Origin of the sequence: Streptomyces sp. H39-C1 (genome assembly GCF_027158125.1) — a bacterium.
Classification (GTDB): Bacteria; Actinomycetota; Actinomycetes; order Streptomycetales; family Streptomycetaceae; genus Actinacidiphila; species Actinacidiphila fildesensis.
The window spans coordinates 1-55,867 of record NZ_JAPVLS010000065.1; the positions used below are offsets into that span (position 1 = coordinate 1).

General features: G+C 68.2%; 58 protein-coding genes and 3 pseudogenes. 25 read left to right on the top strand and 36 right to left on the bottom strand.

Annotation, left to right across the window (positions count from 1 at the left end):
* Window positions 1-129: 129 nt before the first annotated feature.
* Genes O3W51_RS33140 through O3W51_RS33150 form a run of 3 tightly spaced genes read left to right on the top strand, consistent with a single transcriptional unit; the run spans window position 130 to window position 2,170 of the window.
* On the top strand, window positions 130-1,029 hold the full coding sequence (locus tag O3W51_RS33140) for an MFS transporter (RefSeq protein ID WP_269288099.1): 900 nt from the start codon (window positions 130-132) through the stop codon (window positions 1,027-1,029).
* Window positions 1,026-1,481: a VOC family protein gene (locus tag O3W51_RS33145; protein WP_269288101.1), complete on the top strand. Its 456-nt coding sequence runs from the start codon at window positions 1,026-1,028 to the stop codon at window positions 1,479-1,481. The genes O3W51_RS33140 and O3W51_RS33145 overlap by 4 nt, the downstream gene beginning before the upstream one ends.
* Complete coding sequence (locus tag O3W51_RS33150; protein ID WP_269288103.1) at window positions 1,478-2,170, top strand: SDR family oxidoreductase; 693 nt, start codon at window positions 1,478-1,480, stop codon at window positions 2,168-2,170. The genes O3W51_RS33145 and O3W51_RS33150 overlap by 4 nt, the downstream gene beginning before the upstream one ends.
* Window positions 2,171-2,277: 107 nt before the next feature.
* Here O3W51_RS33150 and O3W51_RS33155 read toward each other — a convergent pair whose 3' ends face one another.
* On the bottom strand, window positions 2,278-2,724 hold the full coding sequence (locus tag O3W51_RS33155; RefSeq protein ID WP_269288105.1) for a hypothetical protein: 447 nt from the start codon (window positions 2,722-2,724) through the stop codon (window positions 2,278-2,280).
* Window positions 2,725-4,064: 1,340 nt separating this feature from the next.
* On the bottom strand, window positions 4,065-4,622 hold the full coding sequence (locus tag O3W51_RS33160; RefSeq protein WP_269288107.1) for a MarR family winged helix-turn-helix transcriptional regulator: 558 nt from the start codon (window positions 4,620-4,622) through the stop codon (window positions 4,065-4,067).
* A gap of 113 nt (window positions 4,623-4,735) precedes the next feature.
* Here O3W51_RS33160 and O3W51_RS33165 point away from each other — a divergent pair, with 113 nt between their 5' ends.
* From O3W51_RS33165 to O3W51_RS33175, 3 genes are all read left to right on the top strand, one after another.
* Window positions 4,736-5,977: an MFS transporter gene (locus O3W51_RS33165; RefSeq protein ID WP_269288109.1), complete on the top strand. Its 1,242-nt coding sequence runs from the start codon at window positions 4,736-4,738 to the stop codon at window positions 5,975-5,977.
* Window positions 5,978-6,027: 50 nt separating this feature from the next.
* On the top strand, window positions 6,028-6,906 hold the full coding sequence (locus O3W51_RS33170; RefSeq protein ID WP_269288111.1) for an oxidoreductase: 879 nt from the start codon (window positions 6,028-6,030) through the stop codon (window positions 6,904-6,906).
* A gap of 187 nt (window positions 6,907-7,093) precedes the next feature.
* The gene (locus O3W51_RS33175; protein ID WP_269288113.1) at window positions 7,094-7,369 is read left to right on the top strand and encodes a hypothetical protein; all 276 of its coding nucleotides are present in this window, start codon (window positions 7,094-7,096) and stop codon (window positions 7,367-7,369) included.
* Between the two features lie 328 nt (window positions 7,370-7,697).
* On the opposite strand, the gene O3W51_RS33180 is transcribed toward O3W51_RS33175, so the two are convergent.
* From O3W51_RS33180 to O3W51_RS33205, 6 genes and pseudogenes are all read right to left on the bottom strand, one after another.
* Entirely contained in the window at window positions 7,698-8,102 is a 405-nt protein-coding gene (locus tag O3W51_RS33180) for a DUF6009 family protein (RefSeq protein ID WP_269288115.1), read from the bottom strand.
* A complete protein-coding gene (locus tag O3W51_RS33185; protein ID WP_269288118.1) occupies window positions 8,099-9,607 on the bottom strand; it encodes a DNA primase family protein in 1,509 nt (502 codons plus the stop codon). Before O3W51_RS33185 ends, O3W51_RS33180 begins: the two co-directional genes overlap by 4 nt.
* Window positions 9,604-10,641 carry a bifunctional DNA primase/polymerase gene (locus O3W51_RS33190; protein ID WP_269288186.1) on the bottom strand — a complete coding sequence of 346 codons (1,038 nt, stop codon included), beginning with the start codon at window positions 10,639-10,641 and terminating at the stop codon, window positions 9,604-9,606. Before O3W51_RS33190 ends, O3W51_RS33185 begins: the two co-directional genes overlap by 4 nt.
* A gap of 1,034 nt (window positions 10,642-11,675) precedes the next feature.
* Window positions 11,676-12,125 (bottom strand): hypothetical protein, encoded by a 450-nt coding sequence (locus O3W51_RS33195; protein ID WP_269288120.1) that lies wholly within the window; start codon window positions 12,123-12,125, stop codon window positions 11,676-11,678.
* A pseudogene (locus O3W51_RS33200) lies at window positions 12,122-12,919 on the bottom strand (IS256 family transposase); the annotation flags it as partial. The gene O3W51_RS33195 and the pseudogene O3W51_RS33200, both read right to left, overlap by 4 nt.
* An 11-nt stretch (window positions 12,920-12,930) precedes the next feature.
* Window positions 12,931-13,398: a hypothetical protein gene (locus O3W51_RS33205; protein WP_269288122.1), complete on the bottom strand. Its 468-nt coding sequence runs from the start codon at window positions 13,396-13,398 to the stop codon at window positions 12,931-12,933.
* A 222-nt stretch (window positions 13,399-13,620) separates the two neighbouring features.
* Between O3W51_RS33205 and O3W51_RS33210 the strand changes: the two genes are divergently transcribed.
* Window positions 13,621-13,917 (top strand): hypothetical protein, encoded by a 297-nt coding sequence (locus O3W51_RS33210; protein ID WP_269288124.1) that lies wholly within the window; start codon window positions 13,621-13,623, stop codon window positions 13,915-13,917.
* Between the two features lie 79 nt (window positions 13,918-13,996).
* Here the strand turns inward: O3W51_RS33210 and O3W51_RS33215 are convergent, their stop codons facing one another.
* From O3W51_RS33215 to O3W51_RS33225, 3 genes are read right to left on the bottom strand one after another with little or no spacing between them, the layout of a single operon-like run.
* Window positions 13,997-14,212: a hypothetical protein gene (locus tag O3W51_RS33215; protein ID WP_269288126.1), complete on the bottom strand. Its 216-nt coding sequence runs from the start codon at window positions 14,210-14,212 to the stop codon at window positions 13,997-13,999.
* A gap of 47 nt (window positions 14,213-14,259) precedes the next feature.
* Complete coding sequence (locus tag O3W51_RS33220) at window positions 14,260-14,952, bottom strand: hypothetical protein (RefSeq protein ID WP_269288128.1); 693 nt, start codon at window positions 14,950-14,952, stop codon at window positions 14,260-14,262.
* A complete protein-coding gene (locus tag O3W51_RS33225; protein WP_269288130.1) occupies window positions 14,949-15,275 on the bottom strand; it encodes a PadR family transcriptional regulator in 327 nt (108 codons plus the stop codon). Before O3W51_RS33225 ends, O3W51_RS33220 begins: the two co-directional genes overlap by 4 nt.
* A gap of 229 nt (window positions 15,276-15,504) precedes the next feature.
* Between O3W51_RS33225 and O3W51_RS33230 the strand changes: the two genes are divergently transcribed.
* Complete coding sequence (locus O3W51_RS33230; RefSeq protein WP_269288132.1) at window positions 15,505-16,290, top strand: hypothetical protein; 786 nt, start codon at window positions 15,505-15,507, stop codon at window positions 16,288-16,290.
* A gap of 623 nt (window positions 16,291-16,913) precedes the next feature.
* Window positions 16,914-17,207 carry a hypothetical protein gene (locus O3W51_RS33235; protein ID WP_269288134.1) on the top strand — a complete coding sequence of 98 codons (294 nt, stop codon included), beginning with the start codon at window positions 16,914-16,916 and terminating at the stop codon, window positions 17,205-17,207.
* Window positions 17,208-17,228: 21 nt separating this feature from the next.
* On the opposite strand, the gene O3W51_RS33240 is transcribed toward O3W51_RS33235, so the two are convergent.
* From O3W51_RS33240 to tap, 4 genes are all read right to left on the bottom strand, one after another.
* On the bottom strand, window positions 17,229-17,762 hold the full coding sequence (locus O3W51_RS33240; protein ID WP_269288136.1) for an NUDIX hydrolase: 534 nt from the start codon (window positions 17,760-17,762) through the stop codon (window positions 17,229-17,231).
* Window positions 17,763-18,065: 303 nt separating this feature from the next.
* On the bottom strand, window positions 18,066-18,365 hold the full coding sequence (locus O3W51_RS33245) for a hypothetical protein (protein WP_269288138.1): 300 nt from the start codon (window positions 18,363-18,365) through the stop codon (window positions 18,066-18,068).
* A gap of 133 nt (window positions 18,366-18,498) precedes the next feature.
* Complete coding sequence (gene tpg, locus O3W51_RS33250; RefSeq protein WP_269288140.1) at window positions 18,499-19,056, bottom strand: telomere-protecting terminal protein Tpg; 558 nt, start codon at window positions 19,054-19,056, stop codon at window positions 18,499-18,501.
* A gap of 4 nt (window positions 19,057-19,060) precedes the next feature.
* Window positions 19,061-21,169 carry a telomere-associated protein Tap gene (gene tap / locus O3W51_RS33255; protein ID WP_269288141.1) on the bottom strand — a complete coding sequence of 703 codons (2,109 nt, stop codon included), beginning with the start codon at window positions 21,167-21,169 and terminating at the stop codon, window positions 19,061-19,063.
* A 146-nt stretch (window positions 21,170-21,315) separates the two neighbouring features.
* Between tap and O3W51_RS33260 the strand changes: the two genes are divergently transcribed.
* Together O3W51_RS33260 and O3W51_RS33265 are read left to right on the top strand one after the other, a co-directional pair.
* The gene (locus O3W51_RS33260; RefSeq protein WP_269288142.1) at window positions 21,316-21,741 is read left to right on the top strand and encodes a DUF4357 domain-containing protein; all 426 of its coding nucleotides are present in this window, start codon (window positions 21,316-21,318) and stop codon (window positions 21,739-21,741) included.
* Window positions 21,742-21,970: 229 nt separating this feature from the next.
* Window positions 21,971-23,764: a zeta toxin family protein gene (locus tag O3W51_RS33265; protein ID WP_269288143.1), complete on the top strand. Its 1,794-nt coding sequence runs from the start codon at window positions 21,971-21,973 to the stop codon at window positions 23,762-23,764.
* Here the strand turns inward: O3W51_RS33265 and O3W51_RS33270 are convergent.
* A complete protein-coding gene (locus O3W51_RS33270) occupies window positions 23,758-24,054 on the bottom strand; it encodes a hypothetical protein (protein ID WP_269288145.1) in 297 nt (98 codons plus the stop codon). The genes O3W51_RS33265 and O3W51_RS33270 overlap by 7 nt on opposite strands.
* A 192-nt stretch (window positions 24,055-24,246) precedes the next feature.
* On the opposite strand from O3W51_RS33270, the gene O3W51_RS33275 reads away from it, so the two are divergent.
* A complete protein-coding gene (locus O3W51_RS33275; RefSeq protein ID WP_269288148.1) occupies window positions 24,247-26,937 on the top strand; it encodes an ATP/GTP-binding protein in 2,691 nt (896 codons plus the stop codon).
* Here the strand turns inward: O3W51_RS33275 and O3W51_RS33280 are convergent.
* The 7 genes from O3W51_RS33280 to O3W51_RS33310 form a co-directional block, all read right to left on the bottom strand.
* Window positions 26,934-27,212, bottom strand: a complete 279-nt coding sequence (locus O3W51_RS33280; RefSeq protein WP_269288151.1) for a hypothetical protein — start codon at window positions 27,210-27,212, stop codon at window positions 26,934-26,936. The genes O3W51_RS33275 and O3W51_RS33280 overlap by 4 nt on opposite strands.
* Window positions 27,213-27,359: 147 nt before the next feature.
* On the bottom strand, window positions 27,360-28,727 hold the full coding sequence (locus tag O3W51_RS33285) for a hypothetical protein (RefSeq protein ID WP_269288152.1): 1,368 nt from the start codon (window positions 28,725-28,727) through the stop codon (window positions 27,360-27,362).
* A gap of 152 nt (window positions 28,728-28,879) precedes the next feature.
* Complete coding sequence (locus tag O3W51_RS33290; protein ID WP_269288153.1) at window positions 28,880-29,824, bottom strand: hypothetical protein; 945 nt, start codon at window positions 29,822-29,824, stop codon at window positions 28,880-28,882.
* Window positions 29,821-30,627, bottom strand: coding sequence for an XRE family transcriptional regulator (locus O3W51_RS33295; RefSeq protein ID WP_269288154.1), 807 nt, complete (start codon window positions 30,625-30,627; stop codon window positions 29,821-29,823). Before O3W51_RS33295 ends, O3W51_RS33290 begins: the two co-directional genes overlap by 4 nt.
* An 89-nt stretch (window positions 30,628-30,716) precedes the next feature.
* Window positions 30,717-30,938 carry a hypothetical protein gene (locus tag O3W51_RS33300; protein ID WP_269288155.1) on the bottom strand — a complete coding sequence of 74 codons (222 nt, stop codon included), beginning with the start codon at window positions 30,936-30,938 and terminating at the stop codon, window positions 30,717-30,719.
* Window positions 30,939-31,891: 953 nt separating this feature from the next.
* Window positions 31,892-32,953, bottom strand: a complete 1,062-nt coding sequence (locus tag O3W51_RS33305) for a hypothetical protein (protein ID WP_269288156.1) — start codon at window positions 32,951-32,953, stop codon at window positions 31,892-31,894.
* Window positions 32,954-33,224: 271 nt separating this feature from the next.
* Window positions 33,225-35,033, bottom strand: coding sequence for an ATP-dependent nuclease (locus O3W51_RS33310; RefSeq protein WP_269288157.1), 1,809 nt, complete (start codon window positions 35,031-35,033; stop codon window positions 33,225-33,227).
* Between the two features lie 312 nt (window positions 35,034-35,345).
* Between O3W51_RS33310 and O3W51_RS33315 the strand changes: the two genes are divergently transcribed.
* Window positions 35,346-35,594 (top strand): hypothetical protein, encoded by a 249-nt coding sequence (locus O3W51_RS33315; protein WP_269288158.1) that lies wholly within the window; start codon window positions 35,346-35,348, stop codon window positions 35,592-35,594.
* A 26-nt stretch (window positions 35,595-35,620) separates the two neighbouring features.
* Here O3W51_RS33315 and O3W51_RS33320 read toward each other — a convergent pair whose 3' ends face one another.
* Together O3W51_RS33320 and O3W51_RS33325 are read right to left on the bottom strand one after the other, a co-directional pair.
* Complete coding sequence (locus O3W51_RS33320; RefSeq protein WP_269288159.1) at window positions 35,621-36,202, bottom strand: GNAT family N-acetyltransferase; 582 nt, start codon at window positions 36,200-36,202, stop codon at window positions 35,621-35,623.
* Window positions 36,199-37,503, bottom strand: coding sequence for a hypothetical protein (locus O3W51_RS33325; RefSeq protein ID WP_269288161.1), 1,305 nt, complete (start codon window positions 37,501-37,503; stop codon window positions 36,199-36,201). The genes O3W51_RS33320 and O3W51_RS33325 overlap by 4 nt, the downstream gene beginning before the upstream one ends.
* 198 nt (window positions 37,504-37,701) lie before the next feature.
* Here O3W51_RS33325 and O3W51_RS33330 point away from each other — a divergent pair, with 198 nt between their 5' ends.
* The 5 genes and pseudogenes from O3W51_RS33330 (at window position 37,702) to O3W51_RS33350 (ending at window position 40,070) form a co-directional block, all read left to right on the top strand.
* Window positions 37,702-38,163, top strand: a complete 462-nt coding sequence (locus O3W51_RS33330) for a hypothetical protein (RefSeq protein ID WP_269288162.1) — start codon at window positions 37,702-37,704, stop codon at window positions 38,161-38,163.
* Window positions 38,160-38,417: a hypothetical protein gene (locus O3W51_RS33335; RefSeq protein WP_269288163.1), complete on the top strand. Its 258-nt coding sequence runs from the start codon at window positions 38,160-38,162 to the stop codon at window positions 38,415-38,417. Before O3W51_RS33330 ends, O3W51_RS33335 begins: the two co-directional genes overlap by 4 nt.
* A gap of 38 nt (window positions 38,418-38,455) precedes the next feature.
* Entirely contained in the window at window positions 38,456-38,623 is a 168-nt protein-coding gene (locus tag O3W51_RS33340; RefSeq protein WP_269288164.1) for a hypothetical protein, read from the top strand.
* Between the two features lie 155 nt (window positions 38,624-38,778).
* Window positions 38,779-39,606: pseudogene (locus O3W51_RS33345) on the top strand (IS110 family transposase); the annotation flags it as partial.
* A gap of 14 nt (window positions 39,607-39,620) precedes the next feature.
* Entirely contained in the window at window positions 39,621-40,070 is a 450-nt protein-coding gene (locus tag O3W51_RS33350) for a hypothetical protein (RefSeq protein WP_269288165.1), read from the top strand.
* Between the two features lie 219 nt (window positions 40,071-40,289).
* Here the strand turns inward: O3W51_RS33350 and O3W51_RS33355 are convergent, their stop codons facing one another.
* Window positions 40,290-40,688 carry a hypothetical protein gene (locus O3W51_RS33355; protein WP_269288166.1) on the bottom strand — a complete coding sequence of 133 codons (399 nt, stop codon included), beginning with the start codon at window positions 40,686-40,688 and terminating at the stop codon, window positions 40,290-40,292.
* Window positions 40,689-40,915: 227 nt separating this feature from the next.
* Here O3W51_RS33355 and O3W51_RS33360 point away from each other — a divergent pair, with 227 nt between their 5' ends.
* On the top strand, window positions 40,916-44,356 hold the full coding sequence (locus O3W51_RS33360; protein ID WP_269288167.1) for a DNA polymerase III subunit alpha: 3,441 nt from the start codon (window positions 40,916-40,918) through the stop codon (window positions 44,354-44,356).
* Between the two features lie 5 nt (window positions 44,357-44,361).
* The gene (locus O3W51_RS33365) at window positions 44,362-45,366 is read left to right on the top strand and encodes a DNA polymerase Y family protein (protein ID WP_269288168.1); all 1,005 of its coding nucleotides are present in this window, start codon (window positions 44,362-44,364) and stop codon (window positions 45,364-45,366) included.
* 84 nt (window positions 45,367-45,450) lie between these two features.
* Here O3W51_RS33365 and O3W51_RS33370 read toward each other — a convergent pair whose 3' ends face one another.
* Window positions 45,451-45,771 (bottom strand): hypothetical protein, encoded by a 321-nt coding sequence (locus tag O3W51_RS33370; RefSeq protein ID WP_269288169.1) that lies wholly within the window; start codon window positions 45,769-45,771, stop codon window positions 45,451-45,453.
* Window positions 45,772-46,333: 562 nt separating this feature from the next.
* Window positions 46,334-46,870, bottom strand: coding sequence for a hypothetical protein (locus O3W51_RS33375; RefSeq protein ID WP_269288170.1), 537 nt, complete (start codon window positions 46,868-46,870; stop codon window positions 46,334-46,336).
* A gap of 96 nt (window positions 46,871-46,966) precedes the next feature.
* Between O3W51_RS33375 and O3W51_RS48995 the strand changes: the two genes are divergently transcribed.
* Both O3W51_RS48995 and ku read left to right on the top strand, forming a co-directional pair.
* Window positions 46,967-47,623 (top strand): endonuclease domain-containing protein, encoded by a 657-nt coding sequence (locus tag O3W51_RS48995; protein ID WP_443048368.1) that lies wholly within the window; start codon window positions 46,967-46,969, stop codon window positions 47,621-47,623.
* Window positions 47,624-47,820: 197 nt separating this feature from the next.
* Window positions 47,821-48,756, top strand: coding sequence for a non-homologous end joining protein Ku (gene ku / locus O3W51_RS33380; RefSeq protein WP_269288171.1), 936 nt, complete (start codon window positions 47,821-47,823; stop codon window positions 48,754-48,756).
* Between the two features lie 297 nt (window positions 48,757-49,053).
* On the opposite strand, the gene O3W51_RS33385 is transcribed toward ku, so the two are convergent.
* The 4 genes from O3W51_RS33385 to O3W51_RS33400 form a co-directional block, all read right to left on the bottom strand.
* Window positions 49,054-49,308, bottom strand: a complete 255-nt coding sequence (locus tag O3W51_RS33385; RefSeq protein WP_269288173.1) for a hypothetical protein — start codon at window positions 49,306-49,308, stop codon at window positions 49,054-49,056.
* 64 nt (window positions 49,309-49,372) lie between these two features.
* A complete protein-coding gene (locus O3W51_RS33390; protein ID WP_269288174.1) occupies window positions 49,373-50,368 on the bottom strand; it encodes an ATP-dependent DNA ligase in 996 nt (331 codons plus the stop codon).
* 208 nt (window positions 50,369-50,576) lie between these two features.
* Window positions 50,577-51,071: a DUF1772 domain-containing protein gene (locus O3W51_RS33395; RefSeq protein ID WP_269288175.1), complete on the bottom strand. Its 495-nt coding sequence runs from the start codon at window positions 51,069-51,071 to the stop codon at window positions 50,577-50,579.
* Window positions 51,068-51,463 carry a nuclear transport factor 2 family protein gene (locus O3W51_RS33400; protein WP_269288176.1) on the bottom strand — a complete coding sequence of 132 codons (396 nt, stop codon included), beginning with the start codon at window positions 51,461-51,463 and terminating at the stop codon, window positions 51,068-51,070. Before O3W51_RS33400 ends, O3W51_RS33395 begins: the two co-directional genes overlap by 4 nt.
* 98 nt (window positions 51,464-51,561) lie before the next feature.
* On the opposite strand from O3W51_RS33400, the gene O3W51_RS33405 reads away from it, so the two are divergent.
* Complete coding sequence (locus O3W51_RS33405) at window positions 51,562-52,092, top strand: TetR/AcrR family transcriptional regulator (RefSeq protein ID WP_269288177.1); 531 nt, start codon at window positions 51,562-51,564, stop codon at window positions 52,090-52,092.
* A gap of 43 nt (window positions 52,093-52,135) precedes the next feature.
* On the opposite strand, the pseudogene O3W51_RS33410 reads toward O3W51_RS33405, so the two are convergent.
* Window positions 52,136-52,980 (bottom strand): annotated as a pseudogene (locus O3W51_RS33410) (IS5 family transposase).
* A 37-nt stretch (window positions 52,981-53,017) separates the two neighbouring features.
* Entirely contained in the window at window positions 53,018-53,203 is a 186-nt protein-coding gene (locus O3W51_RS33415) for a hypothetical protein (RefSeq protein WP_269288178.1), read from the bottom strand.
* Between the two features lie 261 nt (window positions 53,204-53,464).
* Here O3W51_RS33415 and O3W51_RS33420 point away from each other — a divergent pair, with 261 nt between their 5' ends.
* Both O3W51_RS33420 and O3W51_RS33425 read left to right on the top strand, forming a co-directional pair.
* Entirely contained in the window at window positions 53,465-54,568 is a 1,104-nt protein-coding gene (locus O3W51_RS33420) for a hypothetical protein (RefSeq protein WP_269288179.1), read from the top strand.
* 160 nt (window positions 54,569-54,728) lie between these two features.
* Window positions 54,729-54,920, top strand: coding sequence for a hypothetical protein (locus O3W51_RS33425; protein WP_269288180.1), 192 nt, complete (start codon window positions 54,729-54,731; stop codon window positions 54,918-54,920).
* A gap of 234 nt (window positions 54,921-55,154) precedes the next feature.
* Here O3W51_RS33425 and O3W51_RS33430 read toward each other — a convergent pair whose 3' ends face one another.
* Entirely contained in the window at window positions 55,155-55,406 is a 252-nt protein-coding gene (locus tag O3W51_RS33430; RefSeq protein WP_269288182.1) for a hypothetical protein, read from the bottom strand.
* Window positions 55,403-55,765 (bottom strand): hypothetical protein, encoded by a 363-nt coding sequence (locus O3W51_RS33435; RefSeq protein WP_269288183.1) that lies wholly within the window; start codon window positions 55,763-55,765, stop codon window positions 55,403-55,405. Before O3W51_RS33435 ends, O3W51_RS33430 begins: the two co-directional genes overlap by 4 nt.
* Between the last annotated feature and the right edge of the window lie 102 nt (window positions 55,766-55,867).

Consider the following 55,867-nt stretch of genomic DNA (forward strand, 5'->3'; position numbering starts at 1 on the left):
CATGCCCTCATCGGCAAGGTGCCGCCGCCAACGAACACCGGGGCCACACCGACATGCGCTCGAATCTGTCGGCACACAGAATGCCCCAACTCACCGCCCACATCGGCATCTTGAGTGACTCTCAACAGCATGGCGGCCGGCGTCCAGTGGGCGATGATCGCGGGTTATGCGATGCGGCTCGTGGACGAGCCGCGCAAGGGCCGGGCGCTGGCCGTGTCGATGGCTGGCGTTCCCACCGCTCTGGCCCTGGGGGTGCCCGTGGGCACCTATGCGGGTGATCTGCTGGGCTGGCGCTACACCTTCGCGGTCATCGGCGCGCTGGCGGTCGTGGTAGCCGTGTGGATCAGCGGGGTGGTCACGCCGTTCCCCGGTGAGGATGCCGCCGGGCGGACTCCGCTGCGGCAGGTTTTCCTGCTGCCGGGCATCGGGGCGATCCTGGTGACGGCCCTGCTGTTCGAGATGGGCCACATGAACCTCTACACCTACATAGCGCCCTTCCTGCGACGAGCGGGATGGGGTGGTTCGGTGGGTCCGGTGCTGCTGGCTTTCGGTGCCGCCGCCATGGCGGGGCTCTTCGCTGCGGGCGTGTTCGTCGACAAGAACCCGCGCCGTGTGGCGCTGGGCACGTTGGGCCTGTTCACGGTGTCGATGGCGCTGTTGGCGGTGGGCGGCACACAACGGTGGCTCGTCGTGCTGGTGATGTTCGGCTGGGGTTTCGCTCTGGGGGTTGCGCCCACGATGCTGCAGGCGGCCGCGGCGAAGGCGGGCGGATCTGCTGCCGAGGTGGCGCAGGCCATGCTGGTCACCGTGCTGAACGCCGGCATGTCGCTGGGCTCGGTGGTCGGTGGGGTGGCGCTGGGGTGGAAAGGCGTGGCGGTGCTGCCGTGGGCCAGCCTGATCGTCTTCGTGATCGCGGTGGGCGTTGCGCTTGTGGCCCGCAAGCACGCGTTTCCTCCCTCGGATCCTCCCAGCAGTGCGTTCGCGGCAGCGTCGTCCGGCCCCGTGCGACAGGGCGAGTTGACGCGGTGAACGGCTTTTACCACGTGTGTTTCGTCGTTCCCGACCTCGAGGCGTCGATGGACGAGCTCACCCGCGCGGGCCATGTGCAGTGGCAGCCGCCGGCCGGCGGCCATCTGGCGGGCGTGGACTACCGCATCGCGTTCACCCGGGGCGGGCCGCCGTTCATCGAGCTGATCCAGGCCCCGCCCGGCGGGCCCTGGGGCGATACCCGGATGCCGCACTTTCATCACCTGGGCTTTTGGACGTCCAGCATCAGCGCCGGCAGCCAGCGGCTCCTCGATCAGGGATGTGCCGAGACCTTCTCGGGATGCCCCTACGGCCGCGCCTTCGCCTATCACCGGGTGGAGTCCGTCGGCGGCCACATCGAACTCGTGGACGCCGCCCAGCAGCCGGGATTCCAGGCTGCCTGGAATCCCGGCGGACCGCTCATGCCCGCCATCGACGAATCGAGTACCCCATGACTCCCGTCACCCTGATCACCGGTGGTGCCTCCGGTATCGGCGCGGCCACCGCCCGCCTCCTCATCCAGCAGGGACACAAGGTCGCCATCACCGGTCGGGACAGCGAACGGCTCGCAGCCTTCCGGGCACCGCACGACGGCGACAATCTGATGACGCTGCCCGGCGATACCTCCGAGCCGGCCGACGTCGACAGTGCCGTCCGGCTCACCCGGCAGACGTGGGGGCGGCTGGACAACGTCGTGGTCAATGCTGGCTTCTCCCTGCCGGGCACGTTGGGCGACCACACCCCCGAAGCCATGCGGATGATGGTGCTGACCAATGTCCTCGGCCCGGCGCTCATGGTGCGGGCCTGCGTCCCCTACCTGAAGGAGACCCGGGGCCGCATCCTGATCGTCGGCAGTGTCGCAGGCGTCAAGAACACCCCGGACAACCTCTACTCGGTCACCAAGTGGGCGGCTCACGCCTTGGCGGAGAACACCCGCCTGGGCGTCACGGAAGACGGCATCGGGGTGACCCTGCTGGCCCCGGGCAAGGTCGACACCCCCTTCTGGGACAACCGCGGCGGCACTCCGGAGGGGCCCGTGATGCGGGCCGAGGATGTCGCGGCCAGCATCCTGTTCGCCCTCTCCCAGCCTGAGGGCGTCGACATCAATCATCTGCAGATACGCCCCATCGGGCAGACCAACTGACATCGGATCCGACAGCTGGAGCAGGCTGTTCGTCGGGCAGCGGGTGCGGGACAGGCCCGAGCTCCGGCGGGCCCGTCGCTGCTGGAGAAGAAGCTCCCCAGCACACGTCATGCCCGGCCCGCGGTCGCCTGCGGTCCCCGTTCGGGCAGCGGGCGCCTGTCGCTGCCCGCCGTGTCTGGGCGCATCGCGCCGTACATCAGCTGTCGGGCATGGTCGGCGGCCTGCCGGGCAGCCCGATGTTCTGTATGACGCTCCTCGCAGAGGCGGCAGGGCGCGCCGACGGGCAACAAGGTGCCGTCCTCGCAGTCGGGTCGCGGGCAGTCCTGCTGCAGGAGTGCCGCGGCCAGCCAGGACGAGGGATTACGGATGGGCTGGTCCGCGGGAGCGTCCGTCCAGGGCCTGTAGCCGGGCGCGCTGCGCTCGGGTCCATTGCCCTGGTACCAGGTGCGGTTCATGCGGGAGATGACCTGCTGCATGCTGCGCGGGGGAATGCCGGCGGAGGGGTTACCGAGCAGTAGGTCGGCGACGGCGCGCCGTAGACCGACCCAAGGCACGGTGCCGGGTGTGCAGATCTCGGGTGGGATCGCGGCGATGACGGCGTCTGCGCCGGGCGGTAGACGCCGCTCCTGGGTGGGGATCAGCGGAGGTCGTCTCGTCGCCTTGTGCTGTCGTGGGCGCGGTGGGGCATCATCCCCGGCTCGGGGGGTTGGGTGCTCTGAACCACCTGTCACATGGCCTGCGGCGTCCGGGAGGGACGTTGAGCGGGAGGACTGGACGAGAGGACTGAGCGGGTGGATGCGTTGCTGCAGGTCATCCCGGGAGTCTGGGTTCGATATTTGACCAGGCGGGTCAGATATCTGCCCAGGCGGGTCAGATATTTGACCCGCCTGGGCCGGTGGTGACACGGTGACAGGGAGGTGGGGTGCAGGGAGCGGTTCCGGCGCGGAGGGCCGCCTGGGCGCTGTGGACGCCGCAGTGGCGCGAACGTCCGCCAGGAGCGCGAAGGCGTTGGGTGGTCCTTCATATCCCTCCAGGGGCCGGTCGTTGATCCGGATACGGAGGGCGCCAGTCGAGGCGGTGGCCCGTGAGGAGGTGGTGAGCGCGCCTCCGTCGGGAGTTGAGATGAGGCCCACCCCGGTCAGTTCCCGCAGCAGACTGCGGATCCGCGACAAGCTGGAGGGTTTGGGGCTTTCGCCGGGCATCACCGGCTTGGCGGGCAGCAGATGGCACAACTCGGCGAGGCTCAGCTTGCGGACGGATCCCCACTTCTCGATGACCAGCGCCCTCATGATCCAGTACAGGCGCACGGAGGAGTCGCGCAGATGCGGGCACAACGGGACCCAGTCCGAGGTGTTGGAGGTATAGAAACTGCCACCGAACGGTGCCGTCAGCTCCACCGGTGCGGTCATGGGCGCCGTCCCCATCAGGCCCCCCACCCCTGGCCGGCCGAAGCGGGCCTGGGCATTCGAGCAAGGTGCAGGCAGCGGCGGTCGCGCAGATTCGTCATAAACTTCCCCCGTTGAAGGCCACCGTGGAGCGGCCGGGAGGCACGGGCCGTTGCGCGCCGGACACCTCATCGTGTCGGGCGCCGGTCCGGCCCCGCGTGCGGCCGTCAACCCCGTTGGGCGGCTCGGTGCGTGTCGGTTCTCAAACAGTCCTTCGCTGACATATCGGCCAGTGACCCTGCCTCATCGTCGAGAGGATCACTCAAGTCCCACGCCGGGTAACGGCAGAGCCCGTTGCCCCCTGGCCCCGGTCAGGGCGTCGCCCTCTACCGGCGCATACGCGCCCCCATCCGCAGATGCGGCGCCGGCCCTGCTGGGTGCCGGCGGGCCGCTCGGTACATCGGTCACTGACCGGGTCCCCTGGTGACTGCTCACTAGGCGATCTCCCCTCAGGTCTCTTCGGGCATGTCATGGCGCGATACCTGGCCGAGATTGCTCTCCAGACGGCCCAGCAGGCGGCCCAGCAGGACATTGAGTCGGTCGAGTTCGGCGTCCGAGAACTCGTCAGTGAGCAGCTGGTGTTCTGCCGCGGTGCGCTGCTGGGTGGCTGCCCGCCAGCGCTCCTGTCCTTGGGCGGTGAGGCGCACGGGCCGACTGCGGCCGTCGGGGGCCGGACTGGGCTCGATGAGGCCGGCGCGGGTCAGACGGATCAGGCGCACGCTCATCGTGCCGGAGGTGATGTCCAGGCGGCGGGCGAGTTCGGTGGGTGAGGCCTGGTGGGGCGGGCCGGATCGCTGAAGTGCGGACAGCGCCGCCCAGTCGCCCGCGCTGAGGTCGTTGTCCTCGGCGATGCGCACCAGGAGGCGGTCGAAGATCCGGGCCAGGCGGCCGATGCGCTGGCGAGCGGCCTCGGTCCGCGGGTCAGTGCGGGGCATCTCCGCGATCCAGGACGCCAGTTCACCGGCGACGGAATCGTTCAGGGATGCAGCAGTGGGCTTCGGAGCCACCTTTGACACTCCTTGAGTCTCAAGATAATTTGCCTTGTGCCTCAAGATAATCATCCTTGAGACTCAAAGTGAAGTTACTTTGGGGCTCAAGGGAACGAGAGGAGGGATCCCCCGTGACGCAGCCCCGCACCTCAGCGCCCAAATCTCCTAAACTTCCCTGGTCAGCACTGGTGGCACTGGCCGTGGCCGCCTTCATCACGATGCTCACCGAAACCGTCCCCGCCGGTCTCCTGCCGCAGATCGGCGACGGCCTCGATGTCTCGCAGGCCACGGCCGGGCAACTGGTGACCGTGTACGCCGCCGGCTCCATGCTCGCCGCGATCCCGCTCACCGCACTGACCCGCAGCCGGCCCCGGCGCCCCGTCCTGATCGCCACGATCCTCGTCGTCGCCCTCGTCAATGCCCTCACCGCGCTCTCCCCGTTCTTCGCCCTGACGTTCGCTGGTCGGCTCATCGCCGGCCTGGGAGCCGGTCTGCAGTGGGCCATGCTCGCCGGATACGCGATGCGCCTGGTCCCGGAGGCCAGCAAAGGGCGGGCCCTGGCCGTCTCCATGAGCGGCGTCCCCATCGCGCTCGCCCTCGGCGTGCCGCTCGGTACCGCTCTGGGCACCGGTGTCGGCTGGCGCACCACCTTCGCCGCGATGGCCGGCGCCGGCCTGCTCATCGCCCTGTGGATCCGCGTTGGTGTCCCCGCCGTCAGCGGGGAGGCCGCGCACGAACGCATCGCGCTGCGCCGCGTCCTGACCCGCCCCGGCCTGCCCGTCGTCCTTCTCATGGCCTTCGCCTTCGAAGTCGGCCATATGAACCTCTACACCTACATCGCCTCCTTCCTGGACTCCTCGGGCCTGCAGCAGCGCGTGGATGCGGTGCTGTTCCTCTTCGGGATCGCCGCCATCGCCGGGTTGTGGCTGACGGGACTGTTCATCGACCGGCACCTGCGCGCCGTGGTTCTGGCCGCCTTCGCCACCTTCGCCGCCTCGATGGCCTTGCTGGCCACGGCCGGCTCCCACCCCGGTGTCGCGCTCCCCGCGGTCGCCGCGTGGGGCCTGGCCCTGGGCGCGGCCCCCACCATGCTCCAGACCGCCTCCGCGAGGCTGGCCGGACCTGCTGTGGAAGTCGCCCAGTCCATGCTGGTGACCATGCTCAATGCGGGGATGACCGCTGGCCCCCTGCTGGGCGGCGCCCTGTACGCGGCCACCGGCACCCGTGCCCTGGCCTGGACGAGCCTGGGGATCTTCCTGGCCGTCCTGCTCACCGCCACCACCACCGCCCGGCGGGCGCTGCCCAGGACCCACGTCGGCGCCGGCGAACCAGCACCCGCGCAGGACCCCGTGACGGCCTCGGCCGCCCGCTGATCCCCCGACGCGAACACCCCACCGCCCGCACCTGAAAGAGGGTTCCGCTCATGCCCACTTCCGCTCCTTACCTCCCCTCCGGCGGGTCACCATCCGGCAACCGGGTCTGGCTCATCACCGGCGCCAGCACCGGACTGGGTCGCGCGCTGGCCGAGGAAGTGATCGCGGCCGGCGACCGTCTGATCGCCACCGCGCGCGACGTCACCGCGGTGAAGGACCTGGCAGAATCCGCACCCGACCAGGTCCAGGCGCTGCCCCTGGACGTCACCGACCCCGCCGGCATTCGCGCGGCGGTCGCTGCTGCGACCAGCACGTTCGGGCAGATCGATGTGCTGGTCAACAACGCCGGCTTCGCCTACCGCGGCGCGCTGGAAGAGATCAGCGACACCGAAGTGCGCGCCCAGTTCGACACCAACGTCTTCGGGCTCCTCGACGTCACTCGCGCCGTCCTGCCCGGCATGCGGGCCCGGCGCTCGGGAACCATCGTGCAGATCTCCTCCGTGGGAGGGGTCACCGCCACCGTCGGCGGAACCGCCTACGCCGGCACGAAGTTCGCCCTCGAAGGGCTCTCCGAGGGACTGGCTGCCGAGGTCGCCCACCTCGGTATCCGCGTCGTCATCGCTGAACCCGGTCCCTTCCGCACCGACTTCACCGGCAGGTCCGTCCGCTGGGCGAGCCAGCCCATCGACGACTACCGCTCCGTCCTCGAGCCAGCCCGCAAGCAGTTCACGGCGATGCACGGCAACCAGCCCGGTGACCCGCACCGTGCGGCCCGGGCCATCATCGCGGCCACCCGGATGGACTCCCCTCCCCTGCGGCTGCCCCTGGGCGCCAACGCCGTCGACCGTATCCGCACCACCCTGCAACAGCGCCTGAAGGACATCGACGACGTCGAACCGCTCGGGCGCCCCGCCGACTACCTGGACTGACACGCACCCGCCGGAGAAACAGCCCGGCCCACAGCCACATCTGGCGCTCATCGCCCGCACCCCCGCTCGGGGCGATGAGCGCCAGGTGTGCCCCACCCGTCAACACCTCCGCCTCGCCTCTGCACGGCAGGGCCGAACGCGAGCACGAGCAGCGGACTGCGACCAGCAGCGGGCCCGGGAGACGAACGTGAACACCCTCGAATACGACCCGTTCACCGGACACCCAGGAGCCGTCTGGCACGAAGCCCAGAGCATCTCCCGACGCAGGCTCACCACCCTGCGCGAGATCGGCGAGTTCCGCGGACAGGTCTACGCACTTTTGTTCGACAGCGCTCCGTGCCGCCTGGCGCGGCCCCACGCTGGCGACGTCCTCTTCACCGCTCGCCATTCCGATACCGCGACCACGTTGAGCGCCGCCATCCGATGCACCAACCCGCGGTGCATCTCTTCCCTCGCCCCGTAGGGCGGTTGCAGAAGGCAACGGCGCCCTGTCATGGCACGGCCCCGGACAAGCCCTGAACGATATGACGCTAGTGGCTCCCTGGATCAACGGTGCGGACGATCCAAACCCCAGGCAGTTGGTGTTGGCTTGTCCCAGCCCCCGTACGCAATCGACGCGCAAGCGCACGGCACCACGGTGGTCAGCCACACACTCCCCACGCTCAGGCGCCAGCCGTCCAAGCCATCGAGACCTCCGTAGGTCGACTCACGGAACTCCCAGAGCGTGCTTGTTCTGGTGGGTAGAACGATCCGTAGTGGGCCTTAGCTTCAAAGACGACTCACGTCGTCTGTCAGCATTTCGGGAGAGTTATTCCCATCTCCCGCATCGCGTCAGAGGGCGGTCCGCCTTCGGATCGCTCGGTTTTGTATCCCTTGGTGCGAGCCGCCAGGGTCCGGGGATCGACCGCTTCGGAGGGGGCGCCGGAGGCGTATAGCCCGTCGGGTTGCTGGTCGCGGTCGTGGGGCAGGAGCCAGAACACGCGGCGCAGGAAGGTGCCGGATTGGCGTGAGGCCCTCGCGCTGGGTCCCAGGACGGCGTAGCCGACCATGCGTCCGTCGCGGTGGTAGGGGGGTTTTCCGCCGCGGGTGGTGAGGCGGTCGAGGGTTTGGCGGACGTATTCGAGGTGGGTGGTGTCTTCGAGCCAGACGAGGGTGGTTTCGTGAGCGATCTGTTCTGGGTCGATGAGGGCGCTCACGGGGTCTCCTCGGTGGGGTGTTCGACGATGAGGCCGATGCCGGGGTAGTACTTGCGCTGGTTGGAGGTGACCATTTCCTTGGGGGACATCAGGCCGGTGACCTCGCGGATCCGGGCGGCGAATTTGCGCGCGGAGACGGGGTTGGTTCCTTCGAAGTGGCACCAGTGTTGGTAGGCGGCGTAGAGGCTGGCTTGTTCGGCGCGCATGCCGCGGTCGAGTTTGCAGGCTTCGCTGATGAAGCGGCCGGTGTGGTCTTCGGTTTCGGCGTAGGCGGTGGTGGCGACGCGTACGCGTTCGGGGCCGGCCAGATCTTTGTGGCCGGTGAGGTAGGCGCGGGCGCCGGTGATGAGCCAGGCCAGGATGCCGGGGCCTTCTTCGGAGACTAGGACGTCGGCGAGGTTGTCGACCTTGCGGTCGTCGGAGACGACGCGTTCGAAGGGGATTAGGCGCATGCGGCGCCAGAAGGCGAAGCCGCCGGTGCCGACTTCGGGGCGGTGGTTGCCCAGTAGCCACAGTTTGTGGGTGGGTGCGAAGGAGAAGAAGTCCTGGCGCATGCGTCGGGCTTTGATGCGGTCGCCGCCGGTGAGGAGTTTGACGCGGGCTTCGTCGAAGCGGTCGCCGGCTTTGAGTTCGGAGCAGACGATGACGCGGCGTCCGTGGAGTTCGGCAAGGTCGGTGGGGTGGCCGTCGAAGGTCTTGGCCATGAGGAAGCCGGGCGGGGCGGCGTCGGCGTAGTCCCCGAGCAGTTTGATCATGACGTCCAGCAGAACGCTCTTGCCGTTCTTGCCGAGCCCGTAGAGGAACGGCATGATCTGCGCGCCGACGTCCCCGGTGACGGAGTAGCCCAGCAGCAAGTGTAGGAATTCGATCATCGCGTGGCCGTCGGCGTCGTTGCCGAAGGTGTCGGTGAGGAAGAGGTCCCAGCGCGGGGTGGGCATGGTGGCGGGGGCCAGGGAGGTCGAGCGGGAGTGGTAGTGCTTGGCCGGGTCGGGCGCGCTGAGTTGGCCGGTGTGCAGGTCGACGACGCCGCCGGGGGTACACAGGGCGTAGGGGTCGGCGTCGAGCATCGCGGCGTTCAGGACCATGCCGGGTGCGGATTTGGCCTGTAGGAGCATGGCGTTCATGCCGGAGGTGGACAGGGCGCGGCGGCGGTGGCGGCGCAGGTCCGTGGGGGTGTGGAGGTTGCGGGAGTCGGTGGTGGCGATGGCTTCGGCCATCTCGCCGGCTGCCCACAGCACGGTGTCGTCCTCGTCGATCTGCCAGCGATAACCGTCCCATTTGTACCAGCCCAGGCCGGGCACGTGCCGGTAGTCGCGCCCGTAGAGCGCGACGAACAGCTTGGCGTTCCCGCGGTCGGTGAGGGTGTCGGGCAGCAGGCCTTCCTGGGTCGCGGTCGGCGCGGGTGAGGCGGCGCTCTGCGCGGGGACAGTGCTCTGTGGCTGCGCCAGGATCTGCTGCGCGACGGCGCTGGGGTCGAACAGGCCCTCGGGAGGGGAGGGGTTCACGTACGGCCTCCGGGGTGGAGGGGGCGGCGGGCTCCGGCGTTCATGCCGCTGCGGATGATCGGGATGCAGCGCCCGTCCTGGCCTGGGCGTGCTGTTCGTGCGGTCTGCAGGAGGGTGCGTTCGGCGTCTTCTGCGGTGAGGCGGCCGCTGGCGACCAGGCCGCCGGCTGTGAAGGCTGCGCGGTTGAGTTTCTCGGAGAAGGCGGCCCCTTCGGGCGTGGTGGCGCAGGCGGCGACGTCGGCCAGCACGGTGGCCAGGGTGCGGGTGGCTGCGTCGCGGCCGCCGCCGGCAGCTGCGACGGCTTGCCGCCCGCGTTGCGGCACGACACGGGTAGCTGGGGGGCGGGTCAGGGGGGTCTCCAGATGGCCGGTGCGCGTGAGCTCGTGCGCGAGCCAGTCGGGCAGCGGAGCGGGCGTACGGCAGGAACCGAGGGGCGTGTAGGTGCCGGCGTCAGTGCGGGTCCCTGGGGCGACGATGTATCCGCCGTGCGCCCGGATATCGACCTGCCAGGCCAGCGCACGGTTGGTGCCCGATCCGGAGGAGCACAGCCACCGGCGGCCGGGCCCGGCCTGGTACCACAGGTGGAGGCCTCCCGAGGGGGTCTGTACCCGCAGGGTGTTGGCATCTTCGGCGGGATCCGGTGCGCCGCGCATGGCTGCGAGCAGTGCCAGGGTGTGGAAGCCGGTGGCGAGCCCGGTCAGGTCGATAGAGGGGTGGATCGGGATACCCGGCAGGACCCGGTCGCGGTGGGGCGCGTCCTTGGTATGGGCGTCGATGTCGATGACCACCACGCCCGCAGGGCCACACGCGACTCCGACGCCGAAACGATGCTGCGGCGCCCACCACATGTCGATGCGCTCAGGGTCCAGCGTTGCGGCGTGAAAGCCGTGGCACCAGCGGCCGGCTGCTAGGCACGGACAGCCCTCTTGCGTGTGCCCGCGGGTCTTGCACGCCTCGCAGTTGCCTGCGGGGGTCTTACGGCCGGGGGCCAGCGGGTGGACCGGCCAGTGCGTCTGGGCGCACCAGCGGGCGATCGCCAGAGCGTTGGGGGCAGCCTGTTGACCGTCGCGACCGGAGTGTGTCACCGCCACGAGGTCCTTTCTGATCCGGCGTCTGCTTCTTCCGCGCGGCCCGCAGGGCTAGCGTCCGCGCTCGGTCGCTGAGGTATATCTGCAGGCCAAGGGGCTCTTTACCGTCTCGTTAGCGACCGAAGCGACCCAAGTTCCCAATGTGGCAAACACACTAGCCGAATGGGCGGTAGGTAGTCGGCAGGACGGTCATCTGTGCGGCGCCGATGAGGCAAGAGCGACCCAACGGCGCGGTTTTCTCACCTGGCTGAAGTGATCAAAAGGCCAGGTCAGTGCCCTATCGGGAGACTGCCAGCGACTGAAGCGACCCAAGTTCGACAAGACACGCCGACAACAACACCAGCATCGCAACAGCGATGCCACAGCGACTCAACCCGTTCAGTCGCTGCTCCTGTGATCTGAATGAAGTCCCAGGTCATAGACCTATGACTAACCACGTAGCGACCGAAGCGACTCAAGTTCCGTATCTATGACACGCACACGCACACGCGGGAATGTCGGCATAGTTCCAAGGTTGGGTCGCTTCGGTCGCTGCCTCTTCCAGTTGGCAGGCCCTGACCTGGTGTTTTTCGCAGCCTAGGAAACAGCGACTGAAGGTATTGGGTCGCTGGACCGTGGGTCGCTACCTAAGGGCGTTCGTCGAAGCGGGCCAACCGTAGGTGGCACGGTGCTGACCGCGGTGGGGTCAGCACCAGGGTGCGGCGCCGTTCCCATGTCCACAGGGCCGCACGCGCTCCCGGGGAGGGGCGCGCGGTGCCAGGGTCGGTATCACCTGGGGAACCGTCTTGTTCTGGTCCTCTAGAACAGGCGGTGACTGTTCCCGCGAGTGCGTACATCGTTCCCCTGGAGGGGAAAGCCGCAGGTAGCAGGCGTAGCGAGCAGCGTGGTCACGGGCGCTGTACGCAGCAGGTGTGCATAGATCTCGCTCGGAACATCGCAGATCTGCGATGTTATGCAGCCGACACGACGGGGAGTAATAGTCAAGAGTTGTGGGTGCGGTCTTCCCGCTGGGTTGCGGTGATCTCGGCTGCGGCGAGGCGGGCTTCCTCGCGCACGTCCGTGTCGGGATGGTTCAGGAAGGGCTCGATCAGGGGCTGGGCTTGGGAGGCGTGCGTGGCGCCGAGGATGTAGATGACATGGGCGAGGAGCGCGTTGCCCATGGTCGGCATGGCGGGGGCCAGCGGTTCGACGAGGTCCACGGGCAGCCTGTGGTTGTTGAACGCTTCGCTGATCGAGTTCAGGGCGGACTCGCGGACCTTGGTCACGGCTTCGTTGACCGTCAGGCTGACGAGGCGTCCGACGAGCAGGCGCGCGGTGCACTCGTCGAGGGCGCCGCTGCGTAGGAGGTCCCCGAGGGCAGCGGCGGCGACGTCGCGCCGGTCCGGGTCGCGGTCGGTGAGTCCTTCCAGCGCGGTGAGCATGTCCTTCATGCGGCACCCGCCTCGGACCGCTCGACCAGGAGGCCGTTCCCGAACGTGGCGCCGGCGCGGACGAGGGCGACCAGGTGGGCGTCAGTGATCGCGCACCATCGGTCCTGGGCGGACTCGACGAGCTTGAAGACCATGGCCAGGGCGGCGGCGGGGCTGCCGGCGCCTCGGGCGACCTTGGTGCGGAGCTTGACGGTGGAGAACGTGGACTCGATGGGGTTGGTGGTGCGCAGGTGGATCCAGTGCTCGGCCGGGAAGTCGTAGAACGCCAGGAGCGCGTCCCGGTCGTCGGTGATCTTCGCGGCAGCCTTGGGCCACTAGGTGCGGTAGGTCCTGGCGAACGCTTAGATGGCCTTCTCGGCGTGGATGCGGTCCTCGGCGTTGTATATCTCCTGCAGGGCCTTCGTCGCGCCCGACTGTGCGGACTTCGGCAGGGCGTTCGCGATATTTCTGGCTTTGTGGACCCAGCAGCGCTGATGGCGGGCGGCGGGGAACACTTCGGCCAGGGCCTTCCACAGGCCCATCGCACCGTCACCAACCACCAACTCCGGGTCGCGCATGCCACGCCGGCGGCAGTCGCGCAGCAGGTCGGCCCACGACTCGGTCGACTCCCGCAGGCCTTCCGCGATGGCGATCAACTCCTTGGTCCCGTCGACGCGCACCCCGAGCAGGACCAGCACGCACGAGTGCGCCTGCCCAAGCCTGACCTTGGGGTGGACCCCGTCGGCCCACACGTAGACGAAGTCGCGGTCCGACAGGTCCCGGTCCTGGAAGTCTGTGTGGTCATCGCCCCACTGCTTCTGTCGGCTCATCGAGGGCCTTCAGGCCGCTGTGGGCGAGTGTGGCGAGCCGGCGGGTGATCAGCTCCGTGATCTCGCCTGTACGGCTGGAGACGGCGATCAGGGCGCGCTGGGACAGGCCGTAGTCGAGCGGCTGCGATCAGGCTGGTGTCTCGCGTGCGGGACGTCCCGGAGCCGGCGGTGACCGCGTCGTGGATCGCGGCCAGGGCGCGGGCGACGTCCAGCAGCCGGTACGCCTGCGCGCGGCTGATGCCGAACTCCGCGTCGCAGTACGTCTCCCAGCTGTCGTGCCCGAGGGGGAGCCAGACCCGGGCGGCGTGCGCGTCGCGAACCCGGGCAGCGAGGACCGCCACGGAGCGCCGGACATCGTCCATCGCCCCGCGCAGCCCGGCCGTCATCTCCCGGGCACAGGCCGCGGTGAGCGGTGGCCGCGCCGGTTCGGCGCCGTGCTCCTGGTCCTCGGTGTGCTCGCCCACGACTCCATCGTCCTTCGGAACAAAGGACGCCGCCAGGGCGTACGGAAGCGCGGTGCGCGAGCTCCGCCTCACACCTCACAGCTTCATAGATCACCCCGCCCACCTGGAGAAACGGCCTGTGAGCCTTCTAGACCTACAGCGTGACACCGCGGGGCGCACGGGTCTGTCACGCTGATCCGCGACGGCGGGCGCGGGTCCCACCACACGATGCGAGGGGGTCTGGTGGTGGGGATCGAGCGGGAGCCGGCGGAGGTCCGGATACCCAAGACGGCGCTGGACGCCTTCGCCGCGGCGCTGAGCGTGCGCACGGTGGCGATGCGGACCTGGCCCGACGGCATTGAGTGGATGTACCCGGTGGGCACGTGGGATGAGGCGCATCTGGAGGTGGCGCTCATGCCCGGCGGCGAGGAGGTGTGGCTGCGGATGTCCACCGACCGCTCCAGCGTCGCGGTGTGGACCATCGAGCAGTGGTGGGCCTTCGCCGGCGAGCTGCCCGGCGCGGTGCCGCCGCAGGTCTGAGTGCTCAGACCAGTGGCTCTGTCTAACTGGGGGTTCCGCCTCCGGCAGGGTCCGCTATGCCACGTCACGGCAACGGCGGTCATGTGCCTTCGCCTGCTTCGCCGCCGTCGCTGGTAGACGGCGGCACCCATTGCTCACGACCCCGCTGACCTGCCGGGCCCTTGGCGCCGTTGATGAACGCAGCAACCTCGGGCACCCGCTCCGCGCTTACCTTGTCCAGTGCCTTGGACAGCAGCAGATACCGCCCCACCGTTCTACATATGTAGAACACTAGCCATGCGAACGTCACCAGCAACGATGCCCACCATGGCCATCCAGATGTCACACCTTCCACCACCCCCATCACCACGCCCGCGCCCGGTTTTGAGTGATATCGCGGACGGTGATGGTTCCAGCGACAACGATGACGACGGCTGAGCCGACGAGAACTGGGGCGACGCCGCCGACGGTCACGGCGACGATGAAGGCGGCTCCGGCGACAAGAAACCCGGCAAGAGACGCGGCCAGTAGGGCTTCATCGCTGACCTCACCGTCGTCGATCTCGGGGTTGCTCCTGTCGGGGAGGAGAGCGCCATAGGCAAGAAGGATCGCGGCGGCGGCGACAAAGGTGCCGCCGACGGCAGCTCCGAATCCGAGGCCGACAGCGGCGCCCACGCCGACAACAGCTCCGGCGGCAGCTCCAAGGCCGGAGCTCAAACTGACAGCTGTGGCGAAGATGGTGGCGACGACGGCGGCGCGGAGGAAGAAGTTGAGGAACGGCTGATCTTTCTTGGAGCGAACTGTGGACCGCGCCGGGTTGGCGGGCGCACGTCGCGTGGCGCGAGCGTGAAGGAACAGGCTCCCAGCGAACTGCAGTGTTTTGATTGCGCGCAACAGCTGGAGACGTGTGCCGGGGTCGTGGGCCACGGCCTCGGCCTCGGCGGACCACTCTTGTTCTCTGTCGGCCTGTTCGTCGCCGGGCAGCGCGCGGCAGGCCGTGCGGATTACGCGCTCGGCCAGACGCAAGGCCAGCCTTGAGCCGGCAGGGATGGTCATCCGATGCAGCCGGTCGCGGGCCGTGCGGTGCCGGGCTGAGCGATCCCGCGCTCCATGGACTGTTGGGCGAGCTCCACGCGGGCCACGCGGATGCCCTCGCCAGTGAGTTGGTAGTACTTCCGGGGCCGCTGGCTCTCCTTGGTCGGGGTTTCCCACTGCGAGGTCACCACCCCCTCGGTCTCCAGGCGGGTCAGGATCGGGTACAGCGTGCCGCTGGCCAGTTTGGCGGCCTTCATCAGCGAGTACCCATACTGCGGGGCAGCGGTGTCCTCCAGGAAGACCCGCAGCACCCTCTCCAGTTGTGGTGTCAGCTTCAGGTTCATACTCCTACTCTACATATGTTGGGCGACATATGTAGAGTACGTGCGCAGCGCCCTGTCCCCGCCAACTCGAATGGCGGGGGCGGGGCGCAGTACGCGTTCCGGGGTGGCTCAGCCGAGCCAGACGAGGTCCAAGACGGTCAGGCGCCGTATCGGCCGTACCGCGCTTGCGCCACGGCCCTTGTGGCCTGCGGATTCGCTTCGGCTCACCCCTAGCGCCCACAATTCGGCCATGTCAGACACTTTCTGGGTCGCTCTCGGCTCAATCGGCGCCACCGCGGGCTTCTTTGCCATCGCGTGGCAGGCGTATCTCGCACGGGCCGACGGGAAGGTCAACCGGCTCATAGCCGCCGACACGATCCGGGCTCGCCTGGACTCGCAGGCGCCGACCGTGAGGGTCACCCTCTCCCCGCCGACCTGGCCTCCGCTCTCCGCTCCCTCGATGGGGGGAATGCCCGTTAGCGCGTGGCCCCACGACCAGCTGTGGCACTTCCCGGCGCAGCAGGACGGGTCCAACCGGATCTACCTTCAGCAGCAACTCACGGTCACCAACGCGAGTGACCGGCGGGTCCAGATTCAATTCGATGGAGACCTGATCAAGGCCGGTACTGACGGCCGCACCTACCCGGCGGGCAAGTTCATCCTGGAACCCGAATCAGAAGGTGTGGAAGTCCACCTGCAGAAGCACTTCACGATCAAGGAGCTCTCGGAGAACTACTTCGCGCGCCAGGACGACCAGGAACTCCCCCACCGGGTCACCGGCACGGTCACTGTCGACGATGACAGGGACAACGGCAGCACCGACCAGTGGGACCTGGTTCTCACCGGCTGCCCGGTCGAACCCGTTGAGGACCGCGACGGACTGTGGCGCGTCGCGCTGCCCCACCTCACGGAAGGCAGCGGGCTGCGGACCCTGGACTTCCAGGTGCTGGCGCCCCGCCGGCGCACCCACTGGATCTCCCGCACCAAGAACATCCCGCTGCCGAGCCCCGAGATCGGCAACCTCCTGCGTGGCTGACCACAGGTGCCTGCTTGGAGCTCCGTCTCATATCCTCGGGCAGAGCGGCGCTGCCGGCCCGGGCAACGCCGCTTTGCCCGACTACGCGAGCACAGCGTGCCGGGTGGTCATGACCAGGCACGCCGTTGCGATGCCGGCGATGGGACCGGCGACGGCAAGGGCAGTTAGTGACGCCCTCGGGATAAATCACCGGCCGTGCCCTTGAGCCGCCGGTATGGTCCCGGCATGGACTCGCCGGTCACGTTCGATCGCCTCTACGAAGGAGCCAGGCGCTTTGCCCGCCTGGCCATGGAAGCCCATGCCGAGGAGGACCAGGAGGTCTTCTTGTTGCATGCCGGCGTCAGTGTGGAGCGCTTGGCGAAGGCGGCGTTGGCCCGCGTTCATCTTACCCTGCTTACCGAGGTGAACGGCAAGGACGACATGTTGCTTCATTTCGCTGGAGCGCTGTCCACACCGCCAGCCCGTCTGAGGACCATCGGCGCGTCGACGGCGATCGGTCGGCTGCGGAAGATGGACGTCCTCCCGCAGAAGCAGAAATCCAGCAGCGAAGCTGACGACCTGGACGGTCTGATTGAGCTACGCCCGGGTGCAGCTCGCCTCGGAACAGGCAAAACTGGCGGCACATGCTCACCCAACTCCCCGACCTCACGCACCATCGAGAACCCCTCAGCGGCGACCGCCGACGGCTGGCCGTCGGTGCCTACATCTGGACCCGGGTCACCGAAGGCGAACCCGATTACGCGCCCTGCCCGCCGCACATCGCCCCGGACCCCCAACTCCGCGCCGTCTGGACCCGGGAACGACACAACGTGTTCCACTGGCTCCGCAAAGCGGACCACCAGCCCTACTACGGCGCCCTCAAGCCACTGCTCGAAGACCACGCCGAGCACCTGGCCAAGGAGATCGACAGACGCTGAGCCTGAGCGTGGTGGGCAAGGTCAGGACCGCGCGGTCCGGAACGCCAGATACCGGCTGAAGGCTTCATGGCTGTCGGGGGTGAAGCGCCACTCCAGCAGGGCCGACCGCAGCTCCGGCTCGGTCAGCCAGCCATGCCAGGCGACCTCATCGGGATCGGGGACCACGGCGTCCGGCACCACGGCTTCGTGCACGCCGAGCCAGTGAGGGCTCAAGCCACTGCGGTTGATGAACGTGAACAGCAGGCGCGGCAGCGCACGGATGCCCAGCTCTTCGGCCAGCTCCCTCGCGGCGGCCTGTTCATAGGACTCGCCGACATTTGCGGCGCCACCGACCTCGACCTCATAGAGCCCGGGGAAGCGCGATACCTGCTCCGACCGTCGGTGGACGAGGATCCGTCCACGCTCATCACGACACACCGTCACGGCGACTCGGTGCAGCCAACCCTCCTGGATGGCCTGCCGGCGGCTGACCACCATCCCCAGCACACGATCTTGATCGTCGACACGCTCCACCAGTTCATCCACGACGCACACCCTGGCAGAGCCCACTGACATTGACGCTTCCCTGAGCCCACAGAGGCCGACCCAGGAGAACTAGAACTGGGAGGCCAGACACGGATGACCACAGTTGCGACCTGTCGCGCTCAGGCTCAACCGCCCACAACACCGTCGGTGAAAACCAGCCTGCCTATGTGACAACTATCGTGCTTCGGCTCATCACCACCTGAGCCGCAGCACGCTGGTTGTCACCAGAGGGCTGGTTCAGGCTGCGCGTTTCAAACTGCGCAGCAAGCCACCTGTCACCAGAGAGGCACGCTACTTGTCATCACAGCGGCTCCGCAGCTGTGATGACACCCGTCATGTCCCGGCGGGCCTACGACCGCTGAGGGTGATCCTCACTTGATGGTTGTGCTCGGCATGCCAGAGGACCTCGCCACTGACGTGGGCACCGACCTGGGGCAGTTCAGCGTCATGCGGCATCGTCGTAATCTCGGCCAGGCCGACCGCGTCTTGGACACCGTCGATGCGCAGGAAGACGCCGAAGGGCTGGCGACCGATGACTTCGCCGGTCACCTGCGTTCCCACAGGAAGCGCCTCGCACGTCACTGGCCAGGCGGCCTGAGCCCTCGCGCCGACCTCGATGCCGTCGTCGGGCAAGGAGTACTCATTCATCCCCGAGATCTTCCCTTCAGCGCCTCTGAACGGCGAACGTGACAACAAGCGTGCCTTTGTGACAACTATCGTGCCTCGGCTCAGGCCGGAAATTCGACGGTCATGCTTTCGCTCCTATTCAGTAATCCAGATCCAGGTAATCAATGTCATTGATTTCCACGTCCGACAGTCCCATAGCGCGGCCGCCTCCGTCCTGGAAATACACTTCTTTGAACCCTTCGGCGATGATCCCACGCATCTCCTGGTCGCTGGCCCCCGTATCGCGGGCGTCGAACAGGCGTTGCGCGTATGTCGCGGGGAGACGGACGGTGAGGCGGCGGAAGCGTCCGTCGTCGGTCGAGCCGACCGAGGCGGTGTACCCGAAGCGGGCCCGGGTCTCCACCGTGATCCCGCCCGTAGCGGCGGCTTGCTTGCGCCGGCGCTTGCGGACCTGGGGCTGCCAGCGGGAGCGGACGGCACCGTCGATCTTCGCGGTGATGTCCTTCGGCGGGTGCTTGCGCTCGCCCTTGCGGTAGCGCTCCACCGATCGCTGGCTGACTCCGAGCTCCGCTGCGACGGCCTTGGTCGTCTTGAGCTGCTTCATCAGGTAGTTGATGCGGCCCTGCAGCGTCTTGGGCGGCTCCCGGGTGAAGGCTTCCCGGTCGGCGCGCTCGATGGCGTCCTCGATCTCCCCCATAGCCCTACTCTCCTTCGTCCAGGACGGCGTCGCCGCCCTTGATGTGGCTGGCCGGGTTGAAGCCCTTCTCCATCACCTCGACCGCCCACAACATCGTCTGGACGCCCTCCAGCTTCGCCAGGCCCGGGGTGGGCCCGAGGCGGAAACCGCCGGGCTGCGGCTTGCCGGACGCGGCGTAGGGCAGGAAGTCCAGCGGTGAGGCGCTGGGGGTCGGGTAGACGACGCAGTCGGACAGCACCGCGAGCGGGAACAGGCCGGTCATCTTCGCCATGTTGGCCAGCTTGCGGTGCATGTTGACCCGGGCCTTGCTAATGACGGCGGCGCGGATGTCGGGGCGCCAGGTGGGGCGCTGCATGGCCGGCCACGGCTCGCCGTCCTTGTGGCCCTTGCCCTGCGGGTTCTCGAACAGCTTGCCGATGCCTCCCTTGATGGTGCCCTTGATCGCGGCGAGCACGGCGGTCAGCGCCGGGTCGACCTGCTTGTGTCGCTCCATCGCCGTCAGGAACTCCGCATCGGTCAGGTCCTTGGTGACGCCCATGTCGGCGAGGGTGTCGATGTACGCGGTCTTGAGCCGGTCGTGCCACGGGTCCAGGTATGCGCCGGTCTCCCGTCGCAGGTATGCCTCCAGGGGGGCGACGTTGTAGCCGAGCTCCTGGGCGTAGGCGACGGTGTGCGTCTGGTACCAGGCAGGTCCCGTCGGGCGCTCGCCGGTCGGTGTGAACGGCGAGGGCAGGCGCGGGTCGATCTCCACATGGGACAGGTCGATCAGCCAGGACCCGGGGATCTTCGGGTTGAACGTCGGGTGCACGAAGTGCACCGGCTCCGACAAGCCGACCGTGAGCCGGGCCGCGGCCGCGAGGAAGGCGGTGTTCAGGTCCAGGCCCACCGCGTAGGGGCGCATGCACTCCTCATCGGTGAGCGACTCCACCGACCGCACCCACCGGTACGCCTCCTCCTGGAGGAAGCCGCCCTTCCACCCGATGCTAAAGACCGCGGGGTGTTCGATCTGACCTTCCGGCGGCGCCGGGTCCATCGGCTGCGTGCCCAAGCTGCCCGGGTTGTGGCCGGACACCCAATTGCCGGTCTCCTCATCACGCACCGGCCGAGTGGGCGGGCGCAGCGCCGTCATCAGCTCCAGGCCGGAAACTGCGGTGCTGCCGCGCGGGGTACTGACCCGCTGGGCGTAGATGCCCAACACCTGAGCGATGTCGGCCGGCTCCATGTCCGCCACCCCCGGCCAGGACCGCTCATCAAGGGCGTCCCAGGGCAGGATCGCGAGCTGCACACACTGGCGCTGAGAACCGGTCGCCTTGCGGTAGATGCGCGCCCACGGCCCGAACCCGCGCTGCGTGAGCTGCCACTTCGCCTTGATGACCTGCTTGACGACCGGGTGGTCCTCCTCCAGACGCAGGCCCCGACGGTCCTGAAGACGCTCGGGAAGCCCGAGCTGCACAGCGGCCGCGGCGGTCAGCACGATCAGCGGGTCAGAGTCCTTGCCATTGCGGTGCAGCTTCGGCGCACCAAGGCCCGCCTCGCGCAACGTCCACTCCACCAGCTCCACCACGGTGGTCGCCGGGCAGTCCAGCACGATCCCGTCGACGCCGTACGCGGAACCGTCACCATCGAGGACAGCGAGCGGCCCGTGCGGGAACCGCGGGTCGCTCGCGGGCTTCGCGGCCCTCTTCGCAGCCGGGCGGCGGGACGACGTCGCCGGGCGCGCGGCCGGACGCTCCGGCGAGACCGGGACGGCGGGTACCTCCACCGGTACGACGGGCTCCACCTCGGGCGCGGCCGGGCCGGTGAACGTCTCCTTCGCCGGCTGCGGCGCGGCGGCCGGTGCTGAAGCAGCGGCGGGAGCTCCGTGCGCGGGGTACTTCGCCGCCCAACCCTTCAGCAGCCGCTGGTACGCCGTCAGCCGCGGCTCCTTCGGCTCGGACCGGCCGTTCTCCCAGTTCTTGATGGACTGCGTCGACGTCTTGAGCGCGACCGCGAGACGGGCCTGAGTGATGCCGGCCGCCTCCCGCAGCCGGGCCCGCTCCGCCGGAGGCGGGAGCTGCGGCTCCTCCTCCAGCAGGGCGTCGATGTTCGCGAACAGCTCTTCCTCAGATGCCATAACTGTCTACCTCCGCCCAGAACCCTAGCAGCACTTTCCCTCAAATTTAACCTGATTCTTTAACCCATTCGAGAGTTCGTCTGCTGACGACTACACATCCATAGCTGTTAGCAGGTATTCTGCCAGGGTCGCCGAGAGGAGCCCAAGTGCCCACCGTGAGCCTTCACTTCGACTCGTCCTTCCTGGCCAAGCTGACTGCGGCCGCCCCGGACGAGACCATCCACATCACCCTGTCCATCGACACAGCCTCACCGCTCAGCACGTCACCCCCTGAGGATTCGCTCGCCGGTCAAGCGGTGGCGCCGCAGGGGCCGCTGGCCGAGTTGCTGCTCCAGGGTCTGCTGCAGCCCGGGGAGGTGCTGTCTTTCCAGCAACGACGGGCAGGCCGACAGGCCACGGCTACGGTGACGGCTGAGGGCCGGCTGATTGTCGAAGGCCATCCCACGCCCTACACCTCGCCGTCGAAGGCTGCGATTGCGGTCACCAAAAGCCCTATCAACGGCTGGACGCTGTGGCGCACCGCGGACGGCCGCACCCTCGATGCGCTGCGCAACCAGTTGCAGCAGGAGTGATCAGTCCGCTCACGGGCACAGCCGTCAACGGCTTGTCCCGGTCCCCACCTCGTTAGGCCGCAACCGTCATTTTCCCGTGGAGGAGTACGTGAGCTCGCCGTTCCACCCCCTTCTCCCGGCCCCGGGTCCGGGAGCAACCGTGGACCTGGCCGGCGACCAGGTCCAAAGGGACCTCGCAGCAGCGCTCCTTCCGGGCGCTGCTCGGGGCGCGGTATCCCAGGTGCGGCCCGTGGCGGTCGTTCTGCCTGACGAGGAGCATCGGCACATCCTCACCACGGTGATCCTGCCGACGTGGGCGAAGGACGCGGCCCCTCAGAAGCGGCCCGTTGCGGTCTTCGTGGCCGGCCCGCCCGGAAGCGGCAAGACGGAGGTTGCCGACCTGGTGCACGAGGCCTTGAGCCGACGCGGCGGTGCGGTCCGCATCAGCAGCGACCTGTACAAGACCTGCCACCCCGGGTACGCCGCGCTGCTGGTGACGGACGACCGCAAGGCCGGGATCGCGGTCCGGCCCGATACGCGCCGCTGGCAGGCCGAGGTCGAACTGCACGCCCGGCAGAACCGGTTCGACGTCGTCGTGGAAACAGCGCTGGCCGATCCCCCGGAAGCCTTCCGGGCCACCGCGCTCACCTACCGGCAGGCCGGGTACCGCATCGAGGTGGCGGTGGTGGCCACCGCGGAGGCGTGGAGCCTGCTGGGAGCCGTCGACCGCTACCTCCACGAAGGGCGCTACGTCTCGTGGGAGAACCTCCGCGGCTGCTCCCACCGCATGCTGGACACGCTGGCCACGATTGACGCCGAGCACCTGGCCGACCGCATGACGGTGCTGCGGCGAGGAGCCGAACTGCTCTACGCCAACGAACTCATCGACGGCGCCTGGACCGGCCAGGCCCGCTCAGCCCAGACCGTTGCAGCAGAACAGGGACGGCCCTGGCAGGCATCGGAGACCGCACGGTTCCGCCACAGCCTGTCGAGCACTGAACAGCGCCTTCACGATGAGCAGGTCCCCCAGGGGCGGCGCCTGGTGGTGCGCGCGGACACCGAGCGGGCTTTCGCCCTGGCCGAGCCAGTGCGCCGGATCGCCCAGCCCACCGCGCAGCCGCCCGGCATCGACTACCACCGGCTGTCCGCCGACGAGCACCAGTGGATCTTCGACGAACTGATCGTGCCGACCCTGCTACCTGACATCACCGCCCAGGAACAGCCCATTGCGACCTACGTGATGGGCCAACCGGGCGCGAGCAAGACCCAGGCGGCCAACCTGGTCCAGCGGGCCATGCGGGGTCGCCCCACCCGCATCACGGGCGACAGCTTCAAGGCGATGCACCCGGACTACTACCAGTTGCTGATCGACCAACCCCGGAACGCGGGAGCCGCGATCCGCGCCGACTACCGGGCATGGGTGGCTGAAGCTGAGGCCTACGTCCGCTCCCGGCGCGGGGATGTGATCATCGAGCTCGCCCCGGGCCACGCCGATGATCTCCTGCAGGGTGCCGCCGCTTTCCATGCGGCCGGTTACCGCGTGGACCTGGTGGTGCTGGCGGTGCGGGCGGCCGACAGCCGGCAGGCCACCGCCCACCGCTACGCCGCCGCGCAGCAGATCGGGGTTTCCACCCGGTTCACCTCCGCAGCCGGTCACGACACGTGCTTCGCCGCGGTCACCGCGGCGGTGCGCGGCGCCGAGAACCATCCGGCCATCTCCTCGATGCTGGTCCTCAGCAGGGACGGCCAGACCCTGACTCACCTCGACCAAACCATCACCGACCCCGGCGCTGCCGTTGCGACCGGTACGGCAGCGCGGGCGCTGGCAGCGGAACAGAGACGTTTGTACACCGGACCGGAGGCGGCCCGGTTCCTGACCCGGCAGCGCGCCCTGCACGCCGCGCTGCCCCAGCACCGCACGGAACTGCCCGCCATCGCCGCGCTGGCCCGCCCGCTGTTCCCCGACCACCTGCTGCCCCGGCGGATCTCCCTCTCACGGTCCGTACCGGCGTTGCCGGCCTGCCGGATGGCCCGCGCCTACTGACCTTTCAGGTCGTCGTGCAGTTGCGCGTAGTAACCCGCGAGCCGGGCCACCTCACGGGGTTCAGCATCCGGCAGCCGCTGCTGATCGGCCAACGCGGCCCGCCGGGCCGCCATCAGCTCTTCCACCCGCTCCGCGTCCGGCACCGGCGTGCGGCGCTCCGTCATCAACTGCGCGGTGTACCAGCTCACCACCTGCTGGATCGCGTCCCACGCGCGCTGCTCTTGTCCGGCTCCCGGGCCGGCGAGCGCGGAGAAATCCGGGGGTCCTTGCGGGTCTACCGGGTCGGACATGGCAACCACCTTCGGATCGGGGCAATGGGGGCCATTGTCTGATGGCCTACAGTCCCTTCCCCCACCGGCACTGCCGCAAGGGTGCCGGTCAGAGCCCGGGAATCAGCCGCAGCGGCGCCCGCCTTCAGGGATGCTTCCCCAAGAGGCTCTGGGCGGGCATAGGTTGGGAGCCGGTGATCATCGGGGGTTGTGGTGGCAGGTCGGGACCTGAGGGCGCTGTTCAGCTCGAACGACCGGCAGCTGGCCGCGGACGAGGCGTTCACGAACCGGCAGGGCCAGTGGCAGACCGTCGCGGCCGCGCTCACCGCCCACCTGCAGCACCTCGCCGACCCGGCCTTCAACGTCGAAGACCTCGAAGCACCCCGCCGCAACCTCCTGGTCTTCCACGGCGTCGGCGGCATCGGGAAGTCCACCCTGTCCCGCAAGCTCGAGGCCGCGCTCGCCGACACCGGGCAGCGCCCCGCCCAATGGGGCGAGCCGTCCTGGCCCACCGGTGTGCGGATCCTGCCGGTACGGATCGACCTCGCCCGCTCGGCCGGCACCGACTTCGAACGCGTCATCCTCACCCTGCGCCTCGCGCTGGCTGGCCTCGGCCGTCCTCTGCCCGCGTTCGACATCGCCCTGCGCGGCTACTGGGAGCACCAGCACCCCGGCGAGCCGCTGGAGGAGTATCTGCGCCGCAGCACCTTGGCGTCCCGGTTCGGCAAGGCGCTGCCCGAGCAGATGCAGTCCGCGCTCGGCGATGTCGCGCAGGCGCTTTTGTTGCCCGGCACGGTGGGATCCGTCGTCGGTCAGGTCACCGGGTCGCTGGTGCGCGCTTTGCGCGAGCGCCGCCAGTCCGTGCGCGCGCTGTCCGGCTGCTCCCGGCTGGCGGACCTGCTGGAGGCCGACCCGGACCTGGACGCCCTGTCCTACTATCCGCACCTGCTGGCCTGGGAGCTCGCCCAGCTCCCGGCCGGCCGCCGGGTGGTGCCGGTGGTCTTGTTGGATACCTTCGAGGACACCGGTGATCGCACCCACCGCGATCTGGAACGTCTCCTGCAGCGCGTGGTGTGGCTCATGCCGAACGTGCTCTTCGTCATCACCGGCCGCAACCGGCTGCAATGGGCCGAGGAATCCCTCCAGGGCCAGCTCGACTGGACCGGGCCCGCAGCCTGGCCGGGACTGGCCGCCCGCGATGTCCCCGCACCCCGCCCCGCGGCCGCCGGCCCGGCCACCGCGCACCCCCAGCAGGTCCTGATCGGGGACTTCAGCCCGGAAGACTGCGAGGACTACCTCGCCCGCCGTCTCATCCACGGCGGGCAGCCGCTGATCGGCGACGATCTGCGCGCCGTCATCGCCGGCCGCTCCCACGGCCTGCCGCTGTACCTGGACCTGGCGGTGATGCGGTTCCTGGAGATCCGCCGCACCGGCCGCAGCCCGCAGCCAGCCGACTTCGACGTCGACTTCCCCGCGCTGATCGCCCGCACCCTGCAGGACCTCACCCCCGACGAACGGCACGTTCTGCGCTCGGTGTCGCTCCTGGACGCCTTCGATCTGGTCCTGGCCACCCGCGCCGCCGGCCTGGCCCACGAGGCGCCGGCCCTGCGGCTGCTGGATCGGCCCTTCGTGCGGGAGAACCCGGCCGGTCTGTGGCCCTTCCACCTGCACGCCTTGATCCGCTCCACCATCCGCACCGCCGACGACCAGACCGACGATCGCTGGTCCCCGCACGACTGGCAGCAGGCCGCAGAGCGCGCCTTCGCCGCCCTCGGCGAGCAGTGGGCCATCACGCCGACGCCCGGCCGCACCCTGCTGGTCGGGTGCCTGCGCCAGGGGCTGGCCGTCGCCCGGGACTTCCGCCTGGACCTGGGCTGGCTCGCCGAGGCCACCTGGCAGTACGTCGGCGACTCGGTGTGGGAGCCGCTGGCCCCGCCCGCGCCCCAGCACCGGGTTGCAGTACCGCTGGAGACGGCGGCCGACGCCCTGGTCGAGACCCTCAGCGCGCTGGCCCGCCGCCAGCACGAACACCGCGAACGCACCGCCGCTCGGCTCAGCGCCGTCGTCGCCACGGGACTCCTGCCCGACGACCTCACTGAGTTGGCCGTGTACTACCTGGCCAAAGCCCAGCGCGACCTCGGCCGCAGCAGCGAGTCCCGTCGTGGCATGCAGCTGGTCGCCGACGGCGGCGGCCGGCTCGCTCCTGCAGCCCGGCGCGGCCTGGCCCACCTCGCGCGGCTGGCCGGCGACTTCCCCACCGCCTACGCGGCCGCGCAGACCCTGGGCTGGAAGGGCCGCCAACAGCGGGTCCTGGGCGACGTGTGGTGGGTCCAGGGCGACATGGAACAAGCCGCCGCCTCATACGGCGCTGCGCGTACCGAAGCCGAAGTGCACGGTGTCGCCGGCGAACGCGCCACCGCCCAAGCTCAGCGCGCCTTCGTTATCGCTTTCACCGACCCCGAGCGCGCCGATGACGAGCTCGACCTCGCGCAGCAGTTACTGACCGGCCTCGACCTGCGCGCCACCACCCTCACCACCCGCATCGCCGCCCTCATCCGCGACGCCGGCACCAGCGACACCCTGGTGGAAGAACGTGCCCGCCAGCTACGCACCGACATCACCGTCGCCGGTCTCGCCTCAGTGGAAGCCACCTTGGACCTTGCCCTGTGCTTCCACCACGCGATCCTGGGCGCCGACGACGGCCTGGCTGCTGGCATCAGCCGGCTTCGCGGCCTGACCCGCGGCGGCGACTACGCCTACTACCTCGACATCGCCCACTTCATGGGCGACCTTCCGCTACCGATCACACCGATCTCCGGCACGCGATGGATCGACGGAGAGCCGCACGCTCGCGACCGATGGCACACCCTGGTTCTTGCCCGGCGCACCCGCCTCGCGCTCTAGGCGTTGGGGTTCTTGCCTACCAGGCCGGAGAGCAGCTCGATGATCTGTGCCTGGTTGCGCTTCATCGTCTCGGCGAGCCCACGGACCTCACCGGCGAGCAGATCCACCTTCTGGTCCAGATTGTCGACCTTCTGATCCAGGTTGCCGACCTGGAGTCGAACGGCGGTCAGGTCGCTCTTGATGATCCCAAATTCACGGTCGCTCTTGTCCTGCGCCTGCTCGAAGCGGCGGGTGAGAGCAGCGAGCTCGCCGTGGGCGACGGGGTCCTCGGGCACGGTGAGCTCCTCGAAGCAAGATCATCAGAGGCGAATGGTTGGCCCCCTACGGTAGCGCGGCCGCCGAGGGCGCAGGCATCGCCCCCGGCGGATCGCTACCGCAATCAGCCCGATCACGTGGACCGTTTCCTGTCCTGGGCGTGTGCCCTAGCTGAAGAGTTCGTAGAAGGGTCTCGGTGCAGCCCGCGGAAGCGTCACCGAGCCGGCCATGTTCCCGTCACGGTTTGTGCAGGTGGCCGACCATTCAGCAGTGATCGGCCCGGTTTCGTCGTGGGCACCCACCACGACGAACGGTTCGAGGTCGACGTACCGGCCAGGGCGCAGGTGCACCGGCGGAAGCTGGAGGCGTGCCGAACCGCTGTTGTCGATGTGGATGGAGGCGCGCCGGCCGCCCGCTGCCCAAGGGGTGGGATATCGGCTCGTCAAGAGCGCGGCAGCGGGAAACCGGTCGACCGAGCCGTAGTAAGGCCGTGAAGGCAGCGATCTTGGGAAGCGCTCATTGTCGGCAACCGTGTCCGATCCAACTTCTATGGCCAGAACATTGCCGGGGATGTAAAGCTCTACCTGCATGTTTTCCAAGTTGGTGGATTCGAGGTTGATCAATCGCAGGGCCAACGGCGTCAGGCGGGCTCCTGTGGCCTCTTCGATCGCCTTGGGCAGTTTGTCGCGGCACTTGTCCAGGTAGCTGCGCACGGCCTGGAGGTACTGCTCAGGCGTGCGCGTCTCCCGCATCTCCATGAGACCCGGCATGGGCTGGTACGCGAACTTGTTGAAAGGCGGACGCTGAGGTTTCTTCGCCTGGTGCGCCAGCAGCGACGCGAGGGCCGCCTTCTCTTCCCCCTTCAGCCAGGTCTTGATCTCGTCCTCAGTGCACGACAGAGAGCCGACGGCTCCAGCCTTGACCTGCAGCTCAAGGTCCATGGAAAGGGGTTGATGCAGAAGGCGCCGGCTCAGCGCATCGAGGTCACGGGCCATGGCGCGGCGTGTCGTCCCCTCACTTCCACGAATGAAGACAGCGGCCTCTGGAATGCTCTTGTCCCGCTTCGGATGGGGGGCTTCCTTGCGCATGCAGTGGACGGCATCCCCCCACCGGGGCGGGTCAACGGTGACAACCAGGACGGCGACCGTCCCGGTTTCTCCTTCTGCCTCCACGTAGGTGGGCCGCCAACCGATCTCTTCGCCGACGTACGGTTCGATCCATCGAACGAGTTCGGTGATGTCGTGCTGTTCGACACCCGGCATGTGCTCGTGATCGACGCCGACCAGCAGGTATCCGTGTCCTTCAGCGAAACGACCGGCCTCATCGGGGAGACGGTTCGCGAAGCCGATGATCGCCCGAGCCACGTGAGCCCGGCCGCTCTTGTCGCCCCTGTCGGCCGGGTTGAGGTCAAGCGACCCCTTCCACTCAAGCCAGAGACTCTCGTCCGCCTTGCTGGCCTTGCGGACGGCCTGAACGAGCCGCTTGAGATCCGCATGATTCCGCGGAGCCTTACGACTGTCGAAGTCCAACGCCATAAGCGAATCCTCCCCTGCCCGTACACACCCATCACGAACAGTAGGGTGCGCCACCGACACCGGCCGCCCTGCTCGCGCTCCTATGCCGGCAATCCCGTACGCGCCGGGGGCCATCTAGGGGTTGCGAGAGCTGGCCGGTCATCACCGACTCCCTAGGCGAAATGGCAGACCAGCTTGACGGGGCCGGTCTCCGACGCCGGTCGGACTTTGGGCTGGGATCTGGCGGAAGTTGCCGACTTGCGTATAGGCAAGTCGTCGCGGGATCCCGCCCTTACCCGCCACCGGCTGCCACCGTGCACTGCGTCCTTGGATAGGGCGGGCTCAGCGCGGGGGGATTCCGAATGGCGGGCCGGAAGGAAATCGGTTGTTGTCCGGTGCGGGCCGTCGCTGATGGCAGATGCCGCAGTGAGGATGATGCCGATGTGTTCGGCGAAGTGCGGTCCCGGCAAGGGGATCTCGATGTCCGGGTTATCCACGTAACCGACCGCTACGGCACTGGGAACGTAGTCCATGACGGCGGTGAAGACTTCGGTCCTGGAGCACGCAGCTCGGTTGACGAGCCGGCCTAGGACGCGCAGGACGGTCGGGGTACTGGAGTCCAGGCTGAGATGATCGGGCAGTTGGGGCCCCTGGGAGATGGTGACGGTGGGGATGGGCTGCGTGTCAATGCGCGTCTGCTTGCACCACCAGGTGGCCGCCTCCACCTCTCCGAGTGCGAGATGGTGCAAGTACAGGCAGTAGGACGCGGTGTCGTCGCCCGCGCCGGCAGCGTACTGCCACCAGAACCGGGCACCGTCTTCATCATCGGCCAGTTGCAAGATGCAGCCGAGCACCACAGCTCCACTCGGTGCTGGCAGCCGGTCGGTGATGAAGTCCCGAAGCGAGATCGCTGCGGTCATGGTTACGAGGATGTCGCACAGCAACTGCAGGTTGTCCGCAGCTGCACCGTTAGCCGGGTCCTCATTGCTGTCCCACGACAGCCTGACAGGGTCTGGCGGGGCTGAGGGGTAAGCGTCGTCGTGCGGAACGATATCTCCGGGCACATCGGGTTCCTTGAGGAGGAGCACACGGGCAAGAAGTTCATCGATCGTGGTCACTGAGATGTCCGTCCCGGGGGGAGGTTGAGGAGGCGGGTCAACGTGCGCTTGGCATACCGATCGGCCGAGCACACAGCGGCGAGCGGGACGCCCAGGACATTGGCGGTAGCGGTGTCGTCCAGGCCGCCGTAGTACTTCAGGACCATCACGTCGAGCTGGGTGTCGGGCAGGTCTCGGCATGCCTCGAACAGTGCAAGCAGCTCGCCGACCCGAGCGAACTGAGCCGCAAGGTCCGAAGTGTGGTCATGCGCGCCAGTAAAGGCGAGGGGGCGCAGGTCGGGACGCCCCTCCGTGTGGCCGGCGCGTTCCATGACCCGTCCGCGGAAGAGCTTCCAGGCACTTTTTCGCACGTCCGGACTCGCCAGAACTGCATCCCAGCGCAGCCACAACATGTCGAAGGCTTCCTTCACCACCCAGGAGGCACGCTCGTTGGTGAACAGGAAGGCCTCGGCGTACGCCGTGTAGGGGGCGCGGTTGCCTTCGGTGAAGCCCCGATGATCTACGGGCGCCACGCCGAGCATCTCGGCAATGCCGACCCCATTGATGCAGTTACTGATCCATGTCTCCTTCTTCTGGGCTTCCCGAGCCGCTGCCGCCCACAAGCGTCGCATCGGCCAGGGCTGCATGCCCAACGCATGGATCACCTGGTACGTGGTCTTCCACCGCGGGTAGACGCCCTTGCCCCTCAATAGCTCGGACATACGGGTTTTGGAGAACCCCGCGAGTTCTCCAAGCTCATGAAGGGTCAGCCTGCTGGCGAAAAGCTCCGCACGCACCAACTCCAGCCAGGCGCGGTGGGACACACCCACGCTCGCGCAGATCGGTTCTGGCTTGCGGCCGCGCCGGCCAGGAGGCGCTCCCGCCGGCCGCTCAGGCGGCGGGGAGGATGCAATCACTGGGTGCGCTCCTCGTCATGTCGCGCCCTCGGGGAGGCAACGTCAGCGGAGCGACTCGAGTCCCCACCGCCGAACACCTGGACGAGCTGTTGCACGAGCAGGCCCAACGAGGGCACCAACGTGGCCACTGCGGCCAGCTGCCCGAGCGCAGCCATCACCACGCTCCATGAGAAGACCGTCATCAGCACGATCACGGTCAGCTTTTGCTTACTGGACATCGAAACCTTCCTCGTTGAGTCCGGAAGGCGTCCCCAAGGCGGTGCTGACGCGCCATCAAGGAGCCGAGACGTCAGCATGCCGGGAGGGCAGGCAAGTACGCCACGTGATCTTGCGATTACAGAACAATGCCCGTGGGCGCCTGGAGGCACCGAGCACGTCGCGTGCCGCGAGGATGCGGAATGATGCCGTGTTGACTGCTTTTGGGGGTGAAGTTCCCCATACTCCTTGTAATTGCGGCCCAAACACCCGCCAATGGGAGAGCAGGCGCCTCTGGCGTCGGACCTTCCTGTCCGGAAGGCCGTGTCGGCCCCGTGCTGAGAACCAAAGGGGACCACACACTGCTCCCGCCCGAACCCCCGTCCGGGCGGGAGCAAACCAGACCTTCCAGCACCCTGCCCCCACCGTCGGACGGTCCGAGAATTTCTTCGCCTCCTGGGGGTCGGCGTTCCTCCGCGCCGATTCCATCGCAACCACCGGGCGGCCCGCGCCAAATCGAAGCCCTACCCCCTCCCCGGGCCGGACTGCACGCGCACGTCGGTCCACACGAGGACACGGACGTCCACTCCTGGAGTTATCACCTGGAGCGCGGGCTCACCGCGCCTCGGTGTAGTGCCACACCTGTTCCGGTCTCCTTCGGGGTGCCGAGGTTTACCTGCGCAGCGTCGCGACTCGCAAGGGCACCGACCCCGAGTTCGCCGCCATGCTCCGCACGGTCATCCAGGAGTGCCAGGAGACCACCGGTGATCCCGCGCCATCCGGGTCCAGCTCCCCGGCGGCAGGATCCGCTGCGGTGGCAGAGGCTCCATCGCGCGCTGAGCATCACGAATCCGGCTGCGGTGCAGCTGAGAGCGTCCCGCCCGGTCGGGCGCGCACTTTCGTCCCGGCACCGCACGGCAATCGGAGCAGGTGCGATTGCGGGCTGCCTCACGGACGCCCGGAGCCACGGCCCTCGTCACCGAACGCCCTGGTCCGACCATCCACCGGGCACCGCTGGGGCAGCGGCGGAGGTGACTGTCTGGGCAGCCTTTCCCGGGCGCAGGGTCCAAGGCACCGGCCCGGTGTTGGTCAGCCATTCGTTGGCGATCAACCGCTGGACGATGAAGTTCCGCAAGTCCCGGTTCTGCTGTCCCCATCCCAGCCCGTCGCACAACTGCTTGACGGAGGGGCCATGCCCGTGTGCCGCCCGGAAATCCGCAGCCCACTGTGCCGCGCGCGGGCCGCGGTCGGGTTGGCTGCATTTCCACAGGCCGTAGGCGCTGAGCGTCTTGGACCAGATCTGGGTAGGGACGACGTTGCTCATGAAGGCCTCCGCCACCCGATCCGGGCGCACCTTGCACAGCCGGCAGCTCTCCACCGCCTCCACATGCCTCCGCAAGGCCACGCTCGCCTGATCCTTCCAGACATCCCAGCGCAGTGGGTCGCTTGCCGCCTGGGCAAGCACCTTTGCAGGCACCCCTTCGTCCGGCATGTCGTTGTGGGAGGAGCCGTACTGGCCGGCCAGGTGCCGCACCGTTTCGGCGAGTCGATATACGGTGTCATCCACCTCGAGCAGGAACCCGGTGGCGAGCAGTTCGGGCAGAGCGGCGCGGCAGTGTTCGGGAAGATCGGTGGACAGCACGCCGCAGCGGTCGCGGGAGCTGTGGGCGGCGAGGAACAGCGCGGCCAACCGTGCGGCCGGTGACGCCTTCTTGAGCGGCTTCGCGGCGAGTGTTCGAGTGGTCCATCCCGAGATCCGGGTCCGCATCTGCTTCCCGAGGGGAAGCTTGGGGTCCGACTCGTCTGCCAGTTCCGGCACTGAGACGGTCACGGGTGTCTTCGGGTCGCCTGTTAGCAGGTCACCCTGGGGATGCCATCCCAGAGCGACCACCGCGGCGACGGCAGCTGCGGCATCGGTCAGCCGCAAGGCCTGCAGGTCTTGACCGGTGAAGTTTCCGACTCCACCCCGGGCGGCACGGATGGCGATAACCGCCGCGAGGAGCTGCGGATCGGCCCCAGCAAGCGGCAACCCGCCCACGTATCTCAGCAAACGACGGGCACCCTCACCTTGGCGAGGCGTCAGCAAGAAAGGCAGCGAGACACTCGTCGCCGGCACGGCAGCGGGGGACGAGGTGGGAGAGGGCTGAGGCACGCCGGTACAACGCACCCCGAAACCCGAGGTCACCGTTCGTACCGCCGTGCGGGTCACGGCCAGCGTCTCCCCCTCAGGCCCGACGACACCGACTGCGGTCCCTCTCACCATGAACCGCAGCCCTCTGACCTGCGCGGTCCGTATTCGCAAACAGGCGCTAACTGCCGGTCGCCAGATAATCGGCGATGCGAGCGCTGAAGGAACGGAGAGCGGGACTGGGGTTTTTGTAGTGGCCGTCGTCAAATACCTGGGAGAGCCAAGCGCTCTTATTCGTCATAGGGACCTGTCGAACCCAACACTCCAGTTCGCCTACGGGTACGAGAAAGACACCAAGGTTGGCAAAGTAGTCGATCAGTCTGTTCGCGGCGTTGTGGGGTTCACCGCTGAGCCCGTCGACGCCGCTGGCCTTCAAAAGCTTCCAGCCGTTGGCCGTCTTCATTGTGTTGATGATGCTGTCGATCTGCTGCTGGCTTAGAGCGGCTGACCCACCGGGGCTACCGATGACAGTGTTGATGGCTTTCTTGATCTCGCGCGCGGCGGTGGCCACAACGGTGGAGGACGCGTGCCGTTGGAGCAAGAGGAGGTCGTCGCGGATATCCTCCCACTGGCCGTGCAGCAGGTTGAGGGCCTGCTTGACCTTCGTTGTGTCGTTGAGGAGGTCCAGATCAGCGATGACGGCGGTGGGGATCCCGCAGGTACGTAGCTTATGCGCTGCATTGGCAATGCGAGCTTTACCGTTGACGTGCAGGAAGGTGAGATTGCTGTGTGGCTCCGCCCCATGGACGGTGTCGAGGGTCGCGGAATAGAACTGGCAGTCGCCTTCCGCTTCGCACAGCACGACACCATCGTGGAAGAGCCCGGAGACGATGTTAGAGAAGCGGAGCACCGGTGTATCGAGGATGTCCGTGACAGCTTCAGCCGCGAGAGCCCGTGCTGTCACGGTGTGGTCACCGCGGGAAATGCGTACCAGGGCGAGCGACCGGGCAGTGGCTGAGCTGCGGCCGGCGGCGTTGCCTTCGAGGACACCATTGAGAAAGTCGGCGCTATGGGTCGCTACCAAGACCTGACACGCAGACGGAGCATGCATGGCGAGAAATCTGCCCAGTAGCCGCGCCTGGGGTGGGTGAAGGAAGGCCTCCGGCTCGTCAATGACGATCACTGGCGGTGGCCTTACCAGGGTGTGCAGGAGGATGTTGGCGAAGGCGCGCATCCCATCGCCCTGCTCGGACAGGTAGGGCAGGGCATCGTATGCATCACGCAATGCGGCCGATGCAGGTGGTCGCGTGTCCTCCATGCCGGTAGACCCGATCTGCAAACGGATCTGTGGGACATAGCGGTTGATGGCGATCGGCTTCCCGAACGCGCGGTACATCAAATCGGAAAACCGGCCACACTCGGTCTCCGAGTCCCATAGAACCTGCGAAGGATGCTGTGGCGGCATCGATTGATCCCAGAAATTCGACGTAGTCCGATCTGTCAGACGGTCATCAGTCCACTGACTGGATATCAGGAACTGGGCAATGGGTCTGATCTGGGAGGCGTTCCACTGGATCGCAGCAGACTCCGGCGTCAACCCTCCACCCTCCTGGTCTGAAGGGCCCGCCAGCAGGATTTGCTGACTATCGCGTTGACGGCGAGCCTCATAGCCACGCTCGCGCAACCAGGAAACGAACTCGGATCCACTGCCCTCCCGGTGCAGTGTGACGCTCGAGACCCAACGCTGTGGGTGCAGGGTTCCTGGATATGAAGTCACCAGGATGGAGAGCTCACGCAGCAGAACTGACTTGCCAGCGTTGTTCGGTCCGATAAAAACCGTCATACCATCCAAAGCCGGGACGACGACGGTCCCGTCAACCAACTCGATCCTGGATACCCCGAAGGAAACCGTCATCGCCTCGCCATCCTGCAGTGCAGATACTTGGCACTCATCCAAGCGGGTACGTTCGTTGGCTGCTGCCTTTCGCACGTCTTGATGCCTACGGCGCCGCGATTCACTGCTGCCGAGTCACGCAGGCGAGCTCGGGCAGTCGGTCCGTCCACAGCGCGGCCGCGGCTGTCTCGCTGCAGGTCCTCGCCTGCTGGCACAGCTGCTCCAGCCGCGCTTGCACCCCGCAGGGCGACCCGCTCCATGTCGACGTCCGACACCGCGCCGCCTCTCACGCCTGCCCCCAGGTGGTGTGCCCGAGGATCAGGTGGTGGGTGCCCACCAGGCGCTGCGCCTGGTCGACCAGATGGTGGCTGAACAGGCGTCTCGCCGACGTCTCCCGTACTGGTCGATGTGGTCGAACACGACCTGGTGGTCCTTCATCGCCCGCACCCGCCAGTGCTCATCCGCTCGGACCAGCCCACCCCGGCCGACCAACCGCTGCTCTCCGCGCTGCTCGCTGGCGACGATCCCGAACTAGTACCGCGCTACCGGAGCGTGGCCGCAGCTCTGGGGCGCAACACACCCAGCAACGACACCGAACTGCGCGACGTGATCACCAGCGAAGTACACCGGGTGCACGAAGTATGGCGTCATCAGTAAGCGATCGTGGCTACCGCGCGGCACCGTCAATGCCTCGGGCCGATGCCCTGAATGACCTGGAGGAGCAGCAAGTCAAAAACCGGGCCGTCGGGCTCGTTGCGGTAGGGGCCGGCATAGGTGTAGCCGAGCCGGTCGTACAAGCCCCGGCCGCCGGTGTTGTCGGGACGCACCAGCAGGGAGGACCATTGCGGGGCGATCGCGGTGAGAAGTTCGGCGTGGAGCCTTGAGCCGATGCCCTGGGATTGGCGGGCCGGGGTGACCGCGAGCTCGCACAGCCCCATCAGCCGGCCGGTGCGGGCGGGTTCGGGGATCGCGGGCAGCAGGCTGCCGTACCAGTACTGGGCGCTGCAGGGGAAGGCGTACCCGAAGCCGACCATGGCGCCGTGCGTGTACGCGGCGACCAGGGTGAAGCCCTCGTGCCGGAGGTGGCTGGTGATCTGGCGGCGTAGCGCGTCGGCGGATAGGCCGTCGGTGGTCGCGCCGGGGTTGTCGACGAGTTCGGGGTGGGCGTCGGACCAGATGTCGGCGAGGGTGTCGAGCAAGGGTGGGACCTGTCCGGGTCCGTAGGTGCGGATCACGACGTCTGCGCGGGTGCTCGGGGTGGTCACGCCCGTCCTCCTCCGGTGGCGGTGGTGCGGTACTCCTCGATCCAGTCGGCGACCGCAGGGACACGGTGATGTCGCTGTAGCGCGCCGGCGACTCCGTGCAGGGACTGCAGTAGCCGGTCGGAGCGCACCTCGGGGAGGAACGCCAGGACGCGGCCCGCGGCTTCGGCTGCTGCCTCCGGCTCGGGCCGGTCTCTCACCGCATGCTGGATGGCAACGTCGGCTGTGTACAGGGCGCGGTTGCGGGCGTACGCGGTGCCGTGTAGCAGAACGGCCTGCTCGGCGCCGGTAGCGGCGCGTTCGTGCTGGCCGAGATCGGCGCGGGCGAGCGACTCCAAGCCGGCGAGCTCGCCCGGCGTGAAGAACTCCAGCCAGTTCGGGTCGGCTTCGGAGGGCCCTTGAGCGTAAAGGCGGTGGGTGCGCACGATCGCGGCGTCGGTGGCGCCCAAGTCGCCCATCAGCGCCCACCCGCCGGCCTCGCGTAGGTGGAACAGGGCGAGCATGCGTGGGGAGCCGAGAGCCCGGGCGACACTCTGCGCGCCCTGGGCTGCGGAGATCGCCTCACGTGGTCGTCCCTTCGCCTTGGCGAGCAGCGACAGGCAGCCGAACGCGTGGGCCTCCAGGGCTGGGTCGTCGGCGATCCGAGCGGCGGCCAGAGCCTCGCCGTACAGGCTGTGAGCGTCCCCAGCCCGGCCGGAGTCGTAGCTCAGCCACCCCGCCGCGATCGACAGCGCCCCGGTAGCGGAACGAAGTTTCCGGCCGGTGCGCTCCGTGTACGTGGCGCCCTGCAGCCACTGGTAGGCGGTGTGCAGGGCCTGGCTGGCGGCCTGGCGCAACGGGCTCGATCCGTGGTCGCGGTCGTGGTTGAAGATCGTGGCGACGGCGTGGGTGACGGCACGGACCTCGCCCGCTCCGATCCGTCCCGGCGGCGCGGTGCTGGAGCAGAGTGGGAGCGCCAGGGCGGCCCCGGCGTTGTCGAGCAGGAACGCACGCCGTTCCACCGCACTCTCCCGTTCATGGGGGCCGTCCGCTCCGGCTGTCCGTGCCGGATTGGGGTGCCGGAAGCCGAGCTCAGCGCTGCTGCGGCCGGCCATGGTGGTCAGGATCCGCCGGTACACCGCGCGCGGGCAGCTGACGTCGCCGTCCTCCCAGGCCGCGACCAGCCGGGAGGTGCAGCCGACGTTCTCGCCCATGCCTGTTCCGGTGGCGATGACGGCCTTGGCGAACTCGGCGCGGGACATCTGGAACTCGTCCTCGCGCACAGCGCGCAGCCGGGCGTTGGGGGGATTGCGGCGGTCGGCCATGCCAGGCTCCGGAGCATCCGTGGGTCGGACGGGTGCGGCGACCGTACCGCTCCCACCGGCCTCATGCCCGGGCCTTGGCGCCGGATCACCCGTTCCGGGCGCTCTTGCATCGTTCTTACATCGGCCTGGCGTCGCACCCGGATGTCCTCGGCTGCTTGCGTGGAAGGGACCCAAACACCCACCCCGAGGATGGCCATCATGGCGAAGGCCCCCGCCCCCGCTGCCTCATGGCACCAGCTGGCAGTCCCTGATGCCCGGTGCCGTGCTCGGTGGGCGCGGGGCACCGATGCCACCGGTTGGGCGGAGTGTGGCCGGCAATGGGACGCGGTAGCCATTGACTCATGCACGCTCGGCCTGGACGCGCTGGTGGCGATGCGGGTCGGCACCCGCAGCGGCTACCCCGTCCTGGCCGACCTCCTGCGGGATCTGCTGTACGTGATGGTCGCGCCCGGCACCGGCGCGTGCGCCGCCGAGGTCCCGGGCGTCCGGGTGCTGTCCGCCGGCCGGTACCTGCTGATGCCCACCACCGGCCACGGCAGCATCTCGGCGCACTGGATCAGCGCCCCTCGAACCACCCCGCTGCGCCTGGTCGATGTCGGCCAGCTCACGCATCACCTGATCGCCCTCACCGACGCCGCACACGAAAGAGCTGTCCAATGACCACCCGCACCGCCCAAGACAAGGCCGCCCGCGCGAAGCGGGACCAGCACGCGAGCGCGACCGGCGATGCGGCCGCAGCTGCCCTCAAGGCGGCCCTCGCCCGGCTCGACCTTGCCTTGCCGTCGCTGCACAGCGGGATGCCGGTCGACGGGACCGGCTATGTCACCCTCGGCGGTTGCAGCGCATCGCTGGCGTCGCGGCTCGCCGAGGTCATCAATCTCGCGGCCGACGCCCTGCAGGCGCCGGGGAGGTGAGCGGCGCCGTGGCCGCCGTCCCGCACACTGCGTGCACCGTGAAGAAGAACGATGTCGTGACCCTCGACGGCAAACAGCGCGTGGTCGACAATGTGCGCGACGACTTCTCCTGCCTCGCAGCACCCCGTGTCGTCCTGGTCTTCACCGACGGCGGCTCTTACCGTGTGCACGCGGGCGCTGCGCTCGCCGTCGAACGCCCCGCGTAGGGGCCCGATTCCCCGTCCGCGCCCTCCCCCCCCGTTACCGTTGTCGTGGCTCCGCAATGGGGCCTCCGGCCTTCGGGTCCGGCATGACTTCCCCCCTTGTTGCGGTTGATGATCCGGGGGGTGGTGTCACCGGGCCCGGAGGCATCGACGGCGAGGACGAAACGATCGCCGAGCTGGAGATGATCGTCGGGTTCGACGACGACCTGGCCGGCGAAGCCACCCGGGTCGCGAACCGCCTGCACGGCCTGCTGACTCAGATCCATCCGTCGCTGGAACGGGTGCTGGGGCCGCGGTTGCAACACCCGGCCGTTCTCACGCTGCTGGAACGGTTCGGGTCCCCGGCCCAGATCCGCACAGCCGGACGGCGCCGTCTGGTCACCGTGTTACGGCCGAAGGCCCCGAGGATGGCCGAGCGGCTGGTCGAGGACATCTTCGACGCCCTGGACGAACAGACCGTCGTCGTTCCACGCACCGAGGCAGCCGCACTGATCGTCCCGAGCCTTGCCGGGTCGCTGACGGCCGTGCTTGAACAGCGGAAACTGCTGGCCGGGCGGATCGAAGAACTTCTGGAGGACCACCCTCTTTCGAAGGTCCTGATCTCGATGCCGGGAGTCGGCGTCAGGACCGGAGCCCGCATCCTGATCGAGGTCGGCGACGGCAGCACCTTCCCGACCGCAGGCCACCTCGCCGCCTACGCCGGCCTCGCCCCGGCAACCCGGAGCTCGGGCTCATCAATCCGGGGTGAACAGCCCTCCCGGCGAGGAAACAAGCAGCTCAAACGAGCCTTCTTCCTCTCCGCGTTCGCGGCCCTGGGCGATCCGGCATCACGGGCCTACTACGACAAGAAGATCGCCCAGGGCAAGCACCACACGCAGGCCTTGCTCTGCCTCGCCCGACGACGAGCCGACGTCCTCTTCGCGATGCTCCGCGACGGCACCTTCTACGAGCCACAGCCTGTTCGGGCAGTCGCTCCGCAGACCTAGACCATGGTCAGGAGGTGATCCGTAGGGCCGTAGTCGATCTTCCAGTCGGCATACACCCCAGCGGCACCGTCCTTCTGACACCGCAGCCCAACCGTCACCCAGCGGACCGACCCGTCGCCGGCGAGCGAGAAGGCGACCGCCGTCTCGAACTCCTCACTCCCTCACGGACAGCAGGCCTCGCCAGGGTCCGCGTCCTCCCAGAACTCCTCGCTATCCGCGATGAACGCGCGGCCGCCACAACCAGCGCACACCCGCTCAGCACCGCCCTCGACATCATCAACGAGCACGAAGAACACGCGCCCGCCACACCCACCGCAGACAGAGGAAACGACCTTCACCGGACGGCCGTCGGCAGCGTTCCGGAGAAACGCCGCGAGGTCCGCAGAAACACCCTCGCCAACCTGATCATCAGCATGCACAGGCACATCGTTCCAGACGCCCAAACCAGCACCCATCCACCTTGACCAAAGAGATTGGGGCACCCCCCGTGGGGCTGGACGGCACGAAGCCGCCGGTGCAGTTCCTGCATCCGCCTTGCTGCCGCACCGGCGGCCTGAGCGGTCTCCCGCTCCCGGCCGAATCAGCTCACGTCACACGCCCGGCTCGGCCTGCGCCGTTTCACTGCCGCGGACGCGCCGGCTGCCTGCGACCACTGCTCGGACCCACCCATCGGAGGCGTTGCGCTATGCGTGAGGTCCCGCCTGGGCAATCCGGAGCGGTACGCATCGACCGCACGTGGGCGATTCGCAGACGTCCCGGAGCCAGTCCTCGCGGCGGCTCCGGGACACTTTGAGCCAGCGTTCGTCGTGGCACCACAGAGCGGGTCGCCCTTGAGGAATGATCTTGAGCCCGGTGCGCATATGGCGCCGGATCTCGAGCAGGGCACCGGGCGCCGCTGGATCGCCGCACAGCCACGCGGCGCGCTCCAAGCAGATCCGACCCTCGATCATGCCGGGCAGCTCGGTCACCGGAATCACGATCCCGCGCTCCTGGTCGGCCGCGTCGGACTCCAGCCGCCACGCGGAGAAGGCGGCGTTCGGTCGTCGGATCACCGACTCAGCCAGCCGGGTCGGTTGGTACATGCAGTGGTGGTCATGGTGGCTGTATCGGCGCGGCGCCAGCCGAACATGAGCCGTGACGCCGCCCGCGCCCGGGCGGGCCTCCCCGGCAGCGCCCACCAACCATCGTTCCGCCACCCCGAAACGGCAGAGAGTAGTTAATCGAACGAATGTACGGCATGGGAGTTATGATCGAGGTGTGGGCGGAAAACACCGCGGGAGGGGCGAGAGGCTGAGGACTGGAGGTGCCAATGCCGCCGTTTGCGCACCTCCACGCCATGTCGGGCTACTCGGCCCGCTACGGCGCCGCGCACGTCGACCAGCTGGTGCGCCGTGCGGCCGAGCGCGGAATGGATTCGTTGGCGCTCACTGACCGTGACAATGTCACGGGTGCCGTGCGCTTCGCGAAAGCCTGCGGCACCCATGGCGTTCGCCCGATCTTCGGCGTCGATGTTGCGGTCGCACCCCGTCAAGATGCGCCCACTGAGGCCCGGATGCGCACTCCGGTACGAGGGGGCGCTCACGTGGTGGAGGCACCGCTGCGGGTGACGCTGCTGGCCCAGCACGCTGACGGGTGGGCCCGCCTGTGCCGCTTGATCTCCACCGCGTACGCCGGCCCTGTTGCGGGTCCACCGGTGGTGTCGTGGGCCGCCCTGGCGCAGCATGCCGACGCCGGGCTGACGGTTCTGGTGGGGCCGGCTTCCGAACCCGTCCGAGCCCTGGCCGCGGGCCGTGAGCGCCTGGCCGAGCAGCTCCTGACCCCTTGGCGTGAGCTGGTCGGCGACAACCTGCGCTTGGAGGTGGTGTGGTTCGGCCTGCAGGGCACCGGGCCTGGGTCACTGCGGCTGGCCAGCCGCACCCTGATGCTCGCCGACCGGCTCGGTGTCCCGGTCGTGCTGACCAATGCGGTCCGCTACGCCGACCGCGACCAGCATCGACTCGCGGACGTCCTGGACGCCGCTCGCCTGCTGCGCCCCATCGACCGCCAGCACCTCGACACCGGAGAGCGCTGGCTCAAAGACCCGATCGCGATGACCGCGGCCGCGGAACGCATCGCCGAAGCAGCCGGTACCGGGCCTCAGCGAGCGCAGCGGTTGATCGCGGAGACGGTGCGGACCGCGGAGCAGTGCAGGATCGACCCGGTGGTGGACCTGGGGCTGGGCACTCCGCACTTTCCCGAGCCGTCCGTGGTCGGCGCCGGCGATGGTCCGGGACAGGCGGCGGCGTTGCTGCGCGAGCGGTGTGAGACGGGCATGGTCCGGCGCGGCCTGGACCGCGACCCCGCCGCCGTGCAGAGGCTTCAAGAGGAGCTCGCGGTCATTGCCAGCCTGAAGTACGACACGTACTTCCTGACGGTGGCGGCCGTCGTAGCGGATGTGCGGGAGATGGGGATCCGGGTCGCCGCCCGCGGTTCGGGTGCCGGCTCGATGGTCAACCACGCCCTGTACATCGCTACCGCCAACCCGCTGGAGCACCATCTGCTGTTCGAGCGGTTTCTCAGCGCCCGGAGGAAATCGCTGCCGGACATCGATATCGATGTGGAGTCCGCTCGCCGTCTGGAGGTCTACGACCGGATCATCGAGCGGTTCGGTACGGATCGCGTCGCGGTCACCGGGATGCCGGAGACCTACCGGGCCCGCCACGCCCTGCGTGATACCGGCCTGGCTCTGGGCATCGCCCCGGACAGCGTGGACCGGATCGCGAAGTCGTTTCCGCACATCCGGGCCTGCGACATCACCACAGCGATGGCCGAGCTGCCGGAACTGCGGGACCTGTCCGCGGTGGCAACCCAGTTCGGGCCGTTGTGGGAGCTCGCCGAGGGCCTGGACGCGTTGCCGCGGGGGATGGCGATGCATCCGTGCGGCGTCATCGTCAGCAACGCCACCCTGCTGGACCGGTTGCCGGTGCAGCCCACCCCGGGCGGATACCCGATGGTGCAGGCCGACAAGGAGGACGTCGAAGACCTCGGGCTCATCAAGTTGGATGTGCTGGGGGTGCGGATGCAGTCCGCGATGGCGCACGCCGTCGCGGAGATCGACCGCACGACGGGTCAGCGCATCGACCTCGATGATGCCCACCAGGTGCCGCTGGACGACTTCTTCGCGTTCAAGCTGATCCAAGCCTCCGACACCATCGGCTTGTTCCAGTTGGAGAGCCCCGGCCAGCAAGATCTTTTGGGCCGGTTGCAGCCCCGTGACCCGCAGGACGTCATCGCGGACATCTCGTTGTTCCGTCCGGGCCCGGTGGCCGGCGGGATGCCCGCCCAGTACATCGCCGCCCGCCACGGCGCCGCCCCCCAATACCCGCACCCCGACCTCGAACCCGTCCTGTCCGACACCTACGGAGTGACGATCTGGCACGAGCAGATCATCGACATGCTCGCGATCCTCACCGGCTGCGACCGGGCTCTCGCGGAGGTTGCCCGCCGCGCTCTGGGCGACAAGAGCCGGCTGCCGAAGCTGCGGGAGTGGTTCCACCGGGAAGCCAGTGCCCGCGGCTACGCCCCGGCGGTCCTGGATGAGGTGTGGGAGATCATCGAGGCGTTCGGGTCGTACGGGTTCTGCCGCGCGCACGCGGTCGCGTTCGCGGTGCCGGCGCTGCAGTCCGCGTGGCTCAAGGCGCATCATCCGGCCGCCCTGTACGCCGGGTTGCTGGAGCACGATCCGGGGATGTGGCCGAAGCGGGTGATCGTCGCGGATGCCCGACGGCACAACGTGCCTGTCCTCGGCGTCGACGTCAATCACTCCGGGGCCACCCACGCCGTGGAGAAGATGGACAACGACACCTGGGGTGTGCGGTTGGCGTTCTCCGCGGTCAAAGGCATCAGCGAGGACCAGGTTGCCCGGCTGGTATCCGCCCAGCCCTACGCCTCACTGCAGGACCTGTGGCAGCGGGCCCGCCCGGCACGGCCGACCGCGGAACGTCTCGCGGAAGTCGGGGCGCTGGACGCTCTGCGCGGGTCGTTGACCCGCCGGGATCTGCTCCTGCAGATCGCCGAGCTCCATCGTCACGCCCGTGGTCACCAGGGCGACGGGCAGCTGCCGTTGCAGGACATCAGTACCAGTTCCGCCCCCAGCGGCCTGCCGGAGATGACCGGCCGTGAAGCCCTCGGCGCGGAGCTCGAGACCTTGAGCATTGACGTCAGCCAGCACCTGATGGAGCACCACCACCGGCTGCTACGGGAGGTCGGCGCCACCGACGCCGCCCACCTGGGCGCTCTCGAATCCGGCCAGAGCGTCCTGGTCGCCGGGGTGCGTGCCTCGACCCAGACCCCGCCCATCGCGTCCGGGAAGCGCATCATCTTCGTCACCCTCGAGGACGGCTCTGGCCTCGTCGATCTGGCCTTCTTCGAGGACGCCCACCCCGCCTGCGCTCACACCATCTTCCACAGCGGACTGCTCCTGGTCCGCGGGACGGTCCAGCGCCGCGGACCGCGCCGCACCGTCGTCGGCACCCGCGTCTGGGACCTCGAAGCCCTCGCCGCCGCCCGCCGGGACGACGGGCCCGAAGCCGTCCTGCGCTTGCTGGGCGACATCCGCCCCGAAGCCACGCCCGCCCAATCCCCGCGGCGCACCCTCGTCAACGGAACCAGCGGCGCCACTTTGCATCCGTGGGCGGACCTGCAGTCCGCCGGTACACGGTCCGCGAATCTGAAATCCCTCGGGCACACCAGCTCCGGAAGCGCCGGGTGATCCGCATGGAACAAACCGCCCGCCACATCATCCACGCGCACCTGCACACCCGTGGCGAGGACCCGGAGCTCTTCGACCAAGCGATGGCGATTCTGGAAGGAATCTCACCGCGCCTTCAGGTACTTCCGCCTGACGGTGCCGACCTCGACGTGACCGGTGCGCGACGGTACTTCGACCGCGACGACCGCTCCTTGGCCGAACTCATCCGCGTCCGCGTCCTCGCCCTGCTGGGCCTGCAGGTCACCCTGGGCTGCGGCCCCAACCGCCTGATCGCCGCCATGGCCTGTGCTGCCACACCGCCCGGCGGCATCACCGTCATCGACTCCGACCCGGCCGCCATCGAGGAGTTCCTGCGCCCGCAACCCATCAGCGCCCTGCCAGGTGTGGGACCGGCCACCGCGAAAGTACTGGCACGCCATGGACTGCGGCGCGTCGGAGACCTGGCGGACACCCCGCTGCTGACCGTCCAGCGGCTGCTGGGCGCAGCTGCCGGCCGCGCCCTGCACGAGCGTGCCCACGCCCTCGACCCGCGCCCGGTCACCCCCCAGGCCGCCGCCCGCTCGCTCAGCGCCGAGCACGACTTCCCCAGGGACGAACTCCAGCCGGACCAGCACCGCCGCGTCCTGCTGGACCTCAGCGACCAGCTCGGAGCCCGCCTGCGGACCGAGGAACAGGTCGCCGGCGCGCTGACCCTCACCCTCCGCTACGCCGACCGCTCCAGCACCACCCGCACCTGCACCCTCATCCCCACCGCCCACAACGACGACCTGCGAGGAGCCGCATACCGGATGTACGCGGCACTGAGCCTGCAGCGGGCCCGCGTCCGCCGTGTCGCACTGCGCGTCGAAGACCTTCGACCCGCCGCCACGGCAGCCGAGCAATTGACCTTGGACCAGGTGAGAGCGGACCGCATGGCCATCGAACCGGTCATCGACCGCGCCAACGCCCGATTCGGCAGTGGCGCCGTCCGGCCGGCCACCTTGGCACCACGTCACCCGGCCGCGAGCTGACTACGGACCACCTTCCGTGGCCCGTCCGACCACGATGCGCGCCGACATGATGTCCCGGGCGAGAGACTCGCTCGGACGAAGGTCCTACGCCCACCCAGGCGCGCTGACAGCCTTCTTCAGCTGGATGTGGAGGTCTTTCCAGGTGCCGCCGGCCATGGCGGCCGTCACCACGGGGTGTCCCCACAGGGCCTTCAGGGCTGCCATCCGGAGGGCCCGCAGGCGCTCCAACTCATCAGATTCTTCGTCGCTCCACACCTTCCGGCTGGGGGCCGGTTCCTGGCCGTCGGCGGGTGCATCCACCGGGGCGTGGTCGGTGGCTTCGACGTAGGCGGCCACGGCCGCGTCTGCGTCCTGGAATGCCGCTTGAAGCGCGACCAGGTCGGCGGGAAGTTCGGCAGTGGGCATGCCCACCACGCTATGCGCCCCCACTGACACCCGGTCGCCCCACGCCGGGCGACACCGTCACCTGCAGCAACGTCGCTGACCATGTGAAGCGGCTCAACCTCGAGATCTCCGTATTGCAAGTCGTCGGCGAGTGCTGCCCGGAGGACGTGAGCGGGTGGAAACACCACCTGCCGACGCCGCGGCGGGACAATAGCCAGCAGACCGGGGGAGATCTATGTACGTCAGAACGGATCCGAAAGTGATGGCCATCGGCTACGCCGTCATGGCCGTCCCGGTGATCGGCCTGATCCTTCTCCTCATCGTCTACGGCGGTAACCACGACCGACCCGCCGGACCCGCCTACCCGGACGCAACGACGACCGCGGTCGAGCTGGTAGTGCCGAGCCCGGTCTACGCCGGGCCAGGCTCGCTCTGTCGGGAGGGATCCGTTTCGCCGTCGCGTGGCCGCGGCACGTGCTCTCACCACGGCGGCGTTCGGTAGTGCCCCCAGCGAAGAACACCAGCACACGATCCGCGAAGCGCAGCGCCTGAACGCTGCCCTGCACCCCGAGCGGGGCCTGGCTCAGCTGACCTTGTGCAGATCCTGATGGGTAGCCTTGGCCAGCGCTTCCACCTCCTTGTCTGCCTGGATGCGCAGCATGGTGTCAGTACCCGCTGTCATCATCCGGGCATGCACATGAGCCCGAAACTGGCCCGGTCCACCCTCGTGGAGCTGGTCAAGGGGTGCGTCATACCCATCCATCCGGCCGACCTGACCATCCGTGGCGTGTTCGTCCGCCACGGGCACGTCGTAGTCGGCGATGTAGCCCTGCGTGGCTTCAAGTCCAAGGGCTCCTGGGGATTCGATGACAGAGACATACGCCGTGCTGCCCAGTCCCTTGTGGAACTCCCGGTGGATGTACAGGACCTGGTAAGAGTTGATCTCCCCGAGCGACAGTACGGTCCTGATCTTGGGGACTGGTACGCGCGGAACGACTGGCGCCGCGACATCCGAAGATGGATGTACAACGCTGCCGCACATCAGGCCGCAGTGGACCAGCTCATCCGTCCTGCGGAGAGCTACGCCCACCGAGACCTCGGCGCCGATGGCCTGCCTCACGGCCTCACCCTGGCGCAGTTCAAAGTGCGGGCGGGCGGCAACACCATCGCGACCACCCAACCACTGGGTCTCCTGACCTGGTCAGGCACCCACTGGATGCTCCCCCGCGCCTACCACGACCTTCTAGACCGCTGGGAAGACCTGGAGAAGGAACTGACGGCCGCCGCCCGCCTGTGCTTCTCCTGCGGGGAAAAAGGCCCCGACAACAGGGACTGGCGAACACCCGGCCCAACCCAATACGTCACTGTCTGCCCTGCGTGCTCGGCATCTTCCCACTCCACCTACGCAGGACATCTCCACGGCTCCCTTTACGCGTCCCTTCGCAGTACACACCGTGCCACCGACTACCTGTGCCGGCTTTGCAAGAGCAGTCCGGCGTCGGTCTGGGATCACTGCCATGAGCATGGCTACGTCCGCGGCCCCCTGTGCGCCCGATGCAACGGGGCCGAAGGCTCAGGACGTCACTTCCTGGACCAGGACGGCAGCGTGTCCCATCTCCTCCAGTGCCCTGCCTGCCACCGGGAACGAACCCTTCCTCGCCGCTACCAGACTGCGCTGGCCGCAGCGCACCTCGAGGCGACCGAAGGACACGAGGGCTGTATCGACCGCCCCTACATCCAGCGCCCAATCCTCATAGACGACGGATCCACGAGGTTTGCGATCAGATGTCACACGCACACCCACAAGTGGACCCGCGAACTGAGCCCAGCAGAAATTGCCGACCTGGTCAGGGACTTCCTCAAGAGCCAGTAGAGCCACAAGCCTCCGTTCTCCGACGGCGCGCCTTTCGGATTGCGCTGACAGTTCGGCAACCACGCTCTGAGCCGCCATGAGAGCCGCACCCGACGCACCGCGCGCATCGCGGTGTGTCACTGGTTCGCTGCGGTCGCGGGTCGGCGGGTGCGGCCATAGCGTCGGAATATGACCTGCTCAGCGGAGGGATCGGTCCGATGAAACCGTTGTGGTCCGGGACGGTCAGCTTCGGCCTGGTCAGCATTCCCGTGAAGCTTGGGTCGACCGTGAGCAGTCACAAGATCCCATTTCGGCAGATGCACAAGGCGGACCACGGGCCGGTGCAGTACCGCAAGAAGTGCGAGGTGGAGGACAAGGTCCTCGACCAGGACGAGATCGGCCGGGCTTACGAGACCCCGGATGGCACGCTGGTGGAGATCACCGACGACGAATTGGCCGCCATGCCACTGCCCACCGCCAAGACCATCGAGATCAGCGGCTTCCTCGGCATGGACTGCGTCCCGGCTACCCAGTACGCCACCCCGTACGTGCTCATGCGCCAGGCCCTCGCCCGAGCGGGGAAGGCTGCGGTCGGCAAGGTGGCGATGCACAACCGGGAGCAGCTGGTCCTCATCTACGCGTATGAGGACGTGCTGATCGCCCACACCCTGCACTGGCCCGACGAGATGAAGCCGTCGGCCGAGGCCGCCCCCACCGCGAAGGTGCAGCTCGCAGAGAACGAGATCGACGCCGCCATCGCCCTGATCGACGCACTGGGCGACGCGGACTTGGACGCCTACGAAGACCAGTACACCGCCGCGGTGGCGGACATGGTGAGGAGCAAAGTCGAAGGCGCTGAAGTCGCCCCGGCCGGCGCCCCCGCGCCCGCGGCCGGGAAGGTCGTCGACCTCATGGAGGCGCTGCAGGCGAGCCTGGCCCAGGCCAAAGAGAACCGCGGTCAGGACGCCACCGTCCACGACATCGCCCCGACGCAGAAGACCGCCAAGAAGGCCGCCGCAAAGAAGACGTCCGGGAAGAAGACCGCGGCCAGCGGCACACCCAAGGCCAGCGGCGGAAAGAAATCGACGGCGAAGAAGGCGACGCCCAAGAAGGCGCCGGCGAAGAAGGCCGCCGCGCGCAAGCGCAGCGCGTGAGACGCACCCGTCAGGTGCGCGGAGCTGTCTGCCTACGCCTTCCGGCGGTTCTGATGCGAACCAGCAGGTGGCTGCTATCCGCCCGAGCAACAGCCATCTGTGAGCTGGCGCATCTCATCGCGGAGGCAGCTCCGCGCGCCGATACACCGGCGGCCTGTCCGCTCCGGGTGGGAGATGGATCCGTACCCGGAGCGACAAGGACCAGCGCGGGCATGGTCTCCCGCGCTGACCCATGACCCATGCGTACCGCACCCGAACCATCCATCGCGAGAATACCCCGCGCCGGCCCCACCTTGATCACTCGGTTGGCCGTCCCACAGGCTCTACGTCTTCGTGAGGTGATGGACTGTTCCAGGTGTCCGGGCCGTCGCCACGCCATTCCACGATCGTCGGATCGCGCAAGCACGCCCAGGTGGCGTTCAAGCCAGCCAAGGCGGCGAACGCCACGACGTCGCCCGGCACCACGGCACGGCCAACGAGTTCCCCGTCCAGAGTAACCCGGCGTTCGCCGTCCAGCATCGGGTGCACCACGATCCGCGCATGCTGATCCATCGCTTCACCCTGCCAGCCACCCCCACCACCCGCATCCGCAGCACGCGCGCCGCGCAACGCACCTTCAGCCGGTGGCGGGCCGGTTGCCAGATCCGAACAGCGGCGCGTCGCCGGTGGCGAGGTCGGATCTCACCCGCAGCCAGCGCACGGGATGCCTCCACCGCCCCGACGAATCCAGCGACACGTCCGCAGCCACCTCGGCGACCAGCAGCGGCTCCACCAACTCCACGACCAGGCTCCTTTTACTGCCCCAGCCGGCCGAGAACGACCACCCCGTCCACGGGTGCTCCCCCGCAGTCCGGGTGAGCTGTTCGGCCAGGGTCCGGCTCGACTTCTGTGCCAATACCGTGCTGCGGCCGACGTATTGCAGGCGCCCGGCGGCATCGAATCGTCCCAGCAGCACCGTGGTGGGCCCCGACAGTGAGCCGCTGACCGCACCCACGATCGCCTCCGTGCTGGCCCGGGAGCGGTACTTCTGCCATCGACGCTCGCCCGGCAAATAGCGCTGGGTCAGTCGCTTGAAGGTGAGCCCCTCCATACCCACCGCTGACCAGGACAGCCACTCTGCCGCGACCTGCGGATCGGTCGTCGACGGGCACAGCGCCCAGGGCGGCCCCAGGTCGCAGTCCGCGAAGAGCTGCTCCAGTGCTGCGCGGCGCTCGGCGTACGGGCGGCTCGTCAGGTCGGTGGCGCCATGACGCAGGAGATCGAACGCCACGAAATGGGCCGGCCACTGGGCGGCCAATGCTGCGGCACCTGCAGCGGTGCGGTTTAGCCGTCCTTGCAGTCGCTCGAACGCCAGCCGTCCCTCCTCCCAGACGATCAGCTCGCCGTCCAACGCGACATCCGCAGGCAGAGAAGCGGATGCGGCGGCGGTGATCTCCGGAAAGGCCGTCGTCATGAGGGTGCCGCGCCGCGAGCGGATCACGATATGCCCGTCCGCATGCCGGGCCACAAGCGCCCGGTAGCCGTCCCACTTCGGCTCAGCCGCGAAGCCCAGGGGCAGCGCCGGGTTGTTCACGGCCTCGGCGAGCATCGGCTCGGGCAGCGTCCACACCATGACTGACAGCTACCACGCTCATCCGCGCACAGGGCGCGGCGCGCTGACCGACTTCCGCGCGGGCCTCGGTGAGATAACAGGTGCTTGTCATGTCGAAGAGCGGGCGCGTTCTCCCTGGCCGACGATCAGCGAGTACGGGTAACAGAGCGAATATCTGTAGCAGGTGAGCCCGAGCGGGGACGCCCGCAAGGACGCCCCGGCTCTCCGGCTAGGGCCTCTCGTTTGGATCTTGAGCAGTGTGGCTTCGGGGCAGGGAGAGAAAGATCAGCAGCGCGAAGGCAGCGAATGCGGTGCCTGTGCGTGCGTAGTTGAACGTCTCCCACCGAGCCAGGATTTCGGCGTGATCGGCGGGCGCCGAGGTGGCCGCCCACTGCTTGATGCGGCCGTTGATGGGGACGTTGCCGAGACGGGTGATCAAGAAGGAGGCGACAGTGAGGACCCCAGCCCCTGCGGCCAGTCGCCGTGAGGTGCCACGCGTCTTGGCGGCCAGCGCGAAGGCGCTAAGCGCCGATATGCCCATGGCGCCCTGCATGGTGATGCCGTTCATCTGCATCAACTGGGTGTGGAAGGAAAGCCTCAAGTCGAGCGGCACGGCGTTGAAGGTGGGAACGAGGTTGGCCGCTCCGTAGCCGAATGCGCCGGCGAGGGTGCCGGTGGACATCAGAGCGAGGCCCTGGACGAGCCGGGTGCGCAGGTGGATCACTCCCCCGTCTCCGAATCGGTAACGGGCGTATGACCGAGTTGGTGGATTCGTCGTATCCGTCCGTCTTCGGCGACCTCGCCGATCAGGAGCCATTCGATTACCGCGTGGCCTAGCTTGCGGTGTTGCGCGCTGAGGCAGCAGCGTGCGGCGAATCGGCGGCCGTCGATGAGGAGATCGTCGATCCGCATGTCGCTGGCGGTGACGTTCTTGCGGGCCGGGGTCGCGTGCGCGATCAGCTGGTCGCGGGTGAGCTCAGTGCCGTCGGTGATCCAGACCGCATCGTCGGTCAGGGTACGACCCACGATCCGTTCCGGCTCCTCGTCGGAGAGAGCCATGTCACGGGTGTAGTCGATCAGGAGGCGGCGCGCCGCCAGCTCAGTTATTTCTGACATGCCTGTCAGTCTTGAGGTATGCCATATAGTTGTCAATCGTGTCAGAGATAAGGCGTCGCCGTCAGCGGGTAGAGGTCCAACGCAACCGTGCCGCCCTGGTGTCGGCAGCGGTCCGGGTGCTTGCCGAGCGCCCCGAGGCGAGCATGGCGGAGATCGCTTCCGTCGCTGGTGTCACACGGCAGACCGCCTACGTGCACTTCGGTACCCGTGAGGTACTCCTTGCGTCGGTGCGCGATGAGCTGAGTCGCCGGGCGTTCGCCGTGCTGGATGCTGCTGATCTTGAGGCCGGCACGGCCACTGAGGCCCTCGGCCGATTCCTCACCGCGGCCGGAACCCTGCTGGCCGAGCAGGCGGCGTTCGGCCATTCAGACAGCGACTCAGAGGCCGACGCAGCACGTCACGTGCCGATCGAGCAGCGTCTGGAGGATCTGATCCGCCGTGGGCGCGCCAGCGGCGAGTTCACGGTCGGCCTGGAGATCGGTTGGCTGGTTGCCGCGGTAATCGCACTCGGCCACGCCGCCGACCAGCAGATCCGCATCGGTCGCATGGAGTCGCAGGGCGCGGCGGAGCAATTCCGGTCGTCAGTGATGCGCTTGTGCAGCGCCGAGGCCCCTGGCCGTTCGCTGTGACAGGCGGCGGGCCATTCGGCGACTTCCCGTCGGCTCCGTCGGATCATCGGGTGGACCAAAGGAAGATGCCTGCGATGTGGAGGCCAGCGAGGTAAATGGTGGCGGTTTTCTCGTAGCGGGTGGCGATACCGCGCCACTGCTTGAGGCGGTTGATGCACCGCTCAACGGTGTTGCGCTGCTTGTATGCCTCGCGGTCGAAGGCCGGTGGTCGGCCGCCGTTACTGCCGCGCCGCCGCCGGTTCGCCTGCTGGTCGGCCGGGACGGGGATGACGGTGCGGATCCCGCGCGTGCGGAGGTGCTCGCGGATGGCGCGGGAGGAGTACGCCTTGTCGGCCAGGACCAGGTCAGGGCGGGTGCGGGGCCGTCCTGCCGGGCGGGGAACGCGTAGGCGGGCCATGACCTGGGTGAAGGCGGGTGCGTCACCGGCCTGCCCGGCGGTGAGGTGGAAGGCCAGGGGCCGGCAGTTGCCGTCGGCGGCCAAGTGGATCTTCGTGGTCAGTCCGCCACGGGACCGTCCGATGGCATGGTCGTCCGGTTCGTCGGCCAGGGCCCCTTTTTGCGGGCCCCGGCCGCGTGCTGGTGCGCTCGCACGACGGTGGAGTCCACGGAGACGGCCCAGTTCAGGTCCTCGTCGGTGTCGGCCTGGGCCATCAGCGTGGTGAACACCCGCTCCCAGGTGCCGTCGACGGCCCACATCCGCAGTCGGTTGTAGACGCCGCGCCAGTTGCCGTATTTCTCCGGAAGGTGGACCCACTGCGAGCCGGTCTGGAATTTGAAGGCGATCGCGTCGATCACCTCACGGTGATCCCGCCACCGGCCACCTCACTTCGGCGTCCGGCCCGGGAGTAACGGCTCGATCCGCGCCCACTGCGCGTCAGTCAACGGCATACCCAGACCAACGATCAGATGATCCAAACGAAACTGCCTAGGCCAGCACCTTGTGCAGGCCGAGTACGGTGCACCCCGCGGCACCGAGTCCGGCCACGGGGCCACCGAGGACAAAGACGACCGCCCCCACCACGATGGCGCCGACGAAGATGAGCGCCCATCGCTGGGACAGTGGCTCGGGTGGGTTGGTTGATGAGGTGGTGCGAGTTGTACGGTGGGTCACGTAAAACTCCTTCATTGGATAGATCGAGTTCTTCGAATTGGAGCGGCCCCGGCTGAACCCCGGGGCCGTTCGCATGTCTGCGAACGGCGTTGCCGCCGAGCCCCCACGGGGCTTCTAAACACCATGTTCCTCCCCCGTGGAGGCCCTCCGGTGGGGTGCTGAAAACGTTTTGATCCGCACCCAGACATCTATGTGTATATAGATAGAGTTCTCTTATGCGGATCAAAACGTTGGGATCAAAACGTTCAGACGGGGGATCATGTGGCTGACGCCCTGGAGACCAACGAGCGGCGACTTCGGCGCCTGACGGAGATGGACAGGAACAGGGCCGTCGCCGGGGCGTGCGCGGCGCTCCAGGCCGTCTGGACACGCGGCCGGAAACCAGCGCGCGTCGTCCTCCGCACTGACCTGGTCCAGCGGCGGAGCGACACCACCGAGCGGGCTTCTGCGGCCCAGCTGGTTCTGCCCCGAGGGGTCGCGCAGCGCTTCTACCTGTTGGCCATCTTCGAGGCCCACTGCCGACTGCCAGTGGACGAGCCGTGGGTGAGCGACCGTCCGCTCACGGGCAGGGGCTCCTGGTCGGACTTCGTTGCGATCGACGGGGCGTACGACACGCAATCGAAGACGTATATGCACGAGACCGCGCAGGACAGAAACGGGCTTCACCTGCGCCTTCGGCAGATCCAGGCGGCCCTGAGAACCCTGGAGGAACTTGGAGCCGACAAGGACCAACTGGGCCCCGGGGAGTCCGAGCGGGCGCTGGTCCAAGTGCCGCGAGCTAAAAACGGCGGTCGGCGACTATACGAACAGTTCTCGCTCATGAAGGAGACCGGCAGGGGCAACCACCAGACGCCCGACACATACACCGTGCCCGCGAACCACCTGTCCGACGCGACGTTCACGGTCCCCGCTGACTTCTTCCTCAATGGATGGATCCAGGTACTCAACCCGTCCGAGATCGCCACCTGGCTCATCCTGCAGGCCCGCAGCCAGTGGGCCCGCGATACGCACGCCGAAGCTGGGGTGTACTTGTACGGGAAGGCACGTCTGGAGGAATTCGGACTGCGCCGCGACGCCTGGGAGGACGGCTGCCAGCGGCTCCGTGAGTTCGGGTTGATCCGTCACGCCCGCTCCGCCCCTCTCGACAGCACCAGCCCGGATGCGCTCGGCTTGATGGACTGGTGGGTCCGCCTGGGCCGCGAACGATACGAGCCGTACCGCTGGCAGGTCACCAATCAGGGGCTCGCCCGGGACGCGGTGAAGGTCTGTTTGAGGGAGCTCACCATCCGGCAGAAGGGGCTCGCTACGACGGCCAGGCTTCGGACTCCGGAAAAGGGCGAGCCGTCGTCGGCGTCTGGCGTGTAGTCGTTGCGCCCGGCCAGCCGCACCGCCCCGTACGCGCCGGTGGCGGGTCCGGGCGGCCGCGCAGAGCACGTCTCCGCTCTTCTGCTGTCCTGGGAGCCGCGAGCCACCTCAAAGGGCGAGGAGCTGCCCGTCGAAAGCTCCCGCTCCCGGAGGGACGATCATGATTTCGATCCGCCGCTACACCCTGCTCGCCCCCAGGCGACCGCGGCATCCCGGGCAGCTCATCAGCACCCGGCCAGCCGGCACCGTCCTCGCCCACGTCGTGGGCGGCCGCGCCGAGCGGTTCGTGCTGACCAACGCGGTGCTCTACGACGGCATCTTCGCTGCCGAACCCCTCGATCGCTACCTGTAAGCCCCAGCTAACGGCCCGGCCGCGTACTTCCTCGGCCCGGGCCGGGCTCGCCACGCCCGGAGTCAGCTCCGCGGCTGGTCCGCGACGCGGATCCCATCGTTCTGGAACCGATACACGGTGCTTCCTACCTCTTCCAGCGTGGCGGGCCGATGTGTCTTCAAGAACCCGAGCAGCAGCGTCCGGAACATGAGCTGGGACGGGAGGCACTCCCCTCTTGGCTAAGCCAAAGGCCAGTTAGAGGTACTGGACCTGCCGGATATACACGCATTCATGGCGGGGCACCACGAGGTAGAGGAACATTCCGCCGGTAACGGGCTGCATCGCCGCACCGGGGCCGACGTCCTGGTACGTCGTGCCGTCCAGATATTTCGCTGAGGCGGCCCGGACCAGCTCTTCAGCCTTCTTCTCGACCTCGGCGACGAACGCCGGCGGGGCCCCGCCGATGACGTACTCCTGTGAGGGGTCGTACTCCCACCGCCAGGTCACCCACTGACCGCCTGGTCCGCTTCGGCCTCAACGGCGCTCAGCTCATCCATCGCGGCACGGAACGCGGGATCGTCCTTGCCAGTGGTCGTGTGGAGCGACCTCAACGCGTGATTCCGCCGTTGGGCGAGATCGGGCCGCCGCTCGACTTCGACTTCCCGGGCCCAGAACGCCAGCCAGGTGTGGACATGGCTGATCTTGCTGTCCTGTGCCATCGCGGCGAAGGCCTCGTCTTTGTGCTTCTCCATCTCCGCCAGGCGGTTTGGGGCGACGGCGGCCAGGGCAGCGCGCAGGGCCGGGGGCGTCCGGTCCGGGCGAGGAATCCGCTCCCCGCCATGGTGATCATGAGGCTGCGTCGTCATGCGCCGAAGAACCCCTCTGTGAGCTGATGCCCTGCCGCGGGGTCCGAGTCTACCGAGGAACCGCGCATCGGAAGCGGCGCTGACGAAATGGCGAACCTGCTG

Bases quoted from the DNA above. Each gene is read 5' to 3' on its own strand.
- O3W51_RS33140 (WP_269288099.1), top strand. From the start codon at position 130: ATGGCGGCCGGCGTCCAGTGGGCGATGATCGCGGGTTATGCGATGCGG.
- O3W51_RS33150 (WP_269288103.1), top strand. From the start codon at position 1,478: ATGACTCCCGTCACCCTGATCACCGGTGGTGCCTCCGGTATCGGCGCG.
- O3W51_RS33170 (WP_269288111.1), top strand. From the start codon at position 6,028: ATGCCCACTTCCGCTCCTTACCTCCCCTCCGGCGGGTCACCATCCGGC.
- O3W51_RS33195 (WP_269288120.1), bottom strand. From the start codon at position 12,125: ATGAAGGACATGCTCACCGCGCTGGAAGGACTCACCGACCGCGACCCG.
- O3W51_RS33220 (WP_269288128.1), bottom strand. From the start codon at position 14,952: ATGACCATCCCTGCCGGCTCAAGGCTGGCCTTGCGTCTGGCCGAGCGC.
- O3W51_RS33225 (WP_269288130.1), bottom strand. From the start codon at position 15,275: ATGAACCTGAAGCTGACACCACAACTGGAGAGGGTGCTGCGGGTCTTC.
- O3W51_RS33230 (WP_269288132.1), top strand. From the start codon at position 15,505: ATGTCAGACACTTTCTGGGTCGCTCTCGGCTCAATCGGCGCCACCGCG.
- O3W51_RS33235 (WP_269288134.1), top strand. From the start codon at position 16,914: ATGCTCACCCAACTCCCCGACCTCACGCACCATCGAGAACCCCTCAGC.
- O3W51_RS33240 (WP_269288136.1), bottom strand. From the start codon at position 17,762: ATGTCAGTGGGCTCTGCCAGGGTGTGCGTCGTGGATGAACTGGTGGAG.
- tpg (WP_269288140.1), bottom strand. From the start codon at position 19,056: ATGGGGGAGATCGAGGACGCCATCGAGCGCGCCGACCGGGAAGCCTTC.
- tap (WP_269288141.1), bottom strand. From the start codon at position 21,169: ATGGCATCTGAGGAAGAGCTGTTCGCGAACATCGACGCCCTGCTGGAG.
- O3W51_RS33270 (WP_269288145.1), bottom strand. From the start codon at position 24,054: ATGTCCGACCCGGTAGACCCGCAAGGACCCCCGGATTTCTCCGCGCTC.
- O3W51_RS33285 (WP_269288152.1), bottom strand. From the start codon at position 28,727: ATGGCGTTGGACTTCGACAGTCGTAAGGCTCCGCGGAATCATGCGGAT.
- O3W51_RS33300 (WP_269288155.1), bottom strand. From the start codon at position 30,938: ATGTCCAGTAAGCAAAAGCTGACCGTGATCGTGCTGATGACGGTCTTC.
- O3W51_RS33325 (WP_269288161.1), bottom strand. From the start codon at position 37,503: ATGGCCGACCGCCGCAATCCCCCCAACGCCCGGCTGCGCGCTGTGCGC.
- O3W51_RS33330 (WP_269288162.1), top strand. From the start codon at position 37,702: ATGGCGAAGGCCCCCGCCCCCGCTGCCTCATGGCACCAGCTGGCAGTC.
- O3W51_RS33335 (WP_269288163.1), top strand. From the start codon at position 38,160: ATGACCACCCGCACCGCCCAAGACAAGGCCGCCCGCGCGAAGCGGGAC.
- O3W51_RS33355 (WP_269288166.1), bottom strand. From the start codon at position 40,688: ATGTACCAACCGACCCGGCTGGCTGAGTCGGTGATCCGACGACCGAAC.
- O3W51_RS33360 (WP_269288167.1), top strand. From the start codon at position 40,916: ATGCCGCCGTTTGCGCACCTCCACGCCATGTCGGGCTACTCGGCCCGC.
- O3W51_RS33365 (WP_269288168.1), top strand. From the start codon at position 44,362: ATGGAACAAACCGCCCGCCACATCATCCACGCGCACCTGCACACCCGT.
- O3W51_RS33370 (WP_269288169.1), bottom strand. From the start codon at position 45,771: ATGCCCACTGCCGAACTTCCCGCCGACCTGGTCGCGCTTCAAGCGGCA.
- O3W51_RS48995 (WP_443048368.1), top strand. From the start codon at position 46,967: ATGCTCCCCCGCGCCTACCACGACCTTCTAGACCGCTGGGAAGACCTG.
- ku (WP_269288171.1), top strand. From the start codon at position 47,821: ATGAAACCGTTGTGGTCCGGGACGGTCAGCTTCGGCCTGGTCAGCATT.
- O3W51_RS33385 (WP_269288173.1), bottom strand. From the start codon at position 49,308: ATGGATCAGCATGCGCGGATCGTGGTGCACCCGATGCTGGACGGCGAA.
- O3W51_RS33390 (WP_269288174.1), bottom strand. From the start codon at position 50,368: ATGGTGTGGACGCTGCCCGAGCCGATGCTCGCCGAGGCCGTGAACAAC.
- O3W51_RS33400 (WP_269288176.1), bottom strand. From the start codon at position 51,463: ATGTCAGAAATAACTGAGCTGGCGGCGCGCCGCCTCCTGATCGACTAC.
- O3W51_RS33425 (WP_269288180.1), top strand. From the start codon at position 54,729: ATGATTTCGATCCGCCGCTACACCCTGCTCGCCCCCAGGCGACCGCGG.
- O3W51_RS33435 (WP_269288183.1), bottom strand. From the start codon at position 55,765: ATGACGACGCAGCCTCATGATCACCATGGCGGGGAGCGGATTCCTCGC.